The following is a 57,041-nucleotide window of genomic DNA, read 5'->3' on the forward strand; positions in this document are numbered from 1 at the left end:
TTTGAGTACTACCGTTGACTCTATATTGGCGATGCAGCTTAAGCTCCCCAGCTGGTGCTTTACAAACTGCTCATAGCTTTCTAAATCCTGAGAAATAATTTTCAGTAAATAATCGTGGCTACCTGAGATCACAGAGCACTCAAGTACATGGGCTAGCTTTTCTACATGCTGCTCAAATTGCTGTGCCGCACTCACCGAGTTTTGACTTAGTCGCACAAAGGCATAAACCAGCACATTAAGGTTGAGCGACTTAGGGTTAATGGCAGCGTGATAGCCCGTAATTACATGTTCCTGCTCAAGTTTTTTGATACGTCTAAGAGTTGGGGTGTCTGATAGGTTAATGGTATTGGCTAATTCAGAAACCGACATGCGGGCATGCGATTGTAAGGCAACCAGTAACTGCTGATCTTTTTTATCTAACATGACTATGGGATCTTATTAATTATTTTAATTTTGTTAGTGATTATTGCTAACTAAAGGTGTTTTTACTATTTTTTTTGGCGTTTTACCCTCAGGGGTTTTTGTTAGCATTAAAACATAATAATAACAGGGTGTAGTTATGAGTTCTTTTACTGCTAAGTTTGACCGTTGGATAAGATCAGAGTTTGTAAGCTTAAACTCGCAATTAGAACAGCTTTATTGGCAGCAAACCGATAAGGCTAATGTTGAGGGGATTGGTGATAGCTTAAAGCTGGCACTAAAGGAGCAAGGCAATGCGCTGATCAGCGATTTATTGGCCGAAGGCAATACCGACGAAGGATTTGATAGCGCATTCGATTTGCTTGGTAATGTTGGTTTGTTTATGGCTGCTTGTCGCAGGCATGAGATCACAGAGCCGAGCAGAGAAACAACCTCACCATTAGTTGAAGCATCGGCGCTTGCTATGCATATTGGTGCCTCTATAGGTGTAACGCCTCGTTTTGCTACCGCGCATCTAACCACGCATAATAAAGCCATTAATGGCACCTATAAGCGTTTTACAAATCTTGATGATGAAGCCCTTTTTTTAGATTACAACACCCAAGGTATTTTAGCGTATAAGCGCGCAAGCGATGCTTTATTAAAAATATTACCTTTGGGTATTTCTCACCCCGTTACAGCCGAACTACTTGAGGTGGTTAAAACGGCATTAATGGATGTAATAGCGTCGAATAACGCCTTATACACTCAGCTAGACACCGAACGTTTTTTTAATTGTGTACGCCCATATTACAAGCCTTACAGGGTAGGTAAAGAGGTTTACCGTGGTGCAAATGCGGGAGACTTTGCCGGTATTAATGTTATTGATATGCTGCTAGGGCTTTGCAGTGCCAATGAGCCGAGTTACTCGCAAATGCTGGTGGATAAATTTTTATATATGATGCCAGATGATCAACAAATACTTCGTGAAGCCATGCGTATGCAAAGCCTAATGGATGATTTTTTAGAGGCCGAACAATATAAAAATACAGACTGGTTTCAAAAGCACGGCAAACTATTTATTCAAGTGTGTAAATTACATGGCGACACCGCTATCGGTCATCATAATCAGCTGGTGGAAAAGTTTATTGCTCAGCCATCACAGCACATGCAACAACAGCATATGAGTAAAGTAACCGCCAGTGGACCTCCTCTACCGGTACTGCTCGATTCATTAGCTAAGTTAAGAGATAGGCGTGCCGCGGCAAAGCGTGACGATATTAATACGCGTTTTGATGATTTAAACACGCTAAAACAGTGGATTAATTAATATGGCTAAAAATGATTTTTGTATGCCACAGGGTTGTTATTTATTAAGCCACTCTGTCGGCCGTCCTCTAAAAACGAGCTTAGAAAATGCCACTGAACATTTTTTTACTCCTTGGCAAGAAAGTGTAAAAGAGCCATGGAAACAGTGGTTACCCGCCATTGAAAGATTTACTGAGGCATTAGGGCAGCTGTTTAATGCGCCTAGTGAGCAATTTTGTCCTCAGGTTAATTTATCCAGTGGTTTAACTAAATTGGTGATGTCACACCCCGTATTTAATAAACCACAGTGTACGGTATTAATGGCGCAGGCTGATTTTCCCAGTATGGGGTTTGCAATGCAAAAAGCACTGCCTGACTGTGCAAAAATACGCTACATCCCTGAGCATGAAGACTTGAGTGATAGACAGGTATGGCAGCGATATTTAACTTCAGAGATTGATGGGGTCTTTGTTAGCCATGTTTATTCTAATACGGGTGTACAAGCTCCCATAAACGATATTGTGGCGCTGAGTAAAGTCACGAATACACTCTCAATAATTGATGTGGCGCAATCGGCAGGGGTTATCCCTGTCGATCTAACGGCGTTAAATGCTGACTTTATGATTGGTTCAAGTGTGAAGTGGCTATGCGGAGGGCCAGGAGCTGCTTATTTATGGGTAAATCCAAAGCAAATAACACAATGTGAACCAAAAGATGTTGGCTGGTTTTCACATCAAAACCCATTCGAGTTTGATATTGCGCATTTTCAATATAACGCTAAAACACTAAGGTTTTGGGGCGGTACGCCCTCGGTACTTCCTTATATTATTGCCGCTCATAGTATTGAATATATTGTTGAATTTGGCGTTGAACAAGTGAGATCGCACAACTTGATGTTACTTGAGTTAATTCAGCAGCAATTGGGCGCTTTTTTAATGTCACCTAGCGCTAAAGAGCAATGTAGTGGCACTGCTATTTTGCAGTTTTCTGAGCATCAGCAAAGTGTATTAACGGCATTAGAGGCTGCAAAAATAAGTGTTGATGTGCGTAAACTCGGCATCCGTGTTTCACCTCACATATATAATACAAAGTCAGAGATACAAACATTTATTGATGTTGTGAAGCACATACTTAAGGTTGCTGGCTAAGCTGCTGTTTTTTTTGAGTGAGTGCTTCTATTTGTTGTTGTGCTTGCTTGATTTGTGGGTCAAATCGCTGCTTAAGTGCCGCCGTTTCAGTGGTAATGGCATTCGCAATTGAGCTAGCCCCTAAGCGATTTGCTTTATCTTGGGTCATGTAATCGATTTGCTGTTTTTTTTGTGCGTATTCTTGTTGGTATTGTTTAATCTTAAGCTCAAGCTGCACAATATCACGCTCTATTTGTTGCACCGCTAGATAATCGTCAACAGAAGTATCGGCAACTGGTGTGTTCTCAGATTGTGGCGTATTTTTTTGCATGATGTTGACGTTTCTAAGCGTGATCACTTGAGCGTCTTCAGCGCAAGGAGTTTGACTAAAAGTAGGCACTCCTTTAATGGTACATTTATAAACCGTCACTTCATTTGCCATGCTAGCAGCACAGGCACCCAAACAACATAGTAGTAATATTAGCTTTGCCATGGTTAAACCTAAGCTGGTTTAAAGTACCATTTATAATGCACTAAGTTGTGACACCATACAATTTGTTTAATTTATTAGCATGCGCTCGCGACGGCCTTATACAAAGTGCAAATTAATAGAGGCTATTAAATTTTAGGCATAAAAAAACCACAATTAAGTGGCTTGTAATCAGTAATGGTGGAGAGGGAGGGATTCGAACCCTCGATAGAGCTACAAACTCTATACTCCCTTAGCAGGGGAGCTCCTTCGGCCACTCGGACACCTCTCCGACGCATTATTCAGCGTGTTATCAATCGGAAAAAACCAATTAATACAAATAAGTGGTGGAGAGATAGGGATTTGAACCCTAGAGGGGCTATAAACCCCTGCCGGTTTTCAAGACCGGTGCATTCGACCACTCTGCCATCTCTCCACGTCGTGATGCAGGATAATACTTAGGTGAGTTGCCTGTGTAAATAGCAAAAAGATCGTTTGCTTAAAAAGTGAGCGTAAATGCGGTTTTTTTTGTAAATTATGAAAATTAAAGATGATTTTTAGCTATGAGGAGGGAGCTGGCAGCAAACAGATGGAGCTAAAGAAGAAACTTCATTTAGTGGTTGGGTGTTTGCTGCAACAATACAAAAATCATGGTTGGGTGATTATTTGTATTGAATTGCACCGCCAAGTGCTAATTTTTTTCCGTAACGGTTAAGTTTAGCTAACATTCTCGCTTTGCGATTAGTTGGTTTAACTGCAACGTGAGTTGTGGCTGTTTGGTTTAATGTATTAATTGGGTTCATTGTATTCGCTCCAAGGTTGTGTCTGTTGAAAACGTGTGCATTTTGCCCGTAGGTTGGTTAAAAATAAAGCGATAAAAATTGCTGGTGAAGTATTAGTTTTTTTAATCTGAAAGTGTTTTTTTGATTTGCTATTTAATGGCGTTTTTTTGATTTTGTATATTTATTCATTACATTCGTGTGCTATATCACTTTTATGTGGGGTTTTTTCAGTTTTTTAATTTTAATATGTTTATAAATAGATTATTTTGAATAGTTATTCAGATTAAATTATTTTGTATTAATGGGGTGGGTTTTACTTCATTCAAAGATTTAACATGCTATTTATAGGTGGTTAATTATTTATTAGAGAAGAGCATTAAATAAACGATAAAAAAGAGTGTTGCTAGGCTTTTAAATTATAAAAAAAGTGCCTAGGTTACTAGGCACTTTGGAGTTAGTTGCGTTTTAAAACGCGTCTAACTGGGGATCGCACCGCCTCAAGAATTTAAAACTTAAAAAGAGGTGGTTTTAATATGTTGCAATTTGGGCTTACAATCATCAGCTCGGACGGCATTCTAAGTGATCTAGAGCGAAGTGAAGATTATACTTTGGTTTGTATTTTACTATGAAGCCACAAAATGCCTCTGCACGGCAAGAGCAGATCCGCTCAACAGTCTATTATTTGAGTTAAATGGGACTGGTGGGGGTAAAAACGCAAAATGCGGCATAGCTTAAAAGCAAATGCCGCAAAGGGAGATTAATTAAAATGCTGAGTAGTTAGTGCTGTTTTATAGTAAATAACTCATAGCCTTTTAATGCAGGCACTTGCGCAGCAAGTTGAGTTTCTTGTTGTGCGATTTCAACAAAGTCACCACACAGTGTATTTGCACGCTGTTCAAGTTTTTTTGCATGGAGCTCTACTTTTTCTTCTATTTGTGCGCCCATATTTTCCATGCGCTCTTCAAAGGCTTGCATGTCGCCACCTGAACCCATTAGCTCAGAGCCTAATGCTACTAAAATACTGCCCATTGATTGCATTACGGCCGACTCAACGGCAGTTTCTATTTGTTGTTCAAACTGCTGTTCAAAGTTTTCACCAAACTGAGTGAAGCTTTGCTGGCCCATGACAAATGTACCTTGTTGGTAAAAGGTACCCTCTACTTCTTGTTGAATATCGTCCATTAAGGTAGCAATGTTATCGAGGCCATCAATATTAAATGCATTGGCGACTTCTTCTAATGCAACGCCCGCAATTTTAACGCCATCAAGTGCAATGTTGGCTACTTCAGGTAATTGCGCACGTAAATTATCTGTGTAGTTGGTCAGTGCTTGGCGCTGAGCGCTATTTAATGCTACTTGCTCGCCATTGATCGACAACTCACCTTGAGTGGTAAAAGTCATACGTTGATTGTTGGCTTTAAAAATTTCTAATTCACTTGGCTTTATACGTACATCGTTTTTAAACTCAACTTTACATTCGTCGTTACTAAATGAAATTGAAGAGCTGTTATCGTTATGAGCCATGGCGACGGGGGCGCACATAATTGCGCTAACTAATAATAATTCTTTCATGTTTATTCTCTGTTTTTTGCTGATGATAATTAACTTATAACAAGTTTGGTGCCAATAGTTTTTAGTGTTTAAAAACAGTGGTTTGTGATTTTTAAGGTGCTTTGAAGTTGAAAGTAAAGTCATTGAAAAAGCTAAAATTTGGTCAAAATAACCAATAATCAAATGCTAATAAATAAAATTTATCGATACGATAAAAAACTCTCACTTTCCACAATTCAAATTTAGCGCTATTTATTCACAATACTGACACAGAGACTATTTAGGATAGCGATGTGGCTTTATTTTGACGTAAATTTGTACAATGAATTTGCGTTGAACATTTTAATTTCACCAATTATCGCGATACAAGAATCCGTAATTGGTCTCAAACACTTTATGGAGTGGGTTGTGGGTAAGACATTTAGTTACGATGCGCTAGATGATGATTTTGTTGAAGACGAATACGAAATGGTAGGGCGTAATCAACACGACAAGAAAAAGCAAAAGGTGAAAAGAAAGTTAGAGGATTACCTTGAGCAAAAACGCTTGCGTAAAAACCTAGGTGAAGATGACTTAAACGATTATATTGATTAGGTTGTCGCTAGTATAAATCAGTGCCGACATATTAGCTTTTAACTGCTACTTAGGTAGTATTTAAAGCTCTGTGGGTTGGTAATAAAGAGGCTTTATGCCTCTTTATAATTTTTAAGCCTCAAACTTTAGCTGCGAGCAATGCTTTTTCAATTACTTTTTCTAGTTTTTCAGGTTTAGTAAAGGGCGCGTAGCGCTTAATGGGTGAGCCATCTGCATTAATCAAAAACTTTGTGAAGTTCCACTTAATTTTTCGTGTCAAAAACCCCGGCAATACAGATTTTAGATAGCGAAAAACCGAATGTGTATGCTGACCATTAACGTTCACTTTTTCTGCGATTAAAAAACTAACTCCGTAATTGATTAAACAACCTTGCGCTATTTGATTCGCGTCTCCGGGTTCTTGCTGGCCAAATTGGTTACACGGGAAACCTATAATGACTAAACCTTGGCTGGCATACTTTTCGTGTAATGCTTGCAATGACTCGTATTGATAGGTGAATCCACACTCACTTGCGGTATTTACTATTAACACAACTTTACCTACAAACTCTTTAAAATCGATAGGTTGGCCTTGCAGGCTAGTAGCACTTAGTTGATGAAATGGGTGCATATTATTAAGCTATTATTTGTTTATTTGGCATAGTCTAACCTTTGCTTGGTGATTAACAAAGTCGAAATAGTGAACACTGCTATGGCGTTACTGTTAATTTAAAATCAAAAATAACCCCATACCAGCAAGTGTGGTTAGGTAAATATTATGTGTTTTGTAAGCAACTATAATGGCTACAATCGCTGCGCTTAAATAAGGGTTTTGCCAATTTAGATTAATGCCACCATCATTTATAAATACAATCGGCACCCAAATCGCTGTTAGAACCGCAGGTGCACTGAAGCTCAAAAACTGCTGCATTTTAGGCCCTACTTTAAATGGTAGCGCGCGGTGTAAGAATAAATAACGGGTAAAAAAGGTAATACATGCCATAAGTAAAATAGTCGTCATCATGATTTAGCGTCCTTATTTTTTACTATTCTAGTTACAGTGTAACCTGCACTCATTGCTAATAGTGCTGAGCATACCAACCACAGCTCAAAGCCTGTGCTTTTTAATAAAGTGGCACAGATCCCTGCAACAATGACCGTGACAAGAGTGGCTAAATTTTTAACTCCTGGGATAACCAAAGCAATAAAGGTTGCAGCAATCGCAAAGTCGAGTCCTAAGTTGGTGAGATCAGGGAGCATAGTACCGGCTACAATACCGATCAGAGTCCAAATATTCCAAGCAATGTAAAAGCTAAAGCCTGCGCTGAGCGCGTAAATTAGGCGCGTTTTAGTCTGGTAGGCGCGAGGGTGATGCGAAAAAGCAAATAGTTCATCGGTTAATACAAAGCTGACTGGAAGGCGCCAACGCATGGGTTGCTCAATCACTTTGTGACGAACCGCCAAGCCATATAAAAAATGGCGAGAGCTAATAATAAACGTGGTAAATAAAATGGTTAATAGAGGGGTATTACCAGCAATGAGCTCAATTGCAACCAGCTGCGCCGAGCCTGCAAATACTAGTAGCGACATGGCTTGAGTTTCAAAAGGGGTAAAGCCATTTTGTATTGCCAACGAGCCACATAAAATCCCCCAAGGAATAACGGCTAAACATAATGGCAGCATATCTAAAAAGCCTTTTAGTATCGGTTTTTTAATGGACTGCATGTGTTTTACTCTGCGCACTGGTAGAAAGACTCATTAGGATACCTTAATATTAAGATGCTAAAATAGTTAGCGTTTTAGATGATACTGTTTTTTAGGGAAGGTGCAATGTTCAAGGTAAAAGTGTGGGATGGCTTTTTAAGAAGCTTTCATTGGTTATTAGTATTGAGTATTGCTGCGCTTTATTTTAGTGCTGAAGAGGGCATGATAGAGCTACATTTTGTGATTGGCTTTTTTACTTTAGCGCTTATCTCAACGCGGATTATATGGGGTCTTATAGGCAGTAAAACGGCAAGAATATCGGCATTACTGCATTCTCCTAAGTCGGTGCTTGCTTCTTTTAGAGGCAAAAAAATAAATGATGTGGGCCATTCTGCACCAGGCAGTTATATGGTGTTATTATTTTTTATCCTGATTATTACGCAACTGGTTAGTGGTTTAATGAGCAGTGATGGCATTTTAACTGATGGCCCGTTAGCGCAGTATGTATCGAGTGATACGATTGATTTTGCCAACTGGCTGCACCATATCAATTTTGATATTTTATTTTATGCGATTATTTTGCATGTTGTGGCTATTATTGCTTACAAAATTAAAGGCAAGCCTTTAGTAAAAGCAATGATCACCGGCAATAAAGCACTGCCAACACAAAGCTTAGAGCCTGAGACAAAGTCACCATGGATTGCATGGGTTTTATTTTTACTATTACTGGTTTTATTAATGAGTACTTGGGGAAGTGAGCCTTTAAGTTATCTGCTTAGTTAAAAAAATGGCGCTAATACAGCGCCATTTTTATTGTTTAATACACAGAATTTATTAGTCTTTGAATTGCTTATGGCAATCTTTACAGCCTTTAGCCCATGCACCAAATGCTTTACCAATGACCGCTTTGTCACCTGTTTGAGCTGCTACAGCAAGTTCATCAGCATATTGCTGAAACGCTGTCGCTTTTTTCATAAAAGTATCGTTTTCAGACCATACCGCAGGAAGTGCTGATGTATCGCCTTTTTCAGTGCCTGCGTAAAAGGCCTCCCAAGGCATTTTAGATAATGCCGCTGCGTTATTTGCACGCTGCTTAAATTGCTCTGCATCAAAAGGAATTTTACCCTTCAGCATGGCACCCATATCGCCTATTTGAACTGAAATCATAGAAAATGCAGCTTGGCGATACTCAATTGCATCACTCGGCTCTTTAAATGCAGAATTTGCAGATACACTAAGTGCGTATGTAGATAGTAATGCCCCGATAAATACTTGCTTCAATTTCACTTTACTCTACTCCTTTGAGGGTTCTTTAATTATCTTTGTATATTAGCTTAGGCTTTAGTTCAAGGGAAAGCATAGATTATTACTTTGATATTATTAACGGGATTTTAATCGGGCTGATATTATTTTACGGTTTATTGTGAATGTTTGTAAATGCAGTGTTGCTGCTTGTTGTTTGATTGTGTACATTCGGATGTCATAAAAATAACCAATGAAGAGCATTTATGAAAAATAATATTTTTAAGCTGTCAGCGTTGTCTGCAGCGATAGTAATTTCGCTATCAGGGTGTGGTGGAAGCGATAATGATAATAACAATACAGTTCCAGTTGTTACTGATGTAGCACCAAAAGCGAGTGATGTTGTCGTTACTGATTTAAAACAATGGGTTCCAGTTACTGCAGACTTTAAAGCAAGTGATAATGATGGTGACGCACTTACTTTTAGTTTTACTGAAAATGGCGAGGCAATTACCGCGCAAGATGGTGTCTTTAAGTTTAGCCATGGTATGTTAACAGTAGAGGGTACTTCGTTTACATATGTGCCTGTTTCTGGTGAAGATGCGGTTATTGATTACACAGTAACTGCAAACGGTAAAACGGCCTCTGCGAAAATTAATATCTCAGGAATTATTGGAGATCCTCTTGCAAATCAGCAGTGGCACCTAAACAATACAGGTCAGAAAGCTTACTCGCTTAGTGATGAGATGAAACAAGGCTTAATTGATTTGTACGTTAGTTTATTTGGCGATACAGAAGAAGAAGCACAAGCCGATGTCAACGCTAGCTTTGCTCAATCAGAGGCGACAGAGCTTGTAGCTGGTGAAGATATGAATGTTGTTGATGCTTATGCTCAAGGTGTTACTGGGGCAGGTGCAACGGCAGTTGTGATCGATTCGGGTATGGAAATCCGCCATGAAGATTTAATCGATAATGTATTACCAAACCGCTCTTTAAACCTAAATGCTGATGCGACTGACCGTACAGATCCTACTAGTATGTCAAACAGTGGTGATCATGGTACAAGTGTTGCTGGTTTGATTGCTGCAAAAGGTTGGAATGGTAAAGGTGGCCGTGGCGTTGCTCCTGATGCTGGTTTAATTGGTATGAATTATCTTGGTGGTGCTAAAATCCCACAAACTGAGTTAATGGTGCATGGTTTCCCTGGAAGCGGCATTAGCACAACAGAAAATATTTCTGCGTTTAACCGTAGTTATGGCATAACTTTCCCAACATTTATTGCATATTCAGAATTAGATGAAGCTATTGAGTCATACCCAAACCTAAATCTGCGAGATGGTAAGGGTGCACTTAATATGAAATCGAGTGGTAACTCTTTTGTTGATGGCGGTGATGAAGGCTCACTATGTGAAGATAATGGAGCTAATGACTTAGGTTTAACGTGTTATAACGGTGCGTTTGAGCCAAGCCAAGGCCATCCTTACTATCTAAGTGTTGCTGCTGTAAATGCAAATGGTAAGCACACTAGCTACTCAACAGCAGGTGCTAACTTAATGGTTTCAGCGCCAGCTGGTGAATATGGTCGTTGGGCACCTGCAATGGTAACAACGGATCAGATGACATGTATCAACGGTTACTCAGGCTTTAATAGTGGTGCTGTTGCAAGCTTTACTCAGAGATATGGAGAAGAGTTTGCCATAAGCCAGTTCCCATTTAACTATCCTGGCAATGAAGATAACGCAAGTTGTAACTATACATCTACATTTAACGGTACATCGTCTGCTGCGCCAAATGCATCAGGTGTAGTATCACTTATTCTTTCGGCTAATCCTGAACTAACTTGGCGTGATGTGCGTCATATATTAGCGTCAACAAGTACATTAATTGACGCTGAAAATGCCCCTGTAAAATTAACTACCGCAGATGGTGAGTTTGTTGCACATGATGGTTGGGTTGAAAATGCCGCTGGTTATAGCTTTAATAACTTATATGGCTTTGGGCGTGTAGATGCAGGTGCAGCGGTTGCAATGGCTAAGTCTTATGACGCTTCATTAGGTGAGCAAGTAATCACGGATTGGAATGGTGTTGGTTCAGCCGTTTCTGAAAGTGCACTAGCATTAGAAATTCCTGATAACAGTGCTACAGGTTTAACGCAAGAAATTGTAGTTACAGAAGAATTAAACATTGAGGCAATGCAATTTAAATTTGATGTAAGCAACCCTGAAATGGGCTTCGGCCTAGGTGATGGTACTCAAACATCTGCTGGTAATGATTTAGCTATTGAGGTTACTTCGCCAGCGGGTACTCGAAGTGTATTACTTTCATCAAAACAAGCTTTGTTTTACCCTGCATATAGCTTCACGAATAGCTGGAGTGTAGGTTATGTACTTAAAGACGCTGTGATGCTTTCAAATGCTTTCTACGGAGAGTCTACGAAAGGTACTTGGACTGTTCGTTTGTTAGATACAAGCGCAGACAGCTTTGCATTTAGTCGAGGCTCAAATAATTCTCTAGGTGTTACTGGTATTAGTAATAATAACTCAGCAAGTGTACTTGAAGGTGTATCTCTTCGTGCATTTGGTCACGCAGGTCAAGAGTAAGGATTATAAAGATGAAAATTAAACAATTAATCGTATTGGGTGCTGCTGCGTGTATTTCGTTTGGGGCAACAGCAAACACTAGCTCAGATAAAGAGCTTCAGCTTCCTAAGAAACAAGTAGCTAAATTAAAGTTTGATAAAGCGGATTTTGGTTCTTACAAAATTGAAAAGAACTTGCGTTTAGTGCCTTCGAGTGTTGCTTCAGAAGAGCATGTCGTTATGCAAAAAGGTGAGATGACAGTAGTAAGCGTAGATAAATCGTCTGATGTGGTTACAAAAGGAACATTAGTTCGTAATATTTTTACTAATAACCTAACGTCACTATCAGGTAATATTACTATTCTTTTAAAAGATGGTATGAGTGCAAGCGATGTTGCTTCGGCTGCAGGTTTGAAGGTCGTATCTTTATTCCCAGGCACTAAAATTGCTGTTTTAGCTGTAAATGATGGTCAAGATATTTTAGTTGCATCAAAGCAGCTAAAAGAATCTGGTTTGATTAAAGAAGCTAAAATAGAAGTGTTAGAAACTATTTACACTGCACAGTAATCTGTTTTAAATAAGTAAAACCCCGAGTAGCACGATTGACTCGGGGTTTTTTATTATTCGTTTATATCTATATCTGCGAAAATCATCCCTCGACGCATACTGCGCGTTGCCAAGAACACCTCACCGAGTAATGACATAAATGCACATATCAGTAATGCCATTGCACCAACAAAACAGCTGCCAATAGTGACACCTAAATTAATCGACTGTATGTGAGATAAAAATAACAGCATAACCACGGCGCAAACTAATAGTGCACTTAATACACTTAAACTAAATGCAATGTGTATGCAGCGAGAGCGCTTAAGGAGTGCTCTAAGCTCTGTAGTCAGAGACAAGTTAAATTCTTCATCGGTGCTAACTTTTAATTTTCGCTCTAACTGTCTGGCTCTGTCTGTAATTCGCGCCAAGCGATTAGATAAAACCCCGAGCGTTGCTGCAATACCAGTAATTAAAAAAACGGGTGCAACCGCTGTTTGAATGACCTTAGCCATTGTTAAAATGTTAATTACATCGTTATTCATTATTGTCCTTATTGATTAGCAGCAGGAAGAGACTATTTAATGCTACTTCGTTACTGTTAGGATAACTGAAGTCTTAACTATATAAAAAGAATTTCTCGGCTCCCTTTTTACATAGCTTCACAAACTAAATTTCTGTCGTGTTTAATATTAGGTATATTTAATATAATAAAAACAACAGGGATTTAAATTAATGAAACACACTTCGTTTACGCTTGCCGTAATATCGTTAGCTATTTTAGGTGGTTGTAATAAAGCACCTGAAGTTAAACAAAACACGCCTACTGAACAGTCTGTATCTCAAATCGCAGTAATGCCGCCGGTTGCTAAAAAAGTACCATATGAAATGTCTATTCATGGCGACACTCGTATTGATGATTATTACTGGATGCGTGATGATGAGCGAAAAGATCCTGAGGTACTTAGTTACCTTGAGGCTGAAAATGCTTATACAGATGCAATGCTTGCACATACAAAAACGTTACAAACTAGGTTATTTGAAGAGCTAAAAGGGCGAATTCAAAAAGACGATGATTCAGTGCCAGTTAAAAACGGTGACTATTATTATTCATCACAAACTCGCGGTGATAACGAATACGCAACTTATGTACGTAGTAGTGATTTTGCAGGCACTGACCAGCAGGTTATTTTAGATGTAAACGAGCTAGCTAAGGAACATGATTATTATGCCGTAAGTGGTTTAGATGTAAGTCCAAACGGCAATTTAATGGCATATGGTGAAGATACCGTAAGTCGTCGTATTTATAATATAAAAATAAAAGACTTAAGCACTGGTAAATTACTCGAAGATACGCTTAAAGGTACGAATGGCAGTGTTGTTTGGGCAAACGACAACAAAACGCTTTATTACATAAAAAAAGATTTACAAACTTTACTAGGTTACCAAGTTTATCGTCATACGCTCGGTACCCCACAGGCTGAAGATGAACTCGTTTATGAAGAAACAGATACCAGTTATTACATGGGTATTAGCAAAAGCAAAGACGATTCAGAAATTTATATCTGGCACAGCAGTACAACTGCGTCAGGTGTATCGGTTTTAAGTGCTGATGATGTTAAAGCTATGCCAAAACGCTTGATTGAACGTGAAGCGGATCTGGAGTATGGAATTTCTAAGCTGGGTAATACTTACTACATTGTCACTAATTTAAACGCAGTCAACTTTCAGTTAATGAAAGTAGATATTGATAAAGCTGGCGATAAAGCTAATTGGCAAACGGTGATCCCCGCTCGCGATAATATAAAATTAGAAGGCATCGACTTATTTAACGATTACTTAGTGTATCAGCAGCGTGAAATGGGTCAGTCGACTATTATTGCTCGTAACTTAACCACGGGTAAAGAGATACCGCTTAGCTTTAACGACAGTGCTTATACAATTAGCACCTACGGTAACAATGATTTAAATAGCGATACATTACGTGTGTATTATACCAGTATGACAACACCCGCTTCATCGTATGATGTTAATTTAGCTACTGGCAATAAAACATTACTTAAACAACAAAAAGTACTCGGTGATTTTAGTGCAGATAACTACGCATCAGAGCGAATTTTTGTCACTGCACGAGATGGTATTAAAGTACCGGTAAGCCTAGTCTATCGCAAAGACATGTTTAAAAAAGAGGGAACTAATCCGCTGCTACAATATGGTTATGGCTCGTATGGCGCGACCATGGATCCTACCTTTTCTAGCGCTCGCTTAAGTTTGCTCGATCGGGGTTTTGTATTTGCCATTGCGCATATTCGCGGTTCACAAATGCTAGGTCGCCCTTGGTATGAGGACGGTAAACTACTGACTAAAAAGAACACCTTTAACGACTTTGTAGATGTTACCAAGGCATTGGTTGAGCAAAAGTATGGTGCAAAAGATAAAATATTTGCTCAAGGTGGCAGTGCGGGTGGCTTATTAATGGGTGCAGTGGCAAACCAAGCTCCTGAGTTGTATAAAGGAATGGTGGCTGCGGTTCCATTTGTTGATGTAGTGACCACGATGCTTGATGCAAGTATTCCACTTACAACCAACGAATACGGTGAGTGGGGTAACCCTAACGAGAAAGAATACTATGAGTATATGTTATCGTATTCACCTTATGATCAGGTCAGTAAGCAAGATTACCCAAATATGTTAGTTACTACTGGCTTACATGATTCACAGGTACAATATTTTGAGCCTGCAAAGTGGGTGGCTAAGCTGCGAGATTACAAAACAGATGATAACAAGCTACTGTTTAAAATCGATATGGAAGCAGGGCACGGAGGTGCATCAGGTCGCTTCAAACGCTTAGAAGATACTGCATTAAATTATGCTTTTATGCTTGATTTAGCTGGTGTGAATAAGTAACTGGTCTGGCAATATCAATAAGCGCAGCTATTTGCTGCGCTTTTTTATTTTTAAATATACACAAATGCTTTGCATTGGATAAATAAGCATTTACATTAAGGTGGCTAATGAGTGTGAATATTATTTTAGCGTAAAATAAAAACGAGAAGGGAGAGTGTAATGGAACAAAATCAAGAGATTAAAGTCGTCAATAAAGATGACCGCACCTGGGCAATGCTATGTCATTTAAGTGCACTAGCGGGGTTTATTGTGCCATTTGGGTCGGTACTCGGCCCTCTTATTATCTGGCTAATTAAAAAAGATGAAATGCCAATTGTTGATATACATGGTAAAAAAGCCCTTAATTTTCAGATTACTATGGCTATAGCTTACTTTGTTTGTTTTTTACTAATTTTTGCAGCGGTTGGTTTACTACTGTTACCTATGGTGGCTATTTTTTCATTTGTGATGGTGGTTATCGCAAGCGTGAAAGCCAACGATGGCAAAGAGTTTAATTATCCCCTTAGCTTAAATTTGATAAAATAACTGTTTTTATTATTCGGTGAATTGGTTTTAAGTTAAAAAGTCGTTCAAACCCAGCTTAATTGCTGGGTTTAGTTTTTAGCCATAAGGGAAAGATGCTCTATATAACATTATTTTTTACAGCATTTATATCTGCCACGTTATTACCTAGCTCCTCTGAAGTATTGATGGGTGGCATGATCATGCAAGGCAATACTAACTTATGGCTAATTTGGTTTGCAGCAACCTTGGGTAATGTACTAGGCAGTTGTGTTAACTATTGGTTAGGGACGCAGGCATTGCGTTTTAAAGATAAAAAATGGTTTCCAGTATCTGAAAAAGGGCTTAAAAAAGCACAACAGCAGTTTAATAAATATGGTGTTTATAGCCTATTGTTTGCTTGGCTGCCCATCGTTGGCGACCCACTAACCGTTATTGGCGGCGTATTTAAAGTTCGCTTTACTACATTTTTAGTGCTGGTAACGCTCGGCAAGGGGTTACGTTATTTAGCGGTAATAGCCCTTGCCGTCGGATTATTTGTGCCAGTCGAGGGTTAAAGAAACCGAATCGGCAAAGCGCAACGCATGAGGTTTATCTACTCGAGCCTTAGCATAATTAACACTTGGGTGTGAGTGGCAAACAGCAAGAATTTCAGCAACTAGTTTTTCTAACAATAAAAAGTGTCCTTGCTCCACTAAGCTAATTACCTCTTTAGTAATCACTTTGTAGTTAAGTGCTTGGTCTACTTCATCTGTTTCACAAGCTTGATCAGCAGGGTAGTGAATTTCAAGGTTAATGACCACATCTTGTTTTTTTTCACGCTCATCAGGATTAAAACCAATAAATGTGCGTAGTCGTAAATTAGTTACATTAATAATTGCGTTTGCCATACATTATCCTTTGATCAGCTGTAAAAACTCATTACGTGTTTTCGGATCGGCTCTAAAGTTTCCTAGCATTACCGAGGTACGCATGCTTGAGTTTTGTTTTTCTACACCACGCATCATCATACACATGTGTTTTGCTTCAACAATTACACCCACACCTTTTGCACCGGTTACTTCCTCAACCGCTTTTGCAATTTGATGGGTAAGCTGTTCTTGAATTTGAAAACGACGCGAAAACATATCAACAATACGCGCAAACTTAGATAAGCCTAATACTTTGCCATCAGGGATATAAGCAATATGACAGCGGCCAATAAAAGGGAGTAAATGATGTTCACACATAGAGTAAAGCTCGATGTCTTGTATCAATACCATGTCGTCAGCGTCAGAGGTGAATACCGCATTGTTAGTGATTTCGTTAAGCGTTTGACGATATCCTTGAGTAAGGTACTCCATCGCTTTTGCAGCGCGTTTTGGGGTATCAAGTAACCCTTCACGTTCAGCGTCTTCACCTACAGCAGTTATAATTTTTTGATAGCTTTCTTTTAATTCGTTATGCATAAGTTTCTCAGTTTTATTAGGACTTACTTAAGATGGCGACCACCATCAACAGGTAAAGCACGCCCTGTGATGTAATGGCTGTTCAGTAGTAGGTCTATACTATTGATAATTTCTTGGCATCCAGGTTCGATACCCATTAATGATTTTTTTAAAGTTTTAGCGCGATACTGCTCATCATCATGTTGGTTAAAAATAATTAATGATGGTGCGACTGAATTCACTTTTATGTTAGGTGCATATTTAGCACTAAATGATTTAGTTAAGTTATCCAGTGCGGCTTTACTGGCCGCATAAGCAAGATGTTTTGGGCTGCCTGTTTCCACTACATAATCAGTCAAATGAATAATGTCAGCGGGTTTAGCATGCGACGCCTGATAATTTAATAGTAAATCTGCGCAATGTAAGTTTACCAAGTACGGTGTTTTTGCATGAATGCGCATCATATTGTCAAACAGCTGCTCAAAGTGAGGGTTGTTAGCTTCACAGTCCCAGCTTGATGCATTATGAATAACCGCCCTGAGTGAGTCAGTGTGTGATTTAAGCAAAGTAATAAAAGTATTAATGCCCTCATCAGTACTAAAGTCAGCATAAAGACAGGTAACCCCTTGTTGTTCCAACGAATCAACAGCCTCATGACGGGTCCGATAAGTAATAATGACCGCTTGCCCTTGGGCTATAAAGTGCTTTGCCAGCGCAAGCCCTATACGTTGTGCTGCACCAGTAATCAAAATAGGGGGTGTCATAAAATATAAAACTCTCTGTTGGCAAGCGTTAAGGTTAACTTTTAAAAATTTAAGCCACTTATTTTCACGTCATGTTTACGTAAAATACAAGCGGCTCGATCAGTTAAATCACGCTTATAATATTGATTTAAAAAGCATCGTATATTGTTGGAATAGGCTGGCGCTTATGTTGCGTGCGCTGGTAAATTGCAATTAGCGTTTCTTCTACATGACTTGAAACTGCTTTACCTTCTAAAAAGTCATCAATTTCTTCATAACTTAAGCCAAGTGCTTCTTCGTCTGTTAGTCCTGGTCTATCACTTTCTAAATCCGCTGTTGGTGCTTTCTCAACTAAAAGCGCAGGCGCACCCAATGTGGTTGCTAATGCGCGAACTTGGCGTTTTGATAGGCCAAATAAAGGAGCCAAATCGCATGCACCATCACCAAATTTAGTGTAAAAACCAGTAATATTTTCAGCACTATGATCGGTACCGACCACTAAGCCTTGGCAAAAGCCGGCTATTTCATATTGCGCAATCATGCGTTGACGTGCTTTGACATTACCTTTAATAAAATCGATTTTATCTTGCGAAGGGAGTGTTTGTTCGGTACCCGCGAGAGTTGCCATTGTCTGCTCATGCAGTGCATCGGTTGCGGGTTTAATGTTTACTGTCATGCGGGTGCTCGGCTTAATGAAATCAACCGCCATTTGCGCTTCACTTTCATCAGCTTGAACGCCATAAGGTAGGCGTACAGCAATAAATTGATAATGAGTGTCAGGGTGTTCTTGGTTTAGCTCATCAATAGCAAGTTGACACAAACGGCCACAGGTCGATGAATCTACACCACCACTGATCCCTAGTACAAGTGAGGTTGAATATGCCGCTTTTAAACGTGCTTTAATAAAATCCACTCGGCGTTTAATTTCAGCGTTTACATCAATCGAAGGCTGAACTTTCATTTCAGCCATAATCTCGGCGCGCATGGCCCGCTCCTTTAGTTAAATAATTTTTACGCTCTACATAGAGCAACTATTATGTGATTTCATATTTATGAATTAAAGCCCTAAGTGAGCTTTTATTTGTTTAAGCTGGACTTTTAGCTCATCAATTTCTGCAAGTAAGTCATTTAGCTCAGTGTTTTTTATATCATCAGTGTGTGTTTGTGCCTCAAGTGAAGCCTCGTTCACAGATGATTGATCTGCAAATAAATGAATATATCGACAATCCCGTTTACCTGATTCGCGCGGCATCTTTTTAACATGATTGCTTTGAATTAGTTGTTCAAGTGACTTTTCAACATCATCAATACGAGCAAAGTCGGCAAGGCGGCTACTGCGTGTTTTTAATTCGCCAGGTGTTTGTGCGCCTCGCAATAATAATAAACAAATAATCGCCCTTTGCCGTTGATCAAATTGCAGGTGACTAAACTCAGTATTACAAAAACGATGATCGTATTTATTAACTCGCCCAGACAGCCCTTCATTTACAGTGATTAATCGCAGACTGATTAATTCATCAACGGTTGTTTGAACTTGCTCTTCTGTATAATTAACAACTGGCGCGCGATTCGATTTTTGATTACAGGCATTTGTTAATGCATTTAACGATAAAGGGTAGTGCTCAGGTGTTGTGCTTTGTTTTTCTAATAAACAACCAATAACGCGTTGTTGCTCCATTGATAATTGCAATTGCATACCTTATCTCACCTAATAAATTCTATTTTTAGCTTACACTGTTATTTGCTTGTAAGCCATTGCTGGAGCTTAGAATGAAGAGTTGTGGCATTGAGGGGTTTAGTTAAATAGTCATCCATACCAGTGGCCAAACATTTGTCTTTATCACCCTGCATTGCGTTTGCGGTAAGCGCTATTATTGTTATGTTTTTATTTACCTTGCCTGCTTTGCCTTCTCTGATGGCAATAGTTGCTTGGTAGCCATCCATCGTAGGCATTTGGCAATCCATTAATATTAATTGATAAGTGTTAGCTGGGTTTTGATTCAACGTTTCAACTGCCTCAGCACCATTTTCAGCAATCTCAAATGTCACGTTCAACTGTTTTAAAAAAGCAGCGGTAACAACTTGGTTAATTTTATTATCTTCTACTAATAAAACATGCGCCGCGAGTGTATCTGTCATAACCTCAGTGGCAGCAAGCAACTTTAGTTGTGTATCAACGTGTGTTTGCTCGATAGTGCTTTTTGCAGTCAGCGCATTTTGTAAATCAAAAGGGGTGAGTGGTTTAAATACGAGGGTTTCTTCGGTTAATGGTAAGGTCGCGTTTTTATTTGTATAACTCATGGGAGCCATAATAATTAAATGGCCGCTACTTCTTGTTAAAAACTGCTTAAGTGCGAGTGCTTGAGCTTCGTATAATGGTTCAAATAAAGCACTGTCAACGAGCACAATGTTTGGTGGGGTATCTTCATGGCTATTAATGTAGGCACTTATAGACAGGTAATCGCAGATCGTGCTGACCTTAGCCCCCCAGCGAGTTAATTGTTTTTTGGCAATAGTGGTATTAAGTAAGCAATCATCAATAACCCAAATACGCTTATTTTTAATTGCTTGATATGCTTCGTGCTGTTGAACTAATTGAGGGATTATCTTTATAAAAAAGGAAAATGTACTGCCTTTATTTGGTGTACTGCTCACACTCACTTTGCCACCCATGAGCTCACACAGCTGCTTTACAATAGCAAGACCCAGGCCTGTGCCACCATATTGGCGTGTGGTTGATGTGTCTGCTTGAGTAAATGAATCAAATAAATGGGGCTGTTTCTCTGCGCTGATTCCTATACCTGAGTCAGCGATTGCACATTCTAAAACTGTGGCGCCAAGTGTGTGGGCAATTTTAGCGGTTATCAATATTTCACCGTTTTGGGTGAATTTAACGGCATTACCAATTAAGTTACTTAAAATTTGACGTAATCTATTCGGATCGCTAATAAATTCACTGCTGGTGATATGTGTTGCATCCAAAATTAACGTGGTGTTATTTTGCTCGGCTTTTAATGCAAATGACTCAACCACTTCACCCAGTAAGCGAGGTAAATTAAATTGAATATTTTCAATGTCTAACTTGCCAGCCTCTATTTTAGAAAAGTCTAAAATATCATTAATAATTCCTAACAATGACTCTGCAGATGATTGTGCAAGTTTAATATGATGCTTTTGTTGTTGATCTAATTGGGTTGCTTTAACAATATTAAGCATTCCCAACACCCCATTCATGGGTGTGCGAATTTCATGGCTCATACTGGCTAAAAACTCACTTTTTGCAATCACAGCTTGTTCTGCGGCTTCTTTTGCCTTGACTAGTTGTGCCTCTGTTTCTATACGTTGTTGGCTAGAGTAAAGGCTGCCAATTAAAGCCCCTACAGCAATTAAAAAGCTTTCTTCATTATGGCTCCATGTTCTAACTATATCTTGCTCAGCACAAACTATTCCAATAGAGCCACTGCTTGCAGGAATAAGAACACACAGCATCGCCTTGACTGAAAACGGTTGAAGGTAGCTTTCTTTGATGGGGGCTAAGTAGGGATGTTGTTGAGCATCATCAACACAAAATATCGCTTTTCGTTCTATTGCGGTAAAAAAGTCAGGAATAGTTTCTTGCAGCCACGGAATATTATTTTCGCTACCTGAACGATTAAAACTCGCAAATTGCATTAGCTGGGTTCTTTGTTGGTTAAACAATTTTATACTGGCGCAGTTTACCTCAAGGGCTTGGCAAATAGACTGCGTGATTAATTCTTTAGATTGGCTTAGTTTGCCATTTAATATTTCATCACTCACCGTTAAGGAGGCCAAGGTTTCGTTAAAACGAGCAATTTTGCGATTTTCTAATTCTACTTTTTTACGGGCATCAATATTTTGTAATGAACCAAATATTCTTACACAACGGCCATTTTTATGTTCAGCTTCACCGTGAACAAGTGCCCATACAGGCTGACCATTTGCATTGATCACTTCAAGCTCAGTTTCGTAACTTTCACCATGCTTAATTGCTCTTTCAACCAGTTTAGCGATTTTTTCTCTACTTTCACCTTCTTTAAAATAGTTTAAATTTTCTGACCATTTTGGTTGCTCATCTAATGGGTATTCAAATATTTTTTTAGTCATATCTGACCAAAACACGTGTTTTTTTTCTAAGTTAAACGACCATGCACCGACTTGTGCTAAATTACTCATCACCTCAAGCATTCTTTCGCTTTCTTGTTCACGGTTGAGTATTTTTAGATAAAACAAAAAGGCAGAAATGAGCAAGCCTAACACGGTTAAAATAATGAACCGTAAAGGCCAGATCGAAGAACTCACTGGTTGCCAGCCTTGCTTGGGTATAACATAAAGCTGCCAAACACCTCCTTGAAAGTTTAAAGTAAATTCTAGAGGGTCTTGATCAGTAATAGAGGGGTCACCGAAAAAAAACTCACCTTGCTTACCTAATCCATTACGTCCTTGTATTGCTATATTATAATTTTGCTGTAGCTCAATAACCCCCGAGTTTTCATAAACTTTTTCTATATCGAGTACCACTGAGAGCAATCCCCAAAAGGCGTTATTTTCTGGCAAGTATACTGGTACGCGCGCAATCAAGGCTTCGCTGCCTTGGACAAGCTGAAGTGGACCTGCCATCACGATCGTATTCGTGTCTCTTGCTTTAATGGCATCTTCGCGCTGTGCTTTATTTTCCAAAAAATTAAGACCTATCGCTTTTTCGTTACCTTTAAGCGGATGGGTCATTTTTATTACCATGTCTGGCGCCGCGCCAATGTTACGTAGCTCATTTGAGGTTTCAAAAAGTGGGGCTGCAATTTGTTCAAAGCGAGTTTGATCTAAGTTTGGCTCAGCGGCAACAGCAATAGCTAAGCCACGAATGAGTTGAATATTAGACACTAGTACAGCTTCAAGTTGTGCTCTATAGGTACTTACCTGCGACAGAGTGCGTAATCGATAAGCATCTTTCTCACGGTGATAATTGACGTGATCAAGCACCAAGCTGATAGTGATTATCAACACCAGCGATAATAAAAAAGTCAGCTTAGCGTTATTAATTCGGGTGCGTTTGTTTTTGCGCTGCGGGGACATAGAATGTAATTAAGTTGTTAATCAAGGCAGGCTAACTATAGTCAATTTATCGAAGAAATAAAAATGGCGCAGTTAAAAATGCGCCATTTTATTTTTATAATTAGTAGTTTAGGTGTGGTTATGAGTCGCTAACTTCGCGCGCCCAATGCTGTTGCTTTGCAACGTGTAATTTGCGGTAACCATCAAGAAGTGCTGCATGCTTTTTAAAGCCCTCAAGCGATAAGCCTGGGAAAGTTAAGCCGTTAAATAATTTACGACCTTCAGCAATTTCAATAGCAAGCGTGACATTGTCGCTACCAAACATTAAACCTAATGCATCTTGATAACTTGCATATTCGCGCTCGTCATCATATTTAATTTCAAGGATTGCTTTTAAGCAACGAAAGTGACGCATCGCTTCGTCGTTTACTTGACCGGTATGCAAAATCCAATCAACCCAGTCAATAGCTTCTTCATTACCCGCCGCTAAGCATAAGTGTGCTTTAAGCTCACCAATGCGTAGTGTGTGCCAAGGTGTATCGGCGTCGGTTGCTAAGCCAATGAATTCAGCTGCGCGAATAATATCGCTATGGCCTGCTTCTTCGAGGTTGTCGTAAATTTCCATCCATTGTTCGCTGTCGTACTGATCAAGCGATAAGAAGTCTTCGCGGAATTTAGCGCCTTCATTATTGTTGCGCCAAATTAACTCATCTACTGGATAAATGTCTGACATACCAGGAACTAAAATACGACATGCATACACGTTTAAGTGGGTGTAATCCATAATATATATATCGTGACCCATGCTATGAATTAAATCAGTACAGAAGTTGTATTCTTGCTCAGTTGAACCACTAAAGTCCCAATGTACAAATTCAAAATCTGCTTCAGAGCGGAAAAAGTCATGTGAAATTAAACCGCTTGAGTCAATAAAGTGCAGTTCAATGTTCTCAGGAGTAGCGACTTCGTCGTTATCAAATGTAGCAGGTTGGAATACGTCTAGTTGATCTAGGCGACGACCTTGCAGTAATTCAGTAACGGTACGCTCTAGCGCTACTTCAAATGAAGGGTGGGCACCAAAAGAAGCAAATACTGACCCATCAACAGGGTTTATAAGCGTGACACTCATTACTGGGTATTTACCGCCTAGTGATGCATCCGCAATGCGTAAATGGAAGCCATGGCTTCGTAGCTCTTCACAAGCTTCATGAATTTTAGGGTATTGTTTTACCACCTCTTCAGGCACGATTGGCAAGCTGATACCTTCGGCAATAATGCGGTTTTTAATAGCGCGCTCAAATACTTCAGATAATCCCTGAACACGGGCTTCAAATTTAGTATTACCAGCACTCATGCCATTAGAAACAAAAATATTACCAATCACATTCACCGGAATATAAATGTCTTGATTGTCGCGCTGACGAGTGTACGGCACAGAACAAATACCACGTTCGAAATTGCCAGAGTTAAAGTCATAAAGATGTGATGCAGTTAATTCACGCTCTGGGTCAAAATAATCCCATAAGCTTTCATCCATAATACCCTGTGGTATTTCATCGTTTTCAACTTTAAACCATTTCTCGTTTGGATAATGAGTAAAGTCATCATTGGCGAACTCTTCGCCTAAGTAAAAATCAGCAAAAAAGTAGTTACAGCTTAAACGCTCAAAATATTCACCTAGCGCAGAGGCGATAGAGGCTTTATCAGTGGCACCTTTACCATTAGTAAACATCACACCGCAGTCGCTATCTTTTATATGAACTGAATAACAGTTTGCTACAGGGTTAAGCCACAGCGCTTCTTCAATATTAATATTTAGCGCTTTTAGCTTGTTTTGCATGGTAGAGATAGACGATTCTAAATCGCGGTCTTTACCTTTAATAAATGTTTTTTCAGTCATTTTGATCTCAACTAGGTCTGCACAATACATGAACTGTGTATTATCGTGGATTTTGATGTTTATTTCACCCTTTACCCGCTTTTCGTAGCGTTTTTAATAGAACGATTATGAATATATGCTAATAATAGTTTATTGAAATAGTTAAAGGGTATATTTATGTTTAAAGTAATCAAACGGTTGCTATTGGTTGTTGTGGTTTTAGCGCTCGCCAGTACTGCAATTGTTTACGGCGTTTTGACCTTAAGTTTGCCAGCCCTTGATGGTAAAGGCCGAAGCGATGCGGTAACACAGCCCGTTAAAGTCGCTCGTGATACGCTTGGCCAAGCCGTTATTACTGCAACTACTCGTCATGACGCTGCCTATGGCTTAGGGTATGCTCATGGGCAAGACCGCTTTTTTCAAATGGATTTATTACGTCGTAATGCGGCCGGTGAGCTAAGCGAACTATTTGGTGAAGCCGCGCTTGGGCTTGATAAAAAAATGCGTTTTCACCAATTACGTAAACGCAGCCAAGCTATTTTAAAAACCCTCCCGAAGGCCGACAAACAGCTGCTACGCAGTTATGCCCAAGGTGTAAATGAAGGCCTTGCACAAGTAGGGTACCCCAGTTTTGAATATTTACTCACGGGGGCTGAGCAAAAACCTTGGCAAAGTGAAGACAGTTTATTAGTTATTTTTAGCATGTACCTTGATTTACAGTCATCTACATTTGAGCGCGACCAAGCTTTAATTCAAATAGAGCAGCAATACGGTGCTGAAATGGTAAGTTTTTTAACTCAGCCTAGCCAATATCAAGCCGCATTGGATGGCAGTCAACTCGCTCTTTTGAATAACCCAATCCCCGAACTTTTATCGCAACCAATCACCGCGATTAAACCCATTACCGCTAACTTAGAAGTGGGTAGTAATAATTGGGCGGTCACCTCAAATTTAACCAACACTCAGGCTGCGATGCTCTCTGATGATATGCATTTATCAATGGCTGTGCCGGTTATTTGGTATCGAGCCCAATTAAACTATTCATTAAATAATAAACCCATGCAGGTAACGGGTGTCTCGCTTCCGGGAGCGCCGGCGATTGTAGTAGGCACAAATAACAACGTTGCATGGGGGTTTACCAACGGGTATTTAGATACCGCCGATTGGATTGCGCTTAATAGCGATAGCAAAATGTGGCAAGTAGATGAGCCTATTGCATTACCCAGTGGCAAAGTAGAAAGTCACTCTCTTACGCTCAGTGAATACGGTCCGGTAAAATACATTAATGAAAAGCCTTACGCACTGAGCTGGGCTGCACATCAACCATACGCCGTTAATATGCAGCTATTACAGCTTGAGCAAGCACAGACTGTTGATGATGCGCTTGATATTGCAAGTGACGTAGGTATTCCTGTGCAAAACCTGCTGGTGGTCGATGACCAAGGAAATGCAGCATGGAAAAATATGGGCGGTATACCTGCGCGAACAACACCCAGTGAATTAGCCGTAAAAGAAGAAGATTACTCCGCGCTTTGGCAGCAAAACGAAATCGATCGACCTTTTATTAAAAATCCTGAAAACGGGCGGTTGTGGACAGGTAATTCTCGAGTGGTATCTGCTGATGATAACGTCCGTTTTGGTAATGGCGGTTATGCGCTTGGGGCACGTGCAACGCAAATTCGCGATAGGTTATTTGAAAAACAACGTTTTAATGAAAGTGATTTTTATCAGTTGCAGTTAGACAACCAAGCACGATTTTTAATGCCTTGGCATGCCTTATTGCTTGAGCAGTTAAAAAAACAGCCCGCGCGCTATAAAGATCATATAAATGCCCTCGAAAACTGGCAGCAATGCGCTTGCCCGCAATCAATAGGGTATACCTTAGTAAAGACGTATCGTGATGAATTGATAAATATTTTATTTAGCAGTATTGAGACAACACTCAACCAGCAAGATGGCACATTAAAATATGTGAAACGTGATTTAGAGCCTGCTGTTTGGCAGTTAATAAAGGCTCAGCCAACAAGTTGGGTTAATCCGCAGTTTACTAATTGGGAGCAGCAATTACAGGGTGCCTTTGAGCAAACACTCACGCAGTTAACATCAAGGTTTGGTAATAACATACAAAACTGGCAGTGGGGAAAAGTAAACGAATTAGCGATTGAGCACCCGTTTGCTAAACAAATGCCCATACTAAATAAGTTACTTAACATGCCAACAGCCCCCGGATTTGGTGACAGTTATATGCCAGCGGTGCAAAAACGTAGTTTTGGCGCATCACAGCGTTTTATTGTTCAGCCTGGGCACTTAAAGAATGCTATTTTAACGATTCCGGGTGGGCAATCAGGGCACCCACTTTCTGAGTTTTACCGAGCTGGTTTTGATGAATATGTAAAAGGCAAGCACACGCCATTATTACCGCAAGCATTAATGCATCAAATTGAAATTGCACCAATGAACGACTAGCCTTGGATGCAAAGTGAGCTAAATAAGTAGTAATAACGTTTTATAACCCAGATAAAGCAATTATAGGAAAACAAAAATGAAAAAATTACTACCGGCATTAATCACCAGTTTACTGTTAAGCAATTATGCATTTGCGGATGAAAACCCTGTTACGGCTACACAATTAAGTGAACATGTTTATGTGTTATTTGGTCAAGGCGGTAACATTGCCGCAAGCGTGGGGGATGATGGCATTTATATTATTGACGATCAGTTTGCCAAGCTTTCCGACGATATAAAAAAAACCATTAGCGACTTAAAGCCAGGCAGTGCCGAGTTTGTAATTAATACCCATCATCATGGTGACCATACTGGTGGTAACGAGAACTTTGCCAAAGCGGGCGCACATGTGATTGCTCACGACAATGTGCACAAACGCTTAAAAGAAAAACATGGTGAGGGTTCTGATTACTTACCGCGTATTAGTTTTAGCCATGATTTAAAACTGCACTTTAACAATGAGCATGCGCATGTTGTGCACTACTCAAATGCACACACAGATGGCGACTCGGTTATCTTTTTTAGTAACGACAACATAGTGCACATGGGCGATATATATTTTAACTTTGGAAGCTTACCTTTTGTTGATGTAGATAGTGGCGGTAGTGTTGATGGTGTTTTAGCTGCGGTTGATGATGTGATCAAACAAATTGATGAAAAAACAGCCGTTATTCCAGGGCATGGCCCGATAAGCGACCGTTCAGGGCTAATGACGTATCGTAAGCTGGTACAAAAAGCGAAAGATGTTATGCTTAATGCTATGCAAAACGATGCCAGTTTAGAGCAAGTCCTCAAAGCCGATCCATTATCAGAACTTGGCCTTGAATATGCAAACTGGTTACCAAAAGAGCGTGTAACCACCCTTTTTTATCGCAGTTTAAAGTAGCGCCTAGCGCGAACCATAACGCATAGACCTAATTAAGCTGAGCATTTGTTCAGCTTTTTTGATTTTTACGTGCCTAAAGGAGTTGTATATGTCGGCAGAAAAAACCCATCTTGAAATTTGTAACTTAAGCAGAGAACAATACCCACAAATTAAAACCTTGATGGACGAAGCGTACCCTGATTTAGGCGGCGCATGGCCAAGCCATACAATTTTTAGACTTATAGATCAGTTCCCTGAAGGGCAAATTGGTATTGTTGATGATGGCGTGCTTGTGGGTTTAGCGCTGAGTGTCCAAGTAGATTATGCACGTTTTTCAAACCCGCACACCTATGAAGATATTGCTGATGGCCATGACCGTGTATTTAGTGATACCACAGGTGACGCGCTATATGGTTTAGATGTTGCTATTAGTGAGCAGTACCGAGGCATGCGATTAGGGCGTCGTCTTTATGATGCCCGTAAAGAATTATGTCGCCAATATAACTTACGCGCTATTTTAGCGGGTGGCCGCATTCCGCGTTATTACAATCACAGCGACGATATGACGCCAATGGAATACATTGCCAAGGTGGATCAAAAAGAGATATACGATCCTATATTGAGCTTTCAATTAGCTAACGATTTTCAGGTAAAGCGTTTACTTAAAAAGTACCTTCCAGAGGATCAAGAATCAGTAGGTTATGCCACGTTACTTGAGTGGAATAACATTATGTTTGAGCCAACCGATACCGTTATTGAGTCGACTAAATCAATCGTACGTGTTGGGGCTGTGCAGTGGCAAATGCGCTGTGTTGAGTCGGTTGAAGAAATGCTTAAGCAAGTTGAATACTTTGTTGATACGGTGTCTGATTATAAAAGCGACTTTATTTTATTTCCGGAGTTCTTTAACGCGCCATTGATGGGGTTAACTGAGCAAAGTAATCAAACCGAAGCCATTCGTTATTTAGCTGAATACACTGAAACTTTTAAAAACGCGATGTCGCGCATGGCAATTGAGTACAACGCGAATATTATCACCGGCTCTATGCCGCTTGCCGAGGGTGATAAAATCTATAACGTGAGTTACCTGTGCCACCGCAGTGGCAAAATAGATGAGCAACGTAAAATTCATATCACCCCGCATGAACATAATGATTGGGTGATTCAAGGCGGTGATAAAATAGCGGTATTTGAAACCGATGCCGGTCGCGTAGGGATTCAAATTTGTTACGATGTTGAGTTTCCAGAGTTGTCGCGTATTTTAGCAACCCAAGGGCTTGATATTTTATTTGTGCCATTTTGGACCGACACCAAAAATAGTTATTTACGTGTTCGCCACTGTGCACAAGCGCGCGCTATTGAAAACGAATGTTATGTGGTTATCGCAGGTTCGGTGGGTAATTTACCTGAAGTAGAAAGTTTAGATGTGCAGTATTCGCAATCTGCTGTTCTTACACCGTCTGACTTTTCATTTCCACACGATGCCACACTAAATGAGGCCACCACCAATACCGAAATGCTATTATTTAGCGACTTAGATATGGACAAGTTAAAAATACTTCACAGTGAAGGTACCGTGCGTAACTTAAAAGACCGCCGCAGTGATTTATATGAAGTGATATTGAAAAAGAGAGATGTTTAATGGCGTGGATGTACTTAATAATTGCAGGGTTACTTGAAATTGGTTGGCCAATAGGCCTAAAAATTTCACAAAACCCAGATACCCGTTGGCAAGGCATTGCAATTGCAATCGCGTTTATGGTCGCAAGTGGCTTTATGCTTTGGTTAGCGCAAAAGCAAATCTCTATGGGGACTTCTTATGCGGTATGGACGGGGATTGGCGCAGCAGGTACGTTTTTAGTTGGTATATTATTTTATGGTGATGCAGCCACTTTTGGCCGTATTGCTGGTGTATTAATGATTATTTGTGGTGTCATCACCTTAAAAATTAGTCATTAATTGTTAGATTAAAAAACAAGCGCAGATTTATACCTGCGCTTTTTTTAACTACTTGGCAGCATAACCAATATGGCAGCCACTGCAATCAGCACTAGCCCCGCACTGTCTTGGCGCTTTAGCGGCTGCTTTAGCCATAAAATAGAGATTAACATGGTAAAAAATACTTCTATTTGACCGAGCGTTTTTACATAGGCGACATGCTGTAAGCTCATGGCACTAAACCAGCCGACGGAACCTAAGCAGCTAAATACACTCACTGCACTTGTCATTTTCTTATATTGATACATCATTTTAAAGGTATGGCGCTCTTTTAAAGCAATGTATATACATAACATCAATGTTTGTAAGCTAATAATCAGTAACAAAACCCACGCGGGTGCATAAGGAAAAGCAATACCCGAGCTTAAACTCGCTTCGCGGATCCATGACGATGACAACGCAAACGAAGTACCGCAAGCAAGCCCTGTTAAGGCGGTTTTTAAGCTAAAATGTTTCACATTCGCAATGCCGCTTAATAGCAATACAGCGAGTGCGCCAATAAATACACCAATCCAACCTAAAAATGAAAGCGCCGAACCAAAAAATAGTAATCCTAATATCGCCGCCATTAGCGCTTCGCTTTTAGCAAGGCCCGCGCCTACTGCAAAATTGTTCATTTTAAACAACTTCACCATGAGCCCTGTGGCAATAATTTGCACTATGCTGGCTCCAATAATATAGCTAATAAATAAAGGATTAAATGAAGGGAGAGGCGCATCTTGGTAATAATAAAGCGCATATAAATACAGCCCTGCAATAGGGCTTGCGACAATAAAGCGGGCTAGAGTAACGCCAGCAACGCTGACATGAGCGCTTAATTTGCTTTGCAGCGCATTACGCCATGACTGCATAAATGCGGCAAAAATAGTGAGTAAAATCCAAATCATCTTAAACAACATACAAAAAAGTGGAGAGCTAATTTAGCAGTACTCTGGCATTAAAGCGACCATCAAAAAGGGATAATGAATATTCATCACCTGCGACAATTTGCCACAGTGACGCACTGCTTAAATCGGCTATAGTGTGAGGGATGTTACTGCTAGCCGCCAGAGCTCAGGTTATTTATATTTGGCGGCTTTTTTCTATTTGCTGTGTTATTTTGGGTCATAAATAATAACTCGAGAATTATAATGACGATTTTATTGGTTTGCGCCTTAATTGCAGTGATCATGCCTTATGTTGCGAGAATCCCAGCTATTATAGAAATGAATAAGCTCGGTGGTTACGATAATAAACATCCGCGGCAACAACAAACACAACTTACAGGACTCGGAGCACGGGCGCTGGCTGCTCATCAAAACTGTTTTGAATCGTTAGCGGTTTTTGCCGTTGCTTTGGCTGCTGTATTAGGCACAAACAATGTTAATGCCGTAACCGAAACTTTAGCGATGACGCATATTGTAGCGCGTATTTTATTTTGTACTTTTTATTATTTAAACCTCGATATTATTCGCTCGATCACTTGGCTGGTAGGAATAGGCACCGCTATTGGCATGATCGCCGTCTGTTTATAACGAGAATAAGCAAAAACCACAAAGCAAGCAGCCTAAAAGGGTGCTTGCTTTATAGTCTTAAACACCTATTCCCATTAATGCGATATGTTAACTCGCTCTATTAAATCACTTTTTGTAACTGTACTGTTGAGTGCAAAATCAAGTTGTATTAGTGCGTTTTGTTGTCCCATTGATGAAGGTGTATATTGCCATTGCATCAGTGCTCTTTTTGCTTCTTTGTTAAAGACTGCTTCTGGTTCAGCTTTTACAACAGTAATGTTAGTTGTTTTGCCTGCTGGGGTTATGTCGTATTTTAATACCACTGAACCGCTAATGCCTTGTTCCGCCGCTTGTTTTGGGTAAAGCGGTTCGATTCGCATTACGGGAGCGATAGATGTTTCTTTTTTAGCTGATGCTTCAGGTTGCTTTGCTACAGCTAAGCCACTGAGCAAGCTCGCAGCGATAAGTAACACGCTTCCTTTTGCTAGGCGCGAATGTGCGCCGTTATGTTTGATATTAGTAAGTCGTTGTAACATGGTTTTTTTATCTCCGTAGTGTGAATAAGCCATCAGACCCGCTGGCGCATTGGCAGCGCAGTTTATTAAGGCTTTGCTGTATAAAATTTGTTGCTGTGTGGTTTTATTGCTTAGTACCCGTTCATCACAAGTTAGCTCCTGCAAACGTCTACAGCTTGCGTAAGCCATCCAAGCCAGAGGGTTAAACCACAATAAAATTGTAGCCAGTAATAACAGCACATTTATAAGGTTGTCTTTGCGCTTTATATGCACGTTTTCGTGCTCTAGAATAAGCGCCAGAGTAGTATTATCAAACTGAGTATTATAATTGTGCGGCAATACCAGTTTGCTATTAAAAACACCAATGACCATGGGCGTAGCCACCTGAGCGCTGGTATAAGTTTGTACTCCTATTGTTAATTGCTTAAAATGCGCTAACTCAGTGAGCTGTAGGCCTTTAACAAATCGGGTATGGGTAACAACAGCGGCAATTAATAATACCGTGGTAATAATGACATACAGTAGCGCTAAACTAACACTCAAGCTGTTTGTAAGTACCTGATTAGGTGTAATTAAATAGTAACTAATGCCGCTATTTTGCAGTGGCTTAATTGCACTAGGTAAATTAGCCAACAGAACTGATACAGGTATTAACCAAGCTAATTTATACACAAAGCGTGAACCAAGGGTTTTTAAGCCAAAGCGCTCAAGTAAAACAAACCCTGCAAACAACAGACTTAATAATAGCTGCTGTTCAATGAGCCAATTAAATCCTATTTGAATCGCCATGCTAACTCCTTACTTTTGATTCTTTTCCCAGTCATCAATGACTTTTTTAAGCTCGTTTATATCTTGCTGAGAGAGTTGCTCCGATTTAGCGAAGCCACTTACCAAAGGAGCAATACGACCACTAAAAAAGCGCTCTATGAAGTTCTTACTCTCTTTTAAAGTATAATCAGCACGCTTTATACAGGGGGTGTAAATATATTGGCGGCCGTCTTTTTCAAAGCTAAGCGCGCCTTTTTTTACTAAACGACCCAATAAGGTTTTAATGGTTTTTTCGTGCCATTGTTTATCGTCACTTAAACGCTCAATAATTTGGCTGGCTGTGGCGGGGTAGTTAATCCAGAGTGCATCCAGCACTTCAAATTCTGCTTTTGATAATTCGATCATTTCATTGCCTACAAGTGTAATCTTTTATTTAAGACTACACCTGTAATCTATTTTTGCAAGTTTATTTTTTGTTTTTTAATCACGCTAAAGGGAGGGGATTAGTGTGAGCTTATTGGCTTAAAATATCGTTTTTGTTAATTTTTATAAAGTGGTTTTCTGGGAGGTTTAAATTATCTAATAGTAATTCACTGATCTGTACGCGGTATAAATCAATGACTGTGTAGCCACAGTAATGCGCCATTTTACGTATTTGTCTGTTGAGCCCTTGTTTTAAAACAATACTAAATTGATTACTCGCTATTTTAACTACTTCACAAGGTCGTGTTATTTGCTTATCAACGGGGACGCCTGCCGCCATTTTTTCACAAAAATGCGCGTCTAATGGTTTATTCACAGTGACTAAGTAGCGTTTAGGTTGATGAAAGTCTGGATGAATCAGTTGATTACAAAAGTCTCCGTCGTTGGTCAAGATAATTAAACCACGAGAATCTTTATCAAGGCGGCCAATAGGGTAAACACGGGTAAGTTGAGGCAGGTGATGAATAAGGCTGCTGGGGTCGTGATGATTGAGTTTACAGTCAATCCCTACCGGTTTGTGATAGGCAAAGTACACTAAATCGGCTGGGCCTTTAATGGCGTGACCATTAACGATAACACGGTCGTTTTCGTCCACATGATCAATATGATTAGCGGGGCGATTATTAACGATGACAACGCCTTCATCAATCAAGCGCGACGCTTGTTTTCGTGAGCAAATACCGGCATGAGCAATGTATTTAGCAAGTCGAATTTTTGTATCCATAATGCCGTGTAATTAAAAAATATTGATCGCGATTATAGCAAAGCTGCGTATTGATTACTTGGACAGTTAATTTAACAGTAGGTAGGTTACTATGGGTATTCAATTTTCAGAACTAAAAAAGCATCAGCCATTACAAAAAGTGGTTGTTCATTCACTGGAAATGGCCTTGTACCAAGTGTCTGTTGTCATTAATAATGTTGAATACTATGTACAAGAAAGTAATGGTGAATTTGTGAAGGCACTAAGCCCATTACATATTCAAAAACGCTTTGAAGATATCGCCTATGCACAAATGATGCTAAGGCACACCAGTGCTTATGATGAAATGTGTGGTCAACCAGAAAAAATTTCCAGTAATATGCTCGAAGTGCCCTTTGGGCAAAACAACCTGTTTTAATATCAGGTATTTGCTAATATAGGTCTATTTGGAATCATCCAATGTACCTATTACATCCCGATAATTCTGAGCAATTAAATCAAGCACTGCGCGCGCACATGCTTGAGTTTAATGCTCAGCACTTCGACGCACAGCGTCAACCTCTTGGCTTTAAATATCTCGATAAACAAGGTGAGTTAGTTGCAGGCATAAGCGGTCATGTGTTTGGTAACTGGTTGCTAATAAGCTGGTTATGGTGCGATGAATCGGTACGAGGCAATGGCTTGGCTGATTCGTTATTAATGTCATTAGAACACGCGGCAATTGAACAAGGCGCTGCTCAGGCTCAGCTTGACACCTTAGACTTTCAAGCCAAACCTTTTTATGAAAAACGGGGTTACCAAGTTAAATATCAACTTGATAATTACCCACTTAATGGCACTCGTTACTTTATGGAAAAACCGCTAATAGTGGCTGAATAACGCTGATTGGAGCGTTATTTTTTTGCTGTTAATGGCGTACCATCAAAGGTAACACCTAAAAATGGGGTCGCTTCAGGCGCTAACATAAAGGTGCGAATATTCATATGGTCGTCTGCATCTGGGTTGTTTAGCACATCTTCGCGATAAAATGCCCCAAAACAATCTAATGTATTTTGCTTACTAAGACCATTGAGCTTTGCAAATGCAAAAATCTTGCATGAACCGTTATTCTCACTCGCAGAGCTCAACAACCCATGGTTACTAAAGCTGCATGCAGTAAAAGTATAATGCTCATCAATAACGGCCATAGTATCAGCAAAAGCAATGCTTTTAGGCTCATTCGCGAGCGTTGTTAAGTAGTTTGTAAGCGTCATACGCTGTCCTTGTTATTATAAGATATTGTTAGTAATTACCCCTAACCTATCTTATGATTGACTTATATTCAATTGAGCCAACAAAACAAGCATAGTTTATTTACCAATTAAGTGGGTTAACGCATGAATGTTGGTTATTTCAATATCAGCAAGTCCTTTGTAGGCATAGGCTTGTGCTTGATTATTTAACCACACAGACTGGCAGCCAGCGTTATTAGCACCTTGCACATCGCTATCAAGGCTGTCACCTATGTGTAAAATTTCACTGTTGTTAATACGCAAATGTGTTGCAGCTTGATCAAATAAGGTCGTATGTGGTTTAGCTTTACCGTGCAAGCCAGCTTGCAACACCAGTTCAAACTTATCTTTTAAATTAAAACGCTCAACCTCTACATTACCGTTAGTAATGGCAATTAATTTGTAGTGCTGGCTTAGTTTATCGAGCAATGTTAGTACGTCTTCGCTCACTTCAATATTACTGCGCGCATCAGCAAATGCTTGATAAGCACTGTGTGCATGATGCTCTACTTCATCGTCTTTAAAACCAAGCTCAGACAAAACTAAGCGTAGGGTATGTTTACGCCACTGAGTGACGTTATCAATGAGTTCAGGTTGGTGTTGAACAACTCGCTCACGGCATTGTTGCCAAAACTGTGGCCCCTGTTTTTTATAGCCTGGCAGCGCATTTAAATAATCAATTTGCGCCTGAACGGCTGCGGTTATGATTGGGCGGTTGTCGTATAAGGTGTCGTCTAAGTCAAAGCTTAGTACAGAAAAAGGAGAAATTGCGCGATTAAATCGGATCATGGTTATTACCCTAATCGGTTCGTTTTTTAGCACGTGGATGGGTGTTGTCGTACACCTTAGCCAAGTGCTGAAAATCTAAATGAGTATAAACTTGGGTTGCAGATAAACTACTGTGGCCTAATAGCTCCTGTACTGCTCGTAAATCGCCAGACGATTCTAAAATATGCGACGCAAATGAGTGGCGTAATTTATGCGGATGCACTTGTGAGCTTATACCTTGTTTAATGCCCCATTCTTGCATTCGCAAGCGGACTTGGCGCACAGAGATACGGTTTTTTTTACTACTTAAAAATACCGCGTGTTCGTCTGCGCCCATAAATAGCGGCCGAACCGCGAGCCATTTCTTTAATGCCTCAAGGGCCTTAGAGCCAACCGGTATTAGCCGTTCTTTTGCACCTTTACCACGTACCAGTATTTCACCATTACGGGCGTTTATATCCTGCATGTTAGCACCAACTAACTCGCTAATGCGCAGACCTGATGAATACATGAGTTCCATCATGGCTTTATCTCGAATGGCAAGTGGATCGTCATCGGGGATTTCGAGTAAACGTGCCATTTGGTCAACATCAAGATTTTTAGGTAAAGGCTTGGCAAATTTAGGGCCTTTTATCCCTTGCGCGGGGTTATGGTAATGCGGTTGCTCAGTAATATTTTTTGCTTTTAAAAACTTATATAAACTTCGAATGCAGCTTAGCTTTAAGCTGATTGTTCTGCCGCTCAGTTGCTTAGCGCGCAGCGCCATGCTGTAACGGCGAATGTGCTCACTTTGTACGGCAAACCAATTGTCGCATAGCTTATTAAAATACAAGGCGGCAAAACCTAATTGGCTAACATATTGATTGACGGTGTGCGCTGAATACTGGCGTTCAAATTTTAAGTAATCACTAAATAATGTAATGGGTGTACGCCAGCTATCGCTTAAATCGCTAATATTTGGCGTGTCGTCGCTCATGCCAGTTCCAGTAACCGTATTTGTAATGAGCGTACAAAATCTAACACAAATAAGTTATCTTGTGAGGGCTCAAAGTGGTTCTCATCGTGGCTGCCAAAAGCCAAAATTGCGTAGGGGTTAGTGGGTTCGCCAATTAAATACAGGGCAGTCGATTGGGTATCCTCGTTAAAGAGTAAGTCGCGCTCTTGCTGATTTACCCGCCCTAAATAATGATTACTATCTGACAATCTATGCTTTACTAAGCCCTCAAACGCGCTGTCGTATCTTACGAGTTTGCACTCATTAATAGTCGGGCTCATGCAAATAATGTTGCGTAAGTTACTTGCCAAAGTATTAAAGTCGTAATTGCTCCAAAGCTGACGATGGCATTGACTGAACAAGCGGTACACGAGTTCATTTTGCGTGGCATACTTGGTCATCGTCTCGATTTGATGTTTTAACTGAGTATTATGTTCACGTAGTTGACGTTGCTGAATATGTACTAACGAAGTCGCCCCCTGAACTTGCTGTTGTAACTCAAGTTGCGCTAATAGCGCAGGTTGATTTAGTAAAAAATCAGGGTGCTGTTGTAAGTAATCTATTACTTGCTGTTTAGTTAATTCACTCATAGTGCAACTTGCCCATCAAATACATGTTCAGCGGGGCCTGTCATACGCACTGGGTGGCCTTCGCCACTCCAGCGAACTTGTAAGCTACCGCCCGGTAAATCAACTTGCACTGTGCTGGTGAGCTTGTTTTGAATAAAGCCAATCACCATAGCGGCACACGCACCGGTACCACAAGCAAGTGTTTCGCTTACACCACGTTCCCACACTCTGAGTTTAATGTGTTCTTGAGAAATAACCTGCATAAAGCCAATATTTGCGCGCTGTGGAAAACGTTCATGATTTTCAAGCAACGGGCCAAGGGTACTCACTTGTGCCGTTTCAATGTCGTCTACTTCCATGACGCAATGCGGGTTACCCATAGAAACAGCACCACTAAAAACGGTATGTTCTTCTGCACGAATAATATAAGTCAGCTCACGTTTGGTTGCTTTAAGCGGGATTTTACTCGGCTCAAAATTAGGGTGTCCCATGTTAACCGTTACTTGGCCGTCTTTTTCAATATACAGGGTGAGGTTACCAGATTTAGTTGAAACGCTAATTTTATGTTTATTGGTTAAGCCTTTCATGCGCACAAAGCGGGCAAAGCAACGGGCGCCGTTACCACATTGTTCTACTTCGTGGCCGTCGGCATTAAAAATCCGATAGTGAAAATCGAGATCGGGTGAGTAAGGGGCTTCAACCATCAGTAATTGGTCAAACCCAATGCCGAAATGGCGATCGGCCAGCTTTTTGATTTGATCACGGGATAAAAAAACGTTTTGTGTAATGTTATCAATCACAACAAAGTCGTTACCTAAGCCGTGCATTTTGGAAAAATTAACTAACATAGCGCTCTAATTCGGTTTTGCTCTGCGCTAATCATGCCACAGAGCAGCTAGTTGGCAAAAACGTTTATGGTAAAATTTTCTCACCTTGGTATAGGCTTTCGATGGTTTCGCGTTCGCGAATAAGATGATGTTGCTCACCATCTACCATTATTTCGGCAACCCGTGGGCGTGAGTTATAATTTGAACTCATTGTAAAGCCGTACGCTCCAGCGCTACGCTGCACTAACAAGTCACCTTGCTTGAGTGCTAGAGGGCGGTCTTTACCTAAAAAGTCACCGGTTTCACACACCGGCCCAACCACATCATAGTTGTGGGTAGGTGTTTCGTCATCACGCACCGAGACAGGAATAATTTTTTGCCACGCTTGATAAAGTGATGGGCGCAACATGTCATTCATACCCGCATCAACAATCGCAAAGTACTTGTCTTGATTTTGCTTAATAAACTCAACCTGAGTCACTAAAATCCCAGCGTTAGCGGCAATAGCTCGCCCTGGTTCAAAAATCAGTTCAAGGTGGCGATAATTAGTAAGGCGCTGTGTTACTTGTGCTGCATACTCACTCGGGTGGGGAGGCTGTTCGTCGTCGTAGGTTACGCCAAGGCCTCCACCAATATCTAAATGGCTTAACTCAATACCTGCATTTTTTAACTCATCAATTAATGCCAGTAGTTTATCAAGCGCCTCTAAAAACGGTTTGGTTTGTGTCAGCTGTGAGCCAATGTGACAATCAACCCCAACTATATTTAAGCCAGGTAACGACGCAGCATGTTGGTACACATTTAACGCGGTTTCGATACCAATGCCAAATTTGTTTTCTTTTAGGCCAGTAGAAATATACGGGTGTGTTTTAGCATCAATATCAGGATTAACACGAATAGAAATTGGCGCGTCTAGATTAAGCTCACACGCTACTTCTGAAATGCGCTCAAGCTCTGAGATTGATTCAACGTTAAAACATTTAATACCTAATTCTAACGCATAAGCAATTTCGTCAGCGGTTTTAGCAACCCCAGAAAACACCACTTTATTGGCTGCGCCTCCCGCTTTGATGACCCGCGCGAGCTCGCCTTTTGAAACAATGTCAAAACCCGCACCAAGTCGCGCCAGTATATTTAATACTGCAATATTTGAATTTGCTTTAACGGCGTAGCACACTAAGCTTTTATGATCTTGAGCTGCATTGGCAAACGCTAAATAATGGCGTTCAAACGTCGCTCTTGAATACACATAACACGGTGTACCATAGTGCTGTGCAATCGTTGCTACGCTGACATCTTCAGCAAATAGTTGGTTGTTTTTATAATTAAAAAAATCCATTTACTGCTCCTGTTTTTGCTCAATAGGTGTTTGCTTTTTGGGGGTGTCTGTTGGCTGATTTTGTTCAGTAGGCTGCTCTGGTAAGTACAGCGGGCCGCTTTGACCACAGCCAGCTAACGCACACAACAAAACGGTGCTGATTAATAGTTGTTTTAATTGTAAGGTATATGTCGCTTTCATTAGATTAATACGGTTGCTGGCTTTATAATCGCAGAGTAACAGAATATCTAAAAAATGCAGCTATTCGCGGATGATTTTATTCCTGTTACACTAGCTGTACAAACATGCACCCATTATTTAGGCGTCTTGCCTGCAAAGGAAATTAACGATGACTGATCACGAATATCACCAGTTAGCAGAAGCTCTTATGTTCACAATTGAAGAACAAGTTGATGATTGTGAAGCAGATTTAGATTATGAATCGGCTCAAGGTATTTTAGAAATTATTTTTCCAGATCGCAGTAAAATTGTGATTAATAAGCAAGCACCGTTGCATCAAGTGTGGGTGGCAACAAAATTTAACGGTCACCATTTTGAAATGCGTGATGGTCAATGGATTGATAACCGCTCAGGCGCAGAGTTTTGGAGTTTCATCAATGAAGCGTCAACACGTCAAGCGGGTCAAGAAATTAAGTGGCAATCATCGCTATGAGTTTAGAGTTTGTTCAATACCCAGCTCAGGGAACGCATAAAGCCACGGTTATTTGGCTACATGGTTTGGGTGATTCTGGTGACGGTTTTGCCCCAGTAGCGCCACAGCTCGATTTACCCAGTGAACTAGGTGTGCGTTTTATCTTTCCGCATGCGCCTATGCAGGCCGTTACTATTAACGGCGGTATGCAGATGCGCTCATGGTATGACATTAAATCGATGGATTTAGACAAACGTGCAGATGAACAAGGGGTTAGGGAGTCTGCAGCAAAAGTTGAGCAATTAATAACGCAAGAAATGGCTAACGGCATACCGGCGAACAAAATTATTTTAGCGGGATTTTCACAAGGTGGCGTCATATCGCTACATTTAGCCCCGCGTTTAGAGCAAAAGCTTGCTGGCGTTATGGCACTATCAACCTATATGTGTGTGCCACATAAATTGGCTGATGAAGCAAAGCAAACACAGCTAAATATATTTATGGCTCATGGGAGCCAAGATGACGTTGTACCGCATAGCGCGGGTAGAAGTGCGTTTGAAGTATTATCAACGCATAACATGGATGTGAGTTGGCAAGAATACCCTATGGGGCATCAGGTTTGTACACAAGAGTTACAAGCTGTGCGCCAATGGTTAATTTCTCGCTTAAGTTAGTTTAGGAGCCGCTGAGGGTCAAAATGAGTCAAAAAATAGTAATAACAGCAAATGTAAAACGTGAACCACAGGTTAGCGAACCCAGCGTAAGCTATGAGTGGCATTGGCGTCGGATTGTGAGTATTTCTATGTTGGTGATTATGACCTCTGCAGCGGTTATTTACGGCCTGTCTAGCGCTGTGAATGCTGATCAAGGGGCGCCGCATCCTAATGAGCAGCTCGATTTTACTGAGCAACAAACAGCAATTGTGTCATTAAGCGATGATACTGCAGCATCAGCAGAGAGTGAAAACGCAACAGATGCTGATGAGGAGCCGCTGAGCAGTGTCGCAATTGCAGCACCTAAAATCCTTTCCCCAGGTGAGCAAAAACCAGCTCCTATTACCGAACAAGTAACATCAGAGCCTGAAGTTCAACAAAGTATTATTGAGCAAGAAGTAGAGCCAACGATCACTGCTGAGCCTGAAGAAGCAGCCATGGCTGCAACAGATAACCAAACGCCTGAAACCGAAACGGCCAGTGAAAAACCGGCTGAGCAAAAAGTATTTGCTGAATCAGCACAAGTTGCGAGTGTGGCCATTGGCGCCAAAATAGATACCGCTACTATTAGCCGCGCCGTATTGACGCGCAGTGTGAGTAATCGTGAACCAACCAATGTATTTGCCGCCGATGTGCGTTTAAGCCAATTTGAAGAATCATTGTCATTTTTTAGTGAGCTTAAAAACTTACAAGGTCAGCAGGTAAAGCATATTTGGTTATTTGAAGGCGAAGTGATGGCGGAAGTGTCGCTCAAAGTTACTTCTCCGCGCTACCGAACTTACTCAACTAAAAATATTATGGATTCCCAGTTAGGGAATTGGCGCGTTGATGTGGTTGATGAGCGAGGTTTACTCATTGCGCAAAAAGAATTTAGAATTTTAGCTGATTAAATCGCCCTCAGATAGAACAGGTTTTAATCCTGGAAGGTCAACAGACCCCAGTAATTATTAATGGATATTTTATGACTGAAAAAACAAAGTTAGTTCGCATTGCTACTCGTAAAAGTGCATTGGCACTGTGGCAGGCTGAATTTGTAAAAGCGCAGCTAGAGCATTTTCACGATGACGTGCGTGTAGAGCTGGTGCCTATGTCGACTCAAGGTGACATTATTTTAGATACACCACTGGCTAAAATTGGTGGTAAAGGCTTATTTGTAAAAGAACTAGAACAAGCCATGCTTGATGGGCGAGCAGACATTGCAGTGCATTCAATGAAAGACGTGCCAGTCGAATTTCCAGATGATTTAGAGTTACACGTTATTTGTGAGCGTGAAGACCCGCGTGACGCGTTTGTCTCAAATAATTTTGCCAATATTGATGCGTTACCGCAAGGCGCCATTGTTGGCACCTCAAGTTTACGTCGCCAATGCCAAATCAGAGCGTTGCGTCCAGATTTAGAAATTCGTGACTTACGTGGCAATGTAAATACACGTTTAGCAAAGCTTGATAGTGGTCAATACGATGCGATTATACTCGCAGCGGCTGGGCTAATTCGTTTAGAAATGGGTGAACGTATTCGTGACTTTATTGAGCCAGAAGTGTCGTTACCTGCTAATGGTCAAGGTGCTGTCGGTATTGAATGCCGTATAAATGATGAAGTTACTAAAGCCTTATTAGCTCCGCTGGAGCACAGTGAAACTCGTATTCGTGTTAATGCCGAGCGCGCAATGAACCGCCACTTAGAAGGGGGCTGCCAAGTTCCGATTGGTGCTTATGCATTGGTTGATGGTGAGCAAGTACATTTACGTGGTTTAGTTGGGGCGATTGATGGCAGCGAAATTTTACGCGATGAAATTAGTGGGCATGTTGATGATGCGGAAAAATTAGGAGTTGAGCTGGCTAAAAAACTCTTAGCACAAGGCGCAGATAAAATCCTTGCTGACGTATATCGAGACGCATAATGAAACACATCTTGATAACTCGGCCCGAAGGAAAAGGCGCAGCCCTTGCACAGCAACTTGAGCAAGCGGGTTATCAAGCGTCTTTGTGTCCTGTTCTAAAAATAACGTATTTAACCCCAACCAGCGTTGAGCTAAGCCCGTTGGTTAATGCCGACAAAATTATTTTTGTTTCGCAAGATGCAGTACATGCACTGAGTGCGCTTAAGCCTGCAATTAACACCAAAGCGCAGTTTTATGGTGTTGGCCAACAAACAGCCGACACCATTTATGAAGTATTTGGTGTACGTGCTGCTTTGCCAAAACAACATGATTCTGAGGGGTTGCTGGCGCTTAAGTCATTGGCTGAGGTTGATGGCAGTAATATCGTGTTGGTTAAAGGTATTGGTGGGCGGCCTGAGATAGCAAAAACCTTAAAACAACGCGGTGCTTTTTTAAATAATTGTGTGGTGTATCAACGTGAGCCGGTAGCGCAACAACCCGCTGACTGGATAGACCACTGGCAAAGCCAGAATGTACACGGTATAGTCATTACTAGTAATGCCGCCGTTGATGCCATTTTTAATACCCTTACCGCGGCGCAACTAACATGGTTACAACAGTGCGAATTTTATGTTGCCAGTGAGCGTATTGGCGATTATTTACAACAGCAAAAAATAAATTCGACACATATACATACTGCGGCAGGGGCTAGCGACCACGCTATGTTTGCCTGCATTAATCAGCAAGGTAGCAAAATGAGTGAACAGTCAGCGACGTCAAAAGTAGAAAAAGCAGCAGCGCAACCAATAGCCAATAACACGTCTAATACCGCTAAAAACGACACTGCAAAAGCCAATAATCAAACGCAAAATAATACCCATAAAGTGAGTAAGGTGGGCAGTTTAGCGTTGGTGATTTCGTTACTTGTTGCTAGTGGCGTGGGTTATGAGTTTTATCAAAAGCTCAATGCCGGTAAAGTGCAAAATTTAGCGGTTAATGCATTAACAGAGCAAAATAAGATATTGCAGCAAGAGCTGCAAGCGCTTAAGTCTGAGCAACTCAGTCTACAGCAAGCGTTACAAAAGAGCGAAGAGCAAATTGCTATGGCGCTCAATGAAAACTCTGTAAAAAATCAGCAAGCATTAAAAGCAGCACTGCAAAAAGTGCAGCAAAGTGGTAATACATTAAACCCACAAGAAGTGACCAGCTTACAACGCATGGCCGAATTTAAATTGTGGGCTGAACAAGATTACCAAGGCACAAGTGCAGTGCTTAAACGTTTAGATTCACTTTTAAGCGATCACCCAGGCACGCTTGAGTTACGCCAAGCAATTATACAAGACATACAAACGCTCGATAGCATTAAACCCGTTGCGACAGAGGCGATTTACTTACAGTTAAATAGTGTAAGAGATCGCATCGATAACTTGGTATTTAATGCGGTTAATTTGCCAGAAGAAGCGTCAGTAACTGACGAAAACGCGCTCTCTGAAAATATGAGTGATTGGCAACAAAACATCCGAAATAGCTGGAATAAAATAGTTGATAGCTTTATTACAATTCGCCATCACGAAGGGGTATTAATAGAGCCGCTATTAACTGATAGAGAGCGCCACCTGATTAATCAGCGCATAAAGCTCAATATTACTCAGGCGCAAGATGCACTAATGAGCAAGCAAGCCAGCATCTATTTTAGCGCCTTAAACGACACAAAACGTTTAGTTACTGAATACTTTAAGCAAGATGATAATGCCACAAAAGTGGTACTACAAACTTTAGTAAACCTTGAAAAAGAGCCGCTTAACTTTAACCCTGAGGTGACATTGCAAAGTACTCAGCAAGTTAAGGAGTGGGCACAATGATAGGGTTGATCATTTTTATTGTCGCTATTGTATTGGTATTAGCTATCACTCCTTTCGTGTTAGATGAAAAAGGCTATGTACTGATTTCATTTAATAACACCACCATAGAAGGTACGATTGTTTCGTTTTGTATTATGGCGGCACTGAGCGCAGCAGCTTTGTATTTAACTTACAAACTCGTACGCTACTGTTTATCTATTTACAGAAATACCAAACATGGATTTTTTGCTCGCAGCCAAGAGCGCAAGCATGCAGCTATAGAGCAAGCACTGTGGAGCTTGATTAATGACGATTACGCGCAAGTGGAAAGCGCGTTATCAAGTAACAGTGTGCCAGCTAAATTTTTAGACATACGTTTGGCGTTACTAGCAAAAGCTGCACTGGCAAATAATCAACCCGATAAAGCGCTGGAATACTTGTTTGAAATAAGCCCTGAGCAGCAACTAAAAGTGGCTAAACTATGGTTAGCCAGTGGCGACAGCAGTGTTATTGAACCGCAAATACGGATGGCGGCTGAATCTAAAAAAGCCACGGTACTTGAGCTTAAACTGTACACTGAAGTGTTGGTGCAACAGCAGCACTTTAAAATATTAGAAGACTTTTTACCGCGCTTATTACGTAAAGATGCATTGAGCGATAAGCAGTGGCAGCAGGTGTTTTTAGCTTATTTTGCTGCTCAAGCGAGTGATGAGCTAACCAGTAAGTACCAGCAATTAGGTAAGAAATTGCAAGCACATGCGCACACTGCGTACTTAACTCAAATGGCAAAAACAGGGCAGTTGGCGAGTATTGAAAACGAGTTAATTAAAATGCTCAAACACGCTAAGCACCACTCTGAACTTACCGACATTTTACGTGAAGCTGCGCCAAGTAATGCTTACAAGCTGCAATCAAGCATTCAAGAGCGGTTGAAAAAAGACGAGCACAATAACGCGTTATTATTAGCGCTGGCGTGTTTAGCGAATGCCCAAGGTGATTATGATTTAGCTGCACGAGTATTCGACAAAGCGCTTAATAGCGATAACAAATCACAGTATCGACAACAAGCTATACTAAGCTATAAACACAGCGCACAATTAGATAAGGCGCTTGTGCTCTATCAATAATGGATTATATTTTATAAATCAATAATTAAAAGCGCAGGAGCGAAGGCTATGAAAAATGTGTTTACACTCTCTTTTAGTCTTGCATGCGCTTATTTTTTTACTGGTTATCTTAGTAATTTATTACTCGCAGTTGACGGTTATGCCGTGGCTTCTTGGCCACCTGCAGGCATTGCACTAGCCAGTTTTTTATTATGGCGCCATCGCGCTTACTTAGGCATTATTGCTGGTTCTTTACTGATTAATTTAATTCATTTAGACCATGTTACAGATATTTTAAACTGGCAAATTTTGTTACATGCAGTGGGCCTCAGCGGCGCTGCTTTTTTGCAAGCATGGCTTGGCGCGCAAATAATTACAAAAGTAATAAAAGCCCCTCTAGACCTTTCATCGTTAAAATTAAGTATTCAAAGCTTAGTAATCGCAGGTCCTGTCTGCTGTGTCATAGGCGCTATTGCTGGTACGAGTTTATTAGTATTTAATCAGATCATCCCTGCTGCGAATGCGCTGGATAATTTTATTACTTGGTGGATAGGTGACAGTATTGGCGTATTAATTTTTACCCCATTACTATTAGCTGTATTTCACTATTCTGAGATGCGCCATCGGCTACAAGTTATTGTTCCTGCATTACTTATTTATGCGATTATTAGTATTAGCTTTTATGGTGCAGCGAGCGTAAAAAAACAAAAAGACACTCAAAAGCAAGAAACGAAAGTGCTTGCAACTCAAAGCGCGATAAATCAAAAGTTAGATGAGATCATTGCACATCTATCTTTATTAAGTGGTTTTTTAGCAAATAGTGAAGACGTTAGTTTTAGTGAGTTTACGCAGTTTACGGCTAAACAATTAAGCTACAGTGAAGAAATACTTGCTTTTAAATGGGTTCCTGCGATTACTGATGATTCTCGTGCCGAGTATCAATCATGGATTGAGCAAGTTGATAGCGAAAACCCGTTTATCAAACAAAAATCAGCGAATGGGCAATGGCAAAAAGCCCCCTATCGAGAGTTGTATTATCCCGTAAAATATATAAATCCACTTAGGGGAATGAAAGATATTATTGGGTTTGATTTAGGTTCAAACGAGCAAGTGCGTACAGCACTTACTAAATCTAAAGTACTTAATGAATTGGTGATCAGTGAACCGACAGCACTGATACCGAATAACGATGAATTAAGTGTACTCTTTATGTATCCCGTTTTTGGAAATGCGGTAACAGAAGGCGATTTTAAAGGATTTGTTGTTGCCGTAGTTAGCTTAGCTAAACTTTCTAAGTCGCTGTCGTTTGACTCTAATGAGCGTATTGCGATTAGTTTTTTTGATATTAATAATGCTGAAAAACAGCAGGCACTTTATATTGCAGAGCATCATTCTATGGTGTTACTAAAAAAATATCAGTTGTTAATTGGTCAGCGAATGTGGCGCGTTGAGCTGCATCAACCCGTTTTAAAATCATCGTGGTTCATATACTGGCTAGCGCAAATAGTGGGTATGTTATTTGTGTGGTTGTTGATTATATTTTTGATCTCTGTGACGGCTACCAATATTCGGATTCGCGAACAAGTGGCAAAGCAAACACTCACGCTACGCCAAGAAAAACAAAAGGCCGATGAAGCCAGTGCTATAAAAAGTCAGTTTTTAGCCAACATGAGTCATGAAATACGCACGCCAATAAATGGCATAAAGGGTATGCACTATCTAGCGCTACAACAACAGGATTGGCAGCAAGCAAAAGGCTATATAGAGCAAGCTGATGGTGCTCTAAGTGTATTATTAAGAGTGTTAAACGATGTACTCGACTTTTCTAAAATGGAAGCCGGTAAACTTGAGTTAATGCAAGAGCCTGTGAACCTCAAACAATTAGCCGAAGACATCGTCGGTTTAATGCAATTTGAGGTGGAGAGTAAATCCCTTTCTTTAAAATTAGAGTATGACAGCGATGCGCATTTAATTCTCAATACCGATCCTATTCGTTTAAAGCAAATTCTGCTTAATTTATTAAATAATGCAGTAAAATTTACCGCAAAGGGCTGTATTACGTTAAAGATTTGGCAATCATCAAAAATGACATATTTTAGTGTTAACGATACCGGGATTGGCATTAGCTCTGCAGCTCAAAAACAGCTTTTTAAACCCTTTTCTCAAGCAGATAGCTCAACGTCACGTCAGTACGGTGGTACTGGTTTAGGTTTGAGTATTTGTAAAAAATTGGTCGAATTGATGGGAGGGGCTATTGATTTAAAAAGCAGTGAGGGGCATGGATCTACGTTTACTTTTAGCTTACCAGTTCATTCATCGCTGCCAAAAGCCAAATACAGTGCTGATGCTTTATCAAAAATTGATGTCAGTAATATTTCTTTAGAAAAATATCAATTACTTATAGTGGAAGACAACCCATTAAACCAACATGTTGTAAGTGCTATTTTAGAAACTAAACACGGTATTGCTGATATCGCAAATGATGGCTTAGAAGCGATTGCGATGCTTAGCGAAAAAAACTACGACCTAGTATTAATGGATATTCAAATGCCTAATATGGATGGTTTACAAGCAACAAAAGTGATTCGTAATGAGTTAGGTTTTTTTGATTTACCTATTATTGGTTTATCCGCCAACGCTCACGAACAAGACGCTCAAAAAGCGATTGCCTCTGGAGTGGATAGCTACATGACCAAGCCTATTGAAGCTGATGAGCTATTTAAAACGCTTTGGTATTATTTATCTCGCTTAGATAAGTAACACGTATTTTTGTACAAAAGGCAGACATAAGACCTCCAAGCGCCATTTTAAATATTCTACACTTGAAATATTACTGTACCTGCGTATCATTCGCGCAATTTTAACTCAACCGAGTAGCTACTATGATTAATAGAAAAATACCTTTGCTAGATATTCACCGTCACTTAGATGGGAATGTACGCGCGCAAACCATACTAGAACTTGGTCGTCAGTTTAATATAGCTTTACCAGCAGATAATGTTGAGGCACTTATTCCTCATGTTCAAGTTATTGATCCTGAGCCAAACCTAATGGCTTTTTTACAAAAGCTTGATTGGGGGGTCACGGTACTGGGTGATTACGATGCCTGTAGACGAATTGCAATAGAAAACATTGAAGATGCACAAGCGCAAGGCCTTGATTACGTAGAGCTACGTTTTAGCCCTTACTACATGGCACAAAGCCAAGGTTTACATCCTCAGGGCGTTGTTGAAGCCGTGGTTGATGGTATTAAAAGTGCAACAAAAGATGCTGATATTAAAGCAAACTTAATTGGTATTTTATCTCGTACTTACGGTGTTAAAACCTGTCAACACGAGCTGGATGCTTTACTTGCTTTTAAAAATGATTTGGTCGCGGTTGATTTAGCCGGTGACGAAATTGGTTACCCTGGTGAACTGTTTGTTGATCACTTTAAACAAGTACGCGATGCATATTTAGCGGTTACCGTGCATGCTGGCGAAGCATTGGGTGCTGCCAGTATTTGGCAGGCATTAAACGGGCTTGGCGCAAGCAGAATAGGGCATGGCGTTAAAGCGATTGAAGACTCAACGCTAATGGATTATTTACGTGATAACCGTATTGGTATTGAATCGTGCTTAACCAGTAATATTCAAACCAGCACAGTGAATGACTTAACGAAGCATCCGCTTAAACAGTTTTTAGATCATGGCATTTTGGCCAGCATTAATACCGATGATCCGGCTGTTGAAGGGATTGAAATTGAGTACGAATACGCAACTGCAGCGCCACAAGCTGGTTTATCGCAAGCTGATATGGAAAAAGCGCAAGCCAATGCACTTGAGATTGCGTATTTAAGTGATGCAGATAAACAGGCACTCAAAACCAAAGTCGCACAGCGTTAATCACCTGTACTATAAAAAAATGCCACTGTTTACAGTGGCATTTTTGTTTATATGTGAGTTTGACAGCTAACGTAATTATCATAAAGTGCTTTTAAAATATCGGCACGGCTGATCATGCCAACTACAACGTCACCATCAACCACGGGATAATTCTTTGGCTTACCGGGTTGCATTTGTTCTGCTAATTCCATGATATTGGTATCACCGCTGACCGTCACAACTTCTGTTTGCATCAACTGCGATACTTTTACCATACCGTCACAAAAATAACTGCTTTGCATTAGGGGTTTAAGTAGCTCTTGCTCAGAGATAAAACCTACTAGCAACTTGTTATCGTCAAATACTGGGGCACCAAGCAATTTAAATTTTTGTAGTTCTGCAATGGCGGTCGTCATTTCTGTATTAGGGGTGATATGAGGCAACTTGTGTTGCATAAAATCTTTTACTTTTGTATTTAGCATTTAGGTTTCTCCCGCTGAATGTTCTATACAAAGTATGGTTTATAGATTGGATTTTAGGAAATTGTTTATGTTGATGAGTTTAATAGGTAATAACAATCATCGCAGCGGTAATGGCGGGCAATAAAAACAATTAAGGCACCCTAAGGTGCCTTAAAAATGATGCATTTGCTGTTATTTTATAAAAGCAAATGCATCCGCGTACATGTTTTCGCGAATGGCACCGTGGCTAATAAAGTCATCGCGCACTATGCCTATCATGTCAAAACGACCTGCCATGTAAATATCGTAAGGTTCAAGCGAGATGATATCGTCCATTACCGCTTTATGCACATAACCAGTATGGCCAGTCCAGCTGTCAGTAGGATTTTCTACCACAGGAATAAATTCGAAGTGCTTATGACTATCTGCCCAAGCTTTCATTTCGCTGTGTGCATACAGCGCAGACTCTTCTTTAACACCCCAATAAAATAGCACTGGGCGCTGACAATTTATTTCAGCAAGGTGATCGGCCATTGATTTTGCGTAAGAGAAGCCTGTGCCGCCAGCAAGTAAAATAATGGGGCGCTCGCACTGCAAACGTAGTTGAGAAACACCTAAGCCCGCTTCAATAGTCACTGTTTGATTATTATTGTGGGCACTACGAAGGTGCTCTAGCGATTGCATAGCATATGAGTCAGCAACTGAAGCACCAATATGTAATTCTAAAGCATCCGTTTGTGAAGGACGGCTTGCAATTGAAAACGCACGTTTATCTTTTTCACCTAAAACCAATTGTAAATATTGGCCAGCTTCAAATGTGACGGGTTGCTGCGGCTTTAAAATAACTTTATGAACAAATTCTGTTAGTGGACTGATAGAAACAACGTCAGCGTGTAATGTTTGCATGTTTTACCTTAAATTAGCGGATACGCACTTTATTTGAGCAATAGTAGCATATCCGCAGGGTGAGTTTATAGCCTAGACCAAAGTCGTTAAAGAATACCTAGGCTATCCCAAAGTTCATCAACGCGATCTTTAGTGGCTTGATCCATAACAATAGGTTCGCCCCACTCACGGGTTGTTTCGCCAGGCCATTTGTTGGTTGCATCCATGCCCATTTTTGAACCAAGGCCAGAGACAGGCGATGCAAAGTCTAAATAGTCTATTGGCGTGTTTTCAATTAACGTGGTGTCGCGTGCAGGATCCATACGGGTGGTAATAGCCCATATTACATCGTTCCAATCTCGGGCGTTAATGTCATCATCGCAGACAATAACAAATTTAGTGTACATAAACTGTCGTAGGAATGACCAAACCCCCATCATTACGCGCTTGGCGTGCCCAGGGTATTGTTTTTTCATGGTAACCACGGCCATACGGTACGAGCAGCCTTCTGGCGGTAAATAAAAATCAACGATTTCTGGAAACTGTTTTTGTAAAATTGGCACGAATACTTCGTTTAGAGCCACCCCTAAAATAGCTGGCTCATCAGGCGGACGACCCGTAAAGGTACTGTGATAAATAGGGTCTTTACGATGAGTAATATGAGTGACTGTCATAACGGGAAAGTCATCGACTTCATTATAGTAACCCGTATGGTCGCCATAAGGGCCTTCAGGTGCCATTTCACCTGGCATAATATGCCCTTCAAGCACGATTTCTGCGCTGGCCGGTACTTGTAAATCATTCGAAATAGACTTAACCACTTCCGTTTTACTGCCACGCAATAAACCGGCAAAAGCATATTCGCTTAATGTATCGGGGACCGGAGTAACCGCCCCTAAAATTGTGGCAGGATCAGCCCCTAATGCCACTGATACCGGATACGGCTCACCAGGGTGTTCTTTGCACCACTCTTGAAAATCAAGCGCGCCACCACGATGAGATAACCAACGCATAATAATTTTATTTTTGCCAAGTAACTGCTGGCGGTAAATCCCTAAATTTTGACGCTTTTTATAAGGCCCTTTGGTAACGGTTAAACCCCAAGTAATTAAAGGCGCAGCATCACCAGGCCAGCAATGCTGAATAGGAAGCTTGGTTAAATCAACATCGTTACCTTGTAAAATAACTTGTTGGCAGGGCGCTTTTTTTACTTCTTTGGCTGGCATATTAAGGACTTGCTTAAATACCGGAATTTGTCCAAGGGCTTCTTTAATGCCTTTCGGTGGTTCTGGCTCTTTTAAAAATGCCAATAACTTACCAACTTCTCGTAATTCACTGACATCTTCTTGGCCCATACCCATTGCTACACGCTTAGGTGTACCAAATAAGTTAGCTAGAACAGGCATGTCATACCCTTTCGGGTTTTCAAATAATAAAGCGGGGCCTTTAGCACGCAGTGTGCGATCGGCAATTTCGGTCATCTCAAGATACGGGTCGATTTCTTGGCTGATGCGTTTTAATTCGCCTCGTTTTTCAAGTAAATCGATAAAATCGCGTAGATCTTTGTATTTCATTGTGGGCCGTTACTTAGCAAAAAGTTAAAAGTATTATACCCAGTTCATGCAAGCCAAGTCATTACTTGCACTTAAAACTTAAAGCGCTCTACCGCACCTTTTAAAGAGTGTGCAAGTTGATTAACATCTTCACTTTCGCTTGCTAGGGTCGTCGCATTGTCGGCATTTAAGGTGGCATGATCGGTTACCTTAGCCATTATTTGTTGGATATCAGTGCTGTTTGCAAGTTGTTCATGCGATGCATGGGCAATGTCTTTGCTCATTGCATTGACCGATACTAACGTGCTTTTGATACGCTCAACGGCTGCATTTAGTTCAGTACTGTTTTCAACACAATGTTTGGCTTGTTGTTGACCATCATTTATTTCAGCTTGGGTAGACTGAGTATGTTGTTGTAGTGTGTTGATCATGGTGGTTATTTCGCTAGTGGAGCTTTGTGTTCGTGCTGCAAGCGAACGCACTTCATCAGCCACTACGGCAAATCCTCGACCATGTTCACCGGCTCTTGCTGCTTCAATGGCCGCATTAAGCGCTAGCAAATTGGTTTGCTCTGCAATACTGCTAATCGTATCAACAATAGCGCCAATCAGTTTGGTGTATTGTGCAAGCTCTTCGGTGCTGCTAACTGCTTTATCTAGGCGGCTTAAAAGAGATTCAATACTTTGGCTATTGTTGTTTGCAATGTCATTGACATCATTTGCAAACTGCGAGGCATTCGTTATTTCATTTGAGGTACTCTGCGCTTGTTCGTAAACGGCTTGTGAGCTTTGTAGCATACTTTGCGCTAATGAGGTTGCTTGTGCGCTGCGTTCCAGCTGTTGCTTAGCAACGATGGTCATTTGTTGCCCTTTTTCACTGGTTTGAATGGCTGAATTATCGAGTTCGTAGGCGTCGTTACTGATCCCTTTTATTAGGTGAGTTAAATCATCACAAAGCTTATTGGTATTATGCAGTAGGGTACCAAATTCGTCTTTACTTAGAGGATTACTACGCTGTGAAAAGTCACCTGAGGCTATGCGTGCGAGTTCTTTATTCACCTTTTTAAGTGGTTTTAGCATGGCGTTAGTAGTAAACACTGAAATAATAACCAGCAAAACAATTAAAACAAAAGCAATAATAATAACTAAGCTAGAGCCGGTATTGATTGCTGACTTAGCGCTCTCTTGCAGGGAGTCAAAGCGCGTGTCTGCAAGTTTATTAAGCTCAATTAGCTGATTTTCTATAATGATAAAGGCATGTTGAAAACTTTCAAACCGCTGATCAACCTTGTCTTTGCTATTGAGTACAGTGTTCTGCAATGCATACAGCCCATCAGGATTATTTAATAGGCTGCTTAAATCGTTAAACGCCGCTATTAACTCATTGGCGTTGAGCTTATTTGCAATAGGAGAGGCTTGTTGCTCTAAATAACTAAGATTAGATTGAATATTATCGAGTAAAAAAGAAGTGTCCTGTTGGTGGGCATTGATATCTTCAGAGGTGGTTACTTGCCCAATGCCTTTGACATTATTGTTTAGAGTAAATAATAAATCATCAATTCGAGTCGCTGTGCCAAAGACTGCATTTAAAAGCGATTGCTGGTTGCCCGCTACGTTTATAAGCTCTATATCAAGTAATTGGTTACTCAGATCGCGAAGCTGTTCATTAAAGGTAACTGTCAGTGCTGCGGCGGTACTTTGCGCCTTAAAGCGTTGCTCTTTTGCTGCAAGCATGTCGTTGCTTATAGTATTTAGTTTAGTGAAGTCATTATGAATAGTAACAAGTAATGTGTGCATACTTTGTTGCTTGGCAACTTGTGCTTTTAGCGTCTCTAATTTATTAAAAAACTGTGTTTGCTCTGCGTGTGCTTGCTTTTTATTTTGCAGTAGTAAATCAAGTTTAGTTTGGCTGTAAGCAATGGCGTTAAATTTAGTAATTGAAAGTAGCGATAAACGCAGGTCTTTACTCGCTTGCTGTACCGGAACCGCTAACGTTTCTATGCGCGAGTTAGTGGTACTGATTTGATGGAGTGACCAGTAAAAAAATATGCAGCTGGTGAGCATTAACAGGCCAATAGCTGAAAAGGCTAAAATTATTTTATGTTTTATAGCGATAGAATGCATAACTTTATCAACAGTATTAAGACTTTTGTTAGTGTAGCAAGTTTTTTAATATGTTGTTAGTTAGTGGTTAATTGCTTGTGCATTGATATTTTTTACCGTTAATTATTAGCATAGCTTGCTCGCCCTTACTCCAAAACAGTACCTTGGTATTAATATATTTGCTACCAGAGGCACTCACCTCATGAGTTAATAAATAATCATGCTTATTAAAGCGGAGCGTCGCCTGTTTGTTGCTAATAATATCTAGCTGTGCAGCGGTGTTATCGCACATGTAGTTTGTTGTAATGGGTTGCTCATTGCATGCAACCAGCGCTATTAAAGCAATAGTAGTGGCGTAGTGTTTCATTAGGTTGTGTTTTACTTATTTAGTCGCTTGGTTAATTAAGAGCTTAGCAAAGCTAAATTAACCGTTGGTGAAAATAAGGCTTTACGTTATGTTTAAGCTCTTATTTTTAGCTAGGGAATATCATGGCTGGTACTAACCTCTTAACATTACTTGATGATATAACGACCTTACTTGATGATATTGCGACTATGAGTAAAGTTGCGACTAAAAAAACGGCAGGCGTACTAGGAGATGACTTGGCGCTCAATGCGCAGCAAGTTACAGGGGTCACTGCCGATAGAGAGCTGCCGGTAGTATGGGCGGTGGCAAAAGGGTCGTTTTTAAATAAAGCGATATTAGTCCCTGCTGCGTTATTAATTAGTGTGTGGTTGCCTTGGCTAATTACGCCACTTTTGATGATGGGTGGTTTATTTTTATGTTTTGAAGGCGCTGAAAAAGTATTTGCTCGCTTTTTACCTCACCATGAGGAAACGATAGATGATGATGAAAAGTTAGATTTAGTTGAATATGAAAGGCAAAAAGTAAAAGGTGCTATTCGTACTGACTTTATTCTGTCTGCTGAAATTATTGTAATTACCTTAGGGACTGTGGCTGGGGCTACGTTAATGAATCAAGCACTGGTGCTAAGTGTTATTGCCATCATCATGACAATTGGTGTTTATGGACTGGTAGCTGGAATTGTAAAACTTGATGATGCAGGATTGTATTTACTTAACCAATCAAAACTCTCTGCGAATAAATTTAAAGAATTACTGGGTAAAGGCCTACTTGCAGCAGCTCCCCGACTTATGCAGTTTTTAGCCTTTGCAGGTACAATCGCCATGTTTTTAGTGGGGGGTGGAATTTTAGTGCATGGTGTTGAGTTACTGCATCATACGCAGATTGATATCACACATTACGCCCAGTCAACTTTAGGTGGGGTAGGTGAGATGCTAGCCCCTTTAGTATTTGATGGCTTACTTGGTGTGGTTGCGGGTTTGGTTATTGTTATTATGCATGTAACCTATACTAAGCTCTTTAAAACCCATAGTAGCGCGGCGTAATCGCGCTACTTTACATTATTCACATTGTGCACTTTTACATAATTGCTCAAGCTCGTGTTTAGCTTTGCTATTACCTTGAGCAATGGCTTTTTTATACCAATAAATAGCTTGTGGGGCGTTTTTCTCTGTGCCTTGCCCGTCGCGATACATTTGCGCCAGATTTAGTTGCCCCCATTGAGAACCTGTTTGCGCTGCAAGAGTAAAGCTTTCTAGCGCTTCATCGTATTGCCCATCTTTGTGGTACATAATTCCTTGTTGATTATTTTTATCGAGCTTTACTCCTTTATATAAAGGTTTTGGCTGTGGCGGAAACATCACAAATCCCCCATATAAACTATTTGCATAGGGGCGCAGCACGTCGAATATAATGTCATCCTTGTATAAGCGTTTTATTTCATTACGAGGTAGGGTGATGGTTTTAGACGAAAAGTAATCTCTTTGCACTAATAAACTGGCACGCATTGCTGTGGTTATAGCGCTGCTGCGCTTATAGCTGTAATTACTCACCTGAAACGTTATAAATTGCTGATCAAAGCTCAGCACTTGCGCGACTTTTAAATTAGTCAGTGTCCACGGTTCATGAGTGAATTTATCGGCCTTTACTAAATAGGTGTCGTAGGCTTTGGGGTTGGTTAAATAACTTTGTTTTAGCGCCTCAGCATTAAGGTGTTTTTGGTAAAAAAATAACAATAC

Annotated in this window: 58 protein-coding genes and 2 tRNA genes (2 of these 60 cut by a window edge); 25 read left to right on the forward strand and 35 right to left on the reverse strand. The window is 40.5% G+C overall.

Features of this window, described 5'->3' with window-relative positions:
- Positions 1-423, reverse strand: the 5' portion of a protein-coding gene (locus tag ABZP26_RS00280) for an Lrp/AsnC family transcriptional regulator (RefSeq protein ID WP_013463689.1). Its footprint begins 33 nt before the window's first position; 423 of the gene's 456 nt are visible here — the first part of the coding sequence; its start codon is at positions 421-423; its stop codon lies off the left edge, out of view.
- Between the two features lie 136 nt (positions 424-559).
- Here ABZP26_RS00280 and ABZP26_RS00285 point away from each other — a divergent pair, with 136 nt between their 5' ends.
- Together ABZP26_RS00285 and ABZP26_RS00290 are read left to right on the forward strand one after the other, a co-directional pair.
- Positions 560-1,729 (forward strand): monodechloroaminopyrrolnitrin synthase PrnB family protein, encoded by a 1,170-nt coding sequence (locus ABZP26_RS00285; protein WP_368485197.1) that lies wholly within the window; start codon positions 560-562, stop codon positions 1,727-1,729.
- A 1-nt stretch (position 1,730) separates the two neighbouring features.
- Positions 1,731-2,855 (forward strand): aminotransferase class V-fold PLP-dependent enzyme, encoded by a 1,125-nt coding sequence (locus ABZP26_RS00290; RefSeq protein WP_368485198.1) that lies wholly within the window; start codon positions 1,731-1,733, stop codon positions 2,853-2,855.
- Here the strand turns inward: ABZP26_RS00290 and ABZP26_RS00295 are convergent.
- From ABZP26_RS00295 to ABZP26_RS00315, 5 genes are all read right to left on the reverse strand, one after another.
- Entirely contained in the window at positions 2,839-3,327 is a 489-nt protein-coding gene (locus tag ABZP26_RS00295; RefSeq protein ID WP_368485199.1) for an RNA-binding protein, read from the reverse strand. The genes ABZP26_RS00290 and ABZP26_RS00295 overlap by 17 nt on opposite strands.
- 175 nt (positions 3,328-3,502) lie before the next feature.
- Positions 3,503-3,595 (reverse strand) — tRNA-Ser (locus ABZP26_RS00300).
- 53 nt (positions 3,596-3,648) lie between these two features.
- Positions 3,649-3,739, reverse strand: a tRNA-Ser gene (locus tag ABZP26_RS00305).
- Positions 3,740-3,965: 226 nt separating this feature from the next.
- Complete coding sequence (locus ABZP26_RS00310) at positions 3,966-4,106, reverse strand: hypothetical protein (RefSeq protein ID WP_008113257.1); 141 nt, start codon at positions 4,104-4,106, stop codon at positions 3,966-3,968.
- A gap of 756 nt (positions 4,107-4,862) precedes the next feature.
- The gene (locus ABZP26_RS00315; RefSeq protein WP_029609995.1) at positions 4,863-5,657 is read right to left on the reverse strand and encodes a YggN family protein; all 795 of its coding nucleotides are present in this window, start codon (positions 5,655-5,657) and stop codon (positions 4,863-4,865) included.
- Between the two features lie 387 nt (positions 5,658-6,044).
- Between ABZP26_RS00315 and ABZP26_RS00320 the strand changes: the two genes are divergently transcribed.
- Positions 6,045-6,230, forward strand: a complete 186-nt coding sequence (locus tag ABZP26_RS00320; protein ID WP_008108975.1) for a PA3496 family putative envelope integrity protein — start codon at positions 6,045-6,047, stop codon at positions 6,228-6,230.
- A 118-nt stretch (positions 6,231-6,348) separates the two neighbouring features.
- Here ABZP26_RS00320 and ABZP26_RS00325 read toward each other — a convergent pair whose 3' ends face one another.
- The 3 genes from ABZP26_RS00325 to ABZP26_RS00335 all read right to left on the reverse strand — a co-directional run bounded on the left by ABZP26_RS00325 (position 6,349) and on the right by ABZP26_RS00335 (position 7,934).
- The gene (locus ABZP26_RS00325; protein ID WP_013463695.1) at positions 6,349-6,840 is read right to left on the reverse strand and encodes a glutathione peroxidase; all 492 of its coding nucleotides are present in this window, start codon (positions 6,838-6,840) and stop codon (positions 6,349-6,351) included.
- Positions 6,841-6,933: 93 nt separating this feature from the next.
- Positions 6,934-7,233 carry an AzlD domain-containing protein gene (locus ABZP26_RS00330; protein WP_016900234.1) on the reverse strand — a complete coding sequence of 100 codons (300 nt, stop codon included), beginning with the start codon at positions 7,231-7,233 and terminating at the stop codon, positions 6,934-6,936.
- Entirely contained in the window at positions 7,230-7,934 is a 705-nt protein-coding gene (locus ABZP26_RS00335; RefSeq protein ID WP_368485200.1) for an AzlC family ABC transporter permease, read from the reverse strand. Before ABZP26_RS00335 ends, ABZP26_RS00330 begins: the two co-directional genes overlap by 4 nt.
- Before the next feature lie 105 nt (positions 7,935-8,039).
- Here ABZP26_RS00335 and ABZP26_RS00340 point away from each other — a divergent pair, with 105 nt between their 5' ends.
- Positions 8,040-8,696, forward strand: a complete 657-nt coding sequence (locus tag ABZP26_RS00340) for a cytochrome b/b6 domain-containing protein (RefSeq protein ID WP_368485201.1) — start codon at positions 8,040-8,042, stop codon at positions 8,694-8,696.
- Between the two features lie 51 nt (positions 8,697-8,747).
- Here the strand turns inward: ABZP26_RS00340 and ABZP26_RS00345 are convergent, their stop codons facing one another.
- Positions 8,748-9,200, reverse strand: coding sequence for a cytochrome c (locus ABZP26_RS00345; RefSeq protein ID WP_368485202.1), 453 nt, complete (start codon positions 9,198-9,200; stop codon positions 8,748-8,750).
- Between the two features lie 221 nt (positions 9,201-9,421).
- Between ABZP26_RS00345 and ABZP26_RS00350 the strand changes: the two genes are divergently transcribed.
- Both ABZP26_RS00350 and ABZP26_RS00355 read left to right on the forward strand, forming a co-directional pair.
- Complete coding sequence (locus ABZP26_RS00350) at positions 9,422-11,755, forward strand: S8 family serine peptidase (RefSeq protein WP_368485203.1); 2,334 nt, start codon at positions 9,422-9,424, stop codon at positions 11,753-11,755.
- Between the two features lie 11 nt (positions 11,756-11,766).
- Complete coding sequence (locus ABZP26_RS00355; RefSeq protein WP_013463701.1) at positions 11,767-12,300, forward strand: hypothetical protein; 534 nt, start codon at positions 11,767-11,769, stop codon at positions 12,298-12,300.
- A gap of 53 nt (positions 12,301-12,353) precedes the next feature.
- Here the strand turns inward: ABZP26_RS00355 and ABZP26_RS00360 are convergent, their stop codons facing one another.
- Positions 12,354-12,824: a DUF2721 domain-containing protein gene (locus ABZP26_RS00360; protein ID WP_013463702.1), complete on the reverse strand. Its 471-nt coding sequence runs from the start codon at positions 12,822-12,824 to the stop codon at positions 12,354-12,356.
- 190 nt (positions 12,825-13,014) lie between these two features.
- On the opposite strand from ABZP26_RS00360, the gene ABZP26_RS00365 reads away from it, so the two are divergent.
- The 3 genes from ABZP26_RS00365 (at position 13,015) to ABZP26_RS00375 (ending at position 16,244) form a co-directional block, all read left to right on the forward strand.
- A complete protein-coding gene (locus tag ABZP26_RS00365; protein WP_016900230.1) occupies positions 13,015-15,186 on the forward strand; it encodes an oligopeptidase B in 2,172 nt (723 codons plus the stop codon).
- Positions 15,187-15,345: 159 nt separating this feature from the next.
- Positions 15,346-15,711, forward strand: a complete 366-nt coding sequence (locus ABZP26_RS00370) for a DUF4870 domain-containing protein (RefSeq protein WP_010392586.1) — start codon at positions 15,346-15,348, stop codon at positions 15,709-15,711.
- A gap of 92 nt (positions 15,712-15,803) precedes the next feature.
- Positions 15,804-16,244 carry a YqaA family protein gene (locus ABZP26_RS00375; protein WP_013463704.1) on the forward strand — a complete coding sequence of 147 codons (441 nt, stop codon included), beginning with the start codon at positions 15,804-15,806 and terminating at the stop codon, positions 16,242-16,244.
- On the opposite strand, the gene folX is transcribed toward ABZP26_RS00375, so the two are convergent.
- The 7 genes from folX to ycaO all read right to left on the reverse strand — a co-directional run bounded on the left by folX (position 16,221) and on the right by ycaO (position 24,827).
- Complete coding sequence (gene folX, locus ABZP26_RS00380; protein WP_013463705.1) at positions 16,221-16,577, reverse strand: dihydroneopterin triphosphate 2'-epimerase; 357 nt, start codon at positions 16,575-16,577, stop codon at positions 16,221-16,223. The two genes, ABZP26_RS00375 and folX, sit on opposite strands and share 24 nt — an antisense overlap.
- A 3-nt stretch (positions 16,578-16,580) precedes the next feature.
- The gene (gene folE / locus ABZP26_RS00385; RefSeq protein WP_008108996.1) at positions 16,581-17,135 is read right to left on the reverse strand and encodes a GTP cyclohydrolase I FolE; all 555 of its coding nucleotides are present in this window, start codon (positions 17,133-17,135) and stop codon (positions 16,581-16,583) included.
- A gap of 23 nt (positions 17,136-17,158) precedes the next feature.
- Complete coding sequence (gene folM / locus ABZP26_RS00390; protein ID WP_013463706.1) at positions 17,159-17,878, reverse strand: dihydromonapterin reductase; 720 nt, start codon at positions 17,876-17,878, stop codon at positions 17,159-17,161.
- A gap of 127 nt (positions 17,879-18,005) precedes the next feature.
- The gene (gene nadE, locus ABZP26_RS00395; protein ID WP_013463707.1) at positions 18,006-18,842 is read right to left on the reverse strand and encodes an ammonia-dependent NAD(+) synthetase; all 837 of its coding nucleotides are present in this window, start codon (positions 18,840-18,842) and stop codon (positions 18,006-18,008) included.
- Between the two features lie 72 nt (positions 18,843-18,914).
- Complete coding sequence (locus tag ABZP26_RS00400; RefSeq protein WP_368485603.1) at positions 18,915-19,547, reverse strand: YceH family protein; 633 nt, start codon at positions 19,545-19,547, stop codon at positions 18,915-18,917.
- A gap of 47 nt (positions 19,548-19,594) precedes the next feature.
- Complete coding sequence (locus ABZP26_RS00405; protein ID WP_368485204.1) at positions 19,595-22,948, reverse strand: ATP-binding protein; 3,354 nt, start codon at positions 22,946-22,948, stop codon at positions 19,595-19,597.
- A gap of 118 nt (positions 22,949-23,066) precedes the next feature.
- The gene (gene ycaO / locus ABZP26_RS00410; RefSeq protein WP_013463710.1) at positions 23,067-24,827 is read right to left on the reverse strand and encodes a 30S ribosomal protein S12 methylthiotransferase accessory factor YcaO; all 1,761 of its coding nucleotides are present in this window, start codon (positions 24,825-24,827) and stop codon (positions 23,067-23,069) included.
- 156 nt (positions 24,828-24,983) lie between these two features.
- Here ycaO and ABZP26_RS00415 point away from each other — a divergent pair, with 156 nt between their 5' ends.
- From ABZP26_RS00415 to ABZP26_RS00430, 4 genes are all read left to right on the forward strand, one after another.
- Positions 24,984-27,272, forward strand: coding sequence for a penicillin acylase family protein (locus ABZP26_RS00415; protein WP_368485205.1), 2,289 nt, complete (start codon positions 24,984-24,986; stop codon positions 27,270-27,272).
- A gap of 76 nt (positions 27,273-27,348) precedes the next feature.
- Positions 27,349-28,197: an MBL fold metallo-hydrolase gene (locus ABZP26_RS00420; protein WP_368485206.1), complete on the forward strand. Its 849-nt coding sequence runs from the start codon at positions 27,349-27,351 to the stop codon at positions 28,195-28,197.
- An 88-nt stretch (positions 28,198-28,285) separates the two neighbouring features.
- Entirely contained in the window at positions 28,286-29,818 is a 1,533-nt protein-coding gene (locus ABZP26_RS00425) for a bifunctional GNAT family N-acetyltransferase/carbon-nitrogen hydrolase family protein (RefSeq protein WP_016900226.1), read from the forward strand.
- Positions 29,818-30,135: a multidrug efflux SMR transporter gene (locus ABZP26_RS00430; RefSeq protein WP_016900225.1), complete on the forward strand. Its 318-nt coding sequence runs from the start codon at positions 29,818-29,820 to the stop codon at positions 30,133-30,135. The genes ABZP26_RS00425 and ABZP26_RS00430 overlap by 1 nt, the downstream gene beginning before the upstream one ends.
- Positions 30,136-30,179: 44 nt before the next feature.
- On the opposite strand, the gene ABZP26_RS00435 is transcribed toward ABZP26_RS00430, so the two are convergent.
- On the reverse strand, positions 30,180-31,061 hold the full coding sequence (locus tag ABZP26_RS00435) for a DMT family transporter (RefSeq protein WP_013463714.1): 882 nt from the start codon (positions 31,059-31,061) through the stop codon (positions 30,180-30,182).
- Positions 31,062-31,304: 243 nt separating this feature from the next.
- Here ABZP26_RS00435 and ABZP26_RS00440 point away from each other — a divergent pair, with 243 nt between their 5' ends.
- Positions 31,305-31,688, forward strand: coding sequence for an MAPEG family protein (locus ABZP26_RS00440; protein ID WP_368485207.1), 384 nt, complete (start codon positions 31,305-31,307; stop codon positions 31,686-31,688).
- A gap of 74 nt (positions 31,689-31,762) precedes the next feature.
- Here ABZP26_RS00440 and ABZP26_RS00445 read toward each other — a convergent pair whose 3' ends face one another.
- From ABZP26_RS00445 to ABZP26_RS00455, 3 genes are all read right to left on the reverse strand, one after another.
- A complete protein-coding gene (locus tag ABZP26_RS00445) occupies positions 31,763-32,971 on the reverse strand; it encodes a TonB family protein (protein WP_368485208.1) in 1,209 nt (402 codons plus the stop codon).
- Between the two features lie 9 nt (positions 32,972-32,980).
- Positions 32,981-33,355, reverse strand: coding sequence for a BlaI/MecI/CopY family transcriptional regulator (locus ABZP26_RS00450; RefSeq protein WP_013463718.1), 375 nt, complete (start codon positions 33,353-33,355; stop codon positions 32,981-32,983).
- Positions 33,356-33,464: 109 nt separating this feature from the next.
- On the reverse strand, positions 33,465-34,157 hold the full coding sequence (locus ABZP26_RS00455) for a pseudouridine synthase (protein WP_013463719.1): 693 nt from the start codon (positions 34,155-34,157) through the stop codon (positions 33,465-33,467).
- 91 nt (positions 34,158-34,248) lie between these two features.
- On the opposite strand from ABZP26_RS00455, the gene ABZP26_RS00460 reads away from it, so the two are divergent.
- Both ABZP26_RS00460 and ABZP26_RS00465 read left to right on the forward strand, forming a co-directional pair.
- Positions 34,249-34,554: a DUF6482 family protein gene (locus ABZP26_RS00460; RefSeq protein WP_013463720.1), complete on the forward strand. Its 306-nt coding sequence runs from the start codon at positions 34,249-34,251 to the stop codon at positions 34,552-34,554.
- 41 nt (positions 34,555-34,595) lie between these two features.
- Positions 34,596-35,015 (forward strand): GNAT family N-acetyltransferase, encoded by a 420-nt coding sequence (locus tag ABZP26_RS00465; RefSeq protein WP_368485209.1) that lies wholly within the window; start codon positions 34,596-34,598, stop codon positions 35,013-35,015.
- 14 nt (positions 35,016-35,029) lie between these two features.
- Here the strand turns inward: ABZP26_RS00465 and ABZP26_RS00470 are convergent, their stop codons facing one another.
- The 7 genes from ABZP26_RS00470 to ABZP26_RS00500 all read right to left on the reverse strand — a co-directional run bounded on the left by ABZP26_RS00470 (position 35,030) and on the right by ABZP26_RS00500 (position 40,084).
- On the reverse strand, positions 35,030-35,389 hold the full coding sequence (locus tag ABZP26_RS00470; protein WP_024601980.1) for a HopJ type III effector protein: 360 nt from the start codon (positions 35,387-35,389) through the stop codon (positions 35,030-35,032).
- 96 nt (positions 35,390-35,485) lie between these two features.
- The gene (locus ABZP26_RS00475; protein ID WP_013463723.1) at positions 35,486-36,196 is read right to left on the reverse strand and encodes an HAD-IA family hydrolase; all 711 of its coding nucleotides are present in this window, start codon (positions 36,194-36,196) and stop codon (positions 35,486-35,488) included.
- Between the two features lie 10 nt (positions 36,197-36,206).
- Positions 36,207-37,151: a tyrosine recombinase XerC gene (locus tag ABZP26_RS00480; RefSeq protein ID WP_013463724.1), complete on the reverse strand. Its 945-nt coding sequence runs from the start codon at positions 37,149-37,151 to the stop codon at positions 36,207-36,209.
- Positions 37,148-37,759 (reverse strand): DUF484 family protein, encoded by a 612-nt coding sequence (locus ABZP26_RS00485; protein ID WP_368485210.1) that lies wholly within the window; start codon positions 37,757-37,759, stop codon positions 37,148-37,150. Before ABZP26_RS00485 ends, ABZP26_RS00480 begins: the two co-directional genes overlap by 4 nt.
- Entirely contained in the window at positions 37,756-38,586 is an 831-nt protein-coding gene (gene dapF, locus ABZP26_RS00490; RefSeq protein ID WP_013463726.1) for a diaminopimelate epimerase, read from the reverse strand. The genes ABZP26_RS00485 and dapF overlap by 4 nt, the downstream gene beginning before the upstream one ends.
- A gap of 64 nt (positions 38,587-38,650) precedes the next feature.
- Positions 38,651-39,904, reverse strand: a complete 1,254-nt coding sequence (gene lysA, locus ABZP26_RS00495) for a diaminopimelate decarboxylase (RefSeq protein ID WP_368485211.1) — start codon at positions 39,902-39,904, stop codon at positions 38,651-38,653.
- On the reverse strand, positions 39,905-40,084 hold the full coding sequence (locus tag ABZP26_RS00500; RefSeq protein ID WP_036980845.1) for a lipoprotein: 180 nt from the start codon (positions 40,082-40,084) through the stop codon (positions 39,905-39,907).
- Positions 40,085-40,232: 148 nt separating this feature from the next.
- Here ABZP26_RS00500 and cyaY point away from each other — a divergent pair, with 148 nt between their 5' ends.
- The 8 genes from cyaY to add all read left to right on the forward strand — a co-directional run bounded on the left by cyaY (position 40,233) and on the right by add (position 49,958).
- Positions 40,233-40,556 (forward strand): iron donor protein CyaY, encoded by a 324-nt coding sequence (cyaY, locus tag ABZP26_RS00505; RefSeq protein WP_013463729.1) that lies wholly within the window; start codon positions 40,233-40,235, stop codon positions 40,554-40,556.
- Positions 40,553-41,209, forward strand: a complete 657-nt coding sequence (locus tag ABZP26_RS00510; RefSeq protein ID WP_368485604.1) for an alpha/beta hydrolase — start codon at positions 40,553-40,555, stop codon at positions 41,207-41,209. Before cyaY ends, ABZP26_RS00510 begins: the two co-directional genes overlap by 4 nt.
- Before the next feature lie 23 nt (positions 41,210-41,232).
- The gene (locus ABZP26_RS00515) at positions 41,233-42,138 is read left to right on the forward strand and encodes a DUF2914 domain-containing protein (protein WP_368485212.1); all 906 of its coding nucleotides are present in this window, start codon (positions 41,233-41,235) and stop codon (positions 42,136-42,138) included.
- A 71-nt stretch (positions 42,139-42,209) separates the two neighbouring features.
- The gene (hemC, locus tag ABZP26_RS00520) at positions 42,210-43,148 is read left to right on the forward strand and encodes a hydroxymethylbilane synthase (RefSeq protein ID WP_013463732.1); all 939 of its coding nucleotides are present in this window, start codon (positions 42,210-42,212) and stop codon (positions 43,146-43,148) included.
- Positions 43,148-44,989 (forward strand): uroporphyrinogen-III C-methyltransferase, encoded by a 1,842-nt coding sequence (locus ABZP26_RS00525; protein ID WP_096038071.1) that lies wholly within the window; start codon positions 43,148-43,150, stop codon positions 44,987-44,989. Before hemC ends, ABZP26_RS00525 begins: the two co-directional genes overlap by 1 nt.
- The gene (locus ABZP26_RS00530) at positions 44,986-46,095 is read left to right on the forward strand and encodes a heme biosynthesis HemY N-terminal domain-containing protein (RefSeq protein WP_368485213.1); all 1,110 of its coding nucleotides are present in this window, start codon (positions 44,986-44,988) and stop codon (positions 46,093-46,095) included. Before ABZP26_RS00525 ends, ABZP26_RS00530 begins: the two co-directional genes overlap by 4 nt.
- A 48-nt stretch (positions 46,096-46,143) precedes the next feature.
- Entirely contained in the window at positions 46,144-48,834 is a 2,691-nt protein-coding gene (locus ABZP26_RS00535; RefSeq protein ID WP_368485214.1) for an ATP-binding protein, read from the forward strand.
- Between the two features lie 122 nt (positions 48,835-48,956).
- Entirely contained in the window at positions 48,957-49,958 is a 1,002-nt protein-coding gene (gene add, locus ABZP26_RS00540) for an adenosine deaminase (protein WP_096038074.1), read from the forward strand.
- A gap of 47 nt (positions 49,959-50,005) precedes the next feature.
- On the opposite strand, the gene ABZP26_RS00545 is transcribed toward add, so the two are convergent.
- From ABZP26_RS00545 to ABZP26_RS00565, 5 genes are all read right to left on the reverse strand, one after another.
- Entirely contained in the window at positions 50,006-50,419 is a 414-nt protein-coding gene (locus tag ABZP26_RS00545) for a CBS domain-containing protein (RefSeq protein WP_013463737.1), read from the reverse strand.
- Positions 50,420-50,590: 171 nt separating this feature from the next.
- Positions 50,591-51,304, reverse strand: a complete 714-nt coding sequence (fre, locus tag ABZP26_RS00550) for an NAD(P)H-flavin reductase (protein WP_013463738.1) — start codon at positions 51,302-51,304, stop codon at positions 50,591-50,593.
- A gap of 86 nt (positions 51,305-51,390) precedes the next feature.
- Positions 51,391-52,857: a 4-hydroxy-3-polyprenylbenzoate decarboxylase gene (ubiD, locus tag ABZP26_RS00555; protein ID WP_033103673.1), complete on the reverse strand. Its 1,467-nt coding sequence runs from the start codon at positions 52,855-52,857 to the stop codon at positions 51,391-51,393.
- Between the two features lie 71 nt (positions 52,858-52,928).
- A complete protein-coding gene (locus ABZP26_RS00560) occupies positions 52,929-54,959 on the reverse strand; it encodes a methyl-accepting chemotaxis protein (protein WP_368485215.1) in 2,031 nt (676 codons plus the stop codon).
- 67 nt (positions 54,960-55,026) lie between these two features.
- On the reverse strand, positions 55,027-55,305 hold the full coding sequence (locus ABZP26_RS00565; protein ID WP_368485216.1) for an MliC family protein: 279 nt from the start codon (positions 55,303-55,305) through the stop codon (positions 55,027-55,029).
- A gap of 122 nt (positions 55,306-55,427) precedes the next feature.
- Here ABZP26_RS00565 and ABZP26_RS00570 point away from each other — a divergent pair, with 122 nt between their 5' ends.
- Positions 55,428-56,348 (forward strand): DUF808 domain-containing protein, encoded by a 921-nt coding sequence (locus tag ABZP26_RS00570; protein WP_013463742.1) that lies wholly within the window; start codon positions 55,428-55,430, stop codon positions 56,346-56,348.
- Between the two features lie 15 nt (positions 56,349-56,363).
- On the opposite strand, the gene ABZP26_RS00575 is transcribed toward ABZP26_RS00570, so the two are convergent.
- Positions 56,364-57,041, reverse strand: the 3' portion of a protein-coding gene (locus ABZP26_RS00575; protein ID WP_024601991.1) for a tetratricopeptide repeat protein. Its footprint extends 264 nt past the window's final position; only the last 678 of its 942 coding nucleotides appear in the window; its start codon lies off the right edge, out of view; it ends in the stop codon at positions 56,364-56,366.

Source organism: Pseudoalteromonas sp. SD03 (genome assembly GCF_040937955.1).
GTDB classification, from domain to species: domain Bacteria; phylum Pseudomonadota; class Gammaproteobacteria; order Enterobacterales; family Alteromonadaceae; genus Pseudoalteromonas; species Pseudoalteromonas tetraodonis.

Excerpts from the sequence above, each read along its gene's own strand:
- add (WP_096038074.1), top strand. The coding sequence starts at position 48,957 with ATGATTAATAGAAAAATACCTTTGCTAGATATTCACCGTCACTTAGAT.
- ABZP26_RS00295 (WP_368485199.1), bottom strand. The coding sequence starts at position 3,327 with ATGGCAAAGCTAATATTACTACTATGTTGTTTGGGTGCCTGTGCTGCT.
- ABZP26_RS00285 (WP_368485197.1), top strand. The coding sequence starts at position 560 with ATGAGTTCTTTTACTGCTAAGTTTGACCGTTGGATAAGATCAGAGTTT.
- ABZP26_RS00350 (WP_368485203.1), top strand. The coding sequence starts at position 9,422 with ATGAAAAATAATATTTTTAAGCTGTCAGCGTTGTCTGCAGCGATAGTA.
- ABZP26_RS00325 (WP_013463695.1), bottom strand. The coding sequence starts at position 6,840 with ATGCACCCATTTCATCAACTAAGTGCTACTAGCCTGCAAGGCCAACCT.
- ABZP26_RS00430 (WP_016900225.1), top strand. The coding sequence starts at position 29,818 with ATGGCGTGGATGTACTTAATAATTGCAGGGTTACTTGAAATTGGTTGG.
- dapF (WP_013463726.1), bottom strand. The coding sequence starts at position 38,586 with ATGTTAGTTAATTTTTCCAAAATGCACGGCTTAGGTAACGACTTTGTT.
- ABZP26_RS00530 (WP_368485213.1), top strand. The coding sequence starts at position 44,986 with ATGATAGGGTTGATCATTTTTATTGTCGCTATTGTATTGGTATTAGCT.
- ABZP26_RS00445 (WP_368485208.1), bottom strand. The coding sequence starts at position 32,971 with ATGGCGATTCAAATAGGATTTAATTGGCTCATTGAACAGCAGCTATTA.
- ABZP26_RS00440 (WP_368485207.1), top strand. The coding sequence starts at position 31,305 with ATGACGATTTTATTGGTTTGCGCCTTAATTGCAGTGATCATGCCTTAT.
- ABZP26_RS00315 (WP_029609995.1), bottom strand. The coding sequence starts at position 5,657 with ATGAAAGAATTATTATTAGTTAGCGCAATTATGTGCGCCCCCGTCGCC.
- ABZP26_RS00560 (WP_368485215.1), bottom strand. The coding sequence starts at position 54,959 with ATGCATTCTATCGCTATAAAACATAAAATAATTTTAGCCTTTTCAGCT.
- ABZP26_RS00405 (WP_368485204.1), bottom strand. The coding sequence starts at position 22,948 with ATGTCCCCGCAGCGCAAAAACAAACGCACCCGAATTAATAACGCTAAG.
- ABZP26_RS00500 (WP_036980845.1), bottom strand. The coding sequence starts at position 40,084 with ATGAAAGCGACATATACCTTACAATTAAAACAACTATTAATCAGCACC.
- ycaO (WP_013463710.1), bottom strand. The coding sequence starts at position 24,827 with ATGACTGAAAAAACATTTATTAAAGGTAAAGACCGCGATTTAGAATCG.
- folX (WP_013463705.1), bottom strand. The coding sequence starts at position 16,577 with ATGGCAAACGCAATTATTAATGTAACTAATTTACGACTACGCACATTT.
- ABZP26_RS00455 (WP_013463719.1), bottom strand. The coding sequence starts at position 34,157 with ATGGATACAAAAATTCGACTTGCTAAATACATTGCTCATGCCGGTATT.
- ABZP26_RS00480 (WP_013463724.1), bottom strand. The coding sequence starts at position 37,151 with ATGAGCGACGACACGCCAAATATTAGCGATTTAAGCGATAGCTGGCGT.
- ABZP26_RS00475 (WP_013463723.1), bottom strand. The coding sequence starts at position 36,196 with ATGATCCGATTTAATCGCGCAATTTCTCCTTTTTCTGTACTAAGCTTT.
- ABZP26_RS00510 (WP_368485604.1), top strand. The coding sequence starts at position 40,553 with ATGAGTTTAGAGTTTGTTCAATACCCAGCTCAGGGAACGCATAAAGCC.
- ABZP26_RS00545 (WP_013463737.1), bottom strand. The coding sequence starts at position 50,419 with ATGCTAAATACAAAAGTAAAAGATTTTATGCAACACAAGTTGCCTCAT.
- ABZP26_RS00310 (WP_008113257.1), bottom strand. The coding sequence starts at position 4,106 with ATGAACCCAATTAATACATTAAACCAAACAGCCACAACTCACGTTGCA.
- ABZP26_RS00435 (WP_013463714.1), bottom strand. The coding sequence starts at position 31,061 with ATGATTTGGATTTTACTCACTATTTTTGCCGCATTTATGCAGTCATGG.
- folM (WP_013463706.1), bottom strand. The coding sequence starts at position 17,878 with ATGACACCCCCTATTTTGATTACTGGTGCAGCACAACGTATAGGGCTT.
- ABZP26_RS00335 (WP_368485200.1), bottom strand. The coding sequence starts at position 7,934 with ATGCAGTCCATTAAAAAACCGATACTAAAAGGCTTTTTAGATATGCTG.
- ABZP26_RS00460 (WP_013463720.1), top strand. The coding sequence starts at position 34,249 with ATGGGTATTCAATTTTCAGAACTAAAAAAGCATCAGCCATTACAAAAA.
- ABZP26_RS00470 (WP_024601980.1), bottom strand. The coding sequence starts at position 35,389 with ATGACGCTTACAAACTACTTAACAACGCTCGCGAATGAGCCTAAAAGC.
- fre (WP_013463738.1), bottom strand. The coding sequence starts at position 51,304 with ATGCAAACATTACACGCTGACGTTGTTTCTATCAGTCCACTAACAGAA.
- ABZP26_RS00330 (WP_016900234.1), bottom strand. The coding sequence starts at position 7,233 with ATGATGACGACTATTTTACTTATGGCATGTATTACCTTTTTTACCCGT.
- ABZP26_RS00360 (WP_013463702.1), bottom strand. The coding sequence starts at position 12,824 with ATGAATAACGATGTAATTAACATTTTAACAATGGCTAAGGTCATTCAA.
- hemC (WP_013463732.1), top strand. The coding sequence starts at position 42,210 with ATGACTGAAAAAACAAAGTTAGTTCGCATTGCTACTCGTAAAAGTGCA.
- ABZP26_RS00465 (WP_368485209.1), top strand. The coding sequence starts at position 34,596 with ATGTACCTATTACATCCCGATAATTCTGAGCAATTAAATCAAGCACTG.
- ABZP26_RS00425 (WP_016900226.1), top strand. The coding sequence starts at position 28,286 with ATGTCGGCAGAAAAAACCCATCTTGAAATTTGTAACTTAAGCAGAGAA.
- ABZP26_RS00370 (WP_010392586.1), top strand. The coding sequence starts at position 15,346 with ATGGAACAAAATCAAGAGATTAAAGTCGTCAATAAAGATGACCGCACC.
- lysA (WP_368485211.1), bottom strand. The coding sequence starts at position 39,904 with ATGGATTTTTTTAATTATAAAAACAACCAACTATTTGCTGAAGATGTC.
- ABZP26_RS00355 (WP_013463701.1), top strand. The coding sequence starts at position 11,767 with ATGAAAATTAAACAATTAATCGTATTGGGTGCTGCTGCGTGTATTTCG.
- ABZP26_RS00450 (WP_013463718.1), bottom strand. The coding sequence starts at position 33,355 with ATGATCGAATTATCAAAAGCAGAATTTGAAGTGCTGGATGCACTCTGG.
- nadE (WP_013463707.1), bottom strand. The coding sequence starts at position 18,842 with ATGCGCGCCGAGATTATGGCTGAAATGAAAGTTCAGCCTTCGATTGAT.
- cyaY (WP_013463729.1), top strand. The coding sequence starts at position 40,233 with ATGACTGATCACGAATATCACCAGTTAGCAGAAGCTCTTATGTTCACA.
- ABZP26_RS00565 (WP_368485216.1), bottom strand. The coding sequence starts at position 55,305 with ATGAAACACTACGCCACTACTATTGCTTTAATAGCGCTGGTTGCATGC.
- ABZP26_RS00420 (WP_368485206.1), top strand. The coding sequence starts at position 27,349 with ATGAAAAAATTACTACCGGCATTAATCACCAGTTTACTGTTAAGCAAT.
- ABZP26_RS00290 (WP_368485198.1), top strand. The coding sequence starts at position 1,731 with ATGGCTAAAAATGATTTTTGTATGCCACAGGGTTGTTATTTATTAAGC.
- folE (WP_008108996.1), bottom strand. The coding sequence starts at position 17,135 with ATGCATAACGAATTAAAAGAAAGCTATCAAAAAATTATAACTGCTGTA.
- ABZP26_RS00525 (WP_096038071.1), top strand. The coding sequence starts at position 43,148 with ATGAAACACATCTTGATAACTCGGCCCGAAGGAAAAGGCGCAGCCCTT.
- ABZP26_RS00340 (WP_368485201.1), top strand. The coding sequence starts at position 8,040 with ATGTTCAAGGTAAAAGTGTGGGATGGCTTTTTAAGAAGCTTTCATTGG.
- ABZP26_RS00485 (WP_368485210.1), bottom strand. The coding sequence starts at position 37,759 with ATGAGTGAATTAACTAAACAGCAAGTAATAGATTACTTACAACAGCAC.
- ABZP26_RS00415 (WP_368485205.1), top strand. The coding sequence starts at position 24,984 with ATGTTTAAAGTAATCAAACGGTTGCTATTGGTTGTTGTGGTTTTAGCG.
- ABZP26_RS00570 (WP_013463742.1), top strand. The coding sequence starts at position 55,428 with ATGGCTGGTACTAACCTCTTAACATTACTTGATGATATAACGACCTTA.
- ABZP26_RS00375 (WP_013463704.1), top strand. The coding sequence starts at position 15,804 with ATGCTCTATATAACATTATTTTTTACAGCATTTATATCTGCCACGTTA.
- ABZP26_RS00515 (WP_368485212.1), top strand. The coding sequence starts at position 41,233 with ATGAGTCAAAAAATAGTAATAACAGCAAATGTAAAACGTGAACCACAG.
- ubiD (WP_033103673.1), bottom strand. The coding sequence starts at position 52,857 with ATGAAATACAAAGATCTACGCGATTTTATCGATTTACTTGAAAAACGA.
- ABZP26_RS00365 (WP_016900230.1), top strand. The coding sequence starts at position 13,015 with ATGAAACACACTTCGTTTACGCTTGCCGTAATATCGTTAGCTATTTTA.
- ABZP26_RS00535 (WP_368485214.1), top strand. The coding sequence starts at position 46,144 with ATGAAAAATGTGTTTACACTCTCTTTTAGTCTTGCATGCGCTTATTTT.